The sequence below is a fragment of the Rubripirellula amarantea genome (assembly GCF_007859865.1).
Taxonomy (GTDB): Bacteria; Planctomycetota; Planctomycetia; order Pirellulales; family Pirellulaceae; genus Rubripirellula; species Rubripirellula amarantea.
In genome coordinates this window covers 922047-979717 of record NZ_SJPI01000003.1, presented here as the reverse complement: position 1 = coordinate 979717, position 57671 = coordinate 922047, and the positions used below count along the sequence as shown (strand labels likewise).

General features: G+C 53.1%; 48 protein-coding genes and 1 tRNA gene (2 of these 49 cut by a window edge). 31 read left to right on the top strand and 18 right to left on the bottom strand.

Annotated elements, in window-relative coordinates; translation table 11 throughout:
- The 3 genes from Pla22_RS23815 to Pla22_RS23805 all read left to right on the top strand — a co-directional run.
- Nucleotides 1-96, top strand: partial view of a SelL-related redox protein gene (locus Pla22_RS23815; protein ID WP_146517319.1) — the final stretch only. 855 nt of this gene lie to the left of the window's left edge; only the last 96 of its 951 coding nucleotides appear in the window; the start codon falls outside the window, past its left edge; its stop codon occupies nt 94-96.
- A gap of 203 nt (nt 97-299) precedes the next feature.
- Nucleotides 300-1034, top strand: coding sequence for an SDR family oxidoreductase (locus Pla22_RS23810; protein WP_146517318.1), 735 nt, complete (start codon nt 300-302; stop codon nt 1032-1034).
- 6 nt (nt 1035-1040) lie between these two features.
- Nucleotides 1041-1835, top strand: coding sequence for an SMC-Scp complex subunit ScpB (locus Pla22_RS23805; RefSeq protein ID WP_146517317.1), 795 nt, complete (start codon nt 1041-1043; stop codon nt 1833-1835).
- Here the strand turns inward: Pla22_RS23805 and Pla22_RS23800 are convergent.
- Nucleotides 1832-3190: a DUF3754 domain-containing protein gene (locus Pla22_RS23800; protein ID WP_146517316.1), complete on the bottom strand. Its 1359-nt coding sequence runs from the start codon at nt 3188-3190 to the stop codon at nt 1832-1834. The two genes, Pla22_RS23805 and Pla22_RS23800, sit on opposite strands and share 4 nt — an antisense overlap.
- Before the next feature lie 30 nt (nt 3191-3220).
- Nucleotides 3221-4567, bottom strand: coding sequence for a hypothetical protein (locus tag Pla22_RS23795; RefSeq protein WP_146517315.1), 1347 nt, complete (start codon nt 4565-4567; stop codon nt 3221-3223).
- 204 nt (nt 4568-4771) lie between these two features.
- On the opposite strand from Pla22_RS23795, the gene Pla22_RS23790 reads away from it, so the two are divergent.
- From Pla22_RS23790 to Pla22_RS23780, 3 genes are all read left to right on the top strand, one after another.
- On the top strand, nt 4772-5440 hold the full coding sequence (locus Pla22_RS23790) for an HAD family hydrolase (RefSeq protein WP_146517314.1): 669 nt from the start codon (nt 4772-4774) through the stop codon (nt 5438-5440).
- 206 nt (nt 5441-5646) lie between these two features.
- Nucleotides 5647-7080, top strand: a complete 1434-nt coding sequence (locus tag Pla22_RS23785; protein ID WP_146517412.1) for a trypsin-like peptidase domain-containing protein — start codon at nt 5647-5649, stop codon at nt 7078-7080.
- Nucleotides 7081-7139: 59 nt separating this feature from the next.
- Complete coding sequence (locus Pla22_RS23780) at nt 7140-8060, top strand: SMP-30/gluconolactonase/LRE family protein (RefSeq protein WP_242632296.1); 921 nt, start codon at nt 7140-7142, stop codon at nt 8058-8060.
- Nucleotides 8061-8074: 14 nt separating this feature from the next.
- Here Pla22_RS23780 and Pla22_RS23775 read toward each other — a convergent pair whose 3' ends face one another.
- Entirely contained in the window at nt 8075-9682 is a 1608-nt protein-coding gene (locus Pla22_RS23775; RefSeq protein ID WP_146517313.1) for a serine/threonine protein kinase, read from the bottom strand.
- Between the two features lie 253 nt (nt 9683-9935).
- Between Pla22_RS23775 and Pla22_RS23770 the strand changes: the two genes are divergently transcribed.
- Nucleotides 9936-14960 (top strand): hypothetical protein, encoded by a 5025-nt coding sequence (locus Pla22_RS23770; protein WP_146517312.1) that lies wholly within the window; start codon nt 9936-9938, stop codon nt 14958-14960.
- A 48-nt stretch (nt 14961-15008) separates the two neighbouring features.
- On the opposite strand, the gene Pla22_RS23765 is transcribed toward Pla22_RS23770, so the two are convergent.
- Both Pla22_RS23765 and Pla22_RS23760 read right to left on the bottom strand, forming a co-directional pair.
- Nucleotides 15009-16043 (bottom strand): DUF1559 domain-containing protein, encoded by a 1035-nt coding sequence (locus tag Pla22_RS23765; RefSeq protein ID WP_146517311.1) that lies wholly within the window; start codon nt 16041-16043, stop codon nt 15009-15011.
- A 227-nt stretch (nt 16044-16270) separates the two neighbouring features.
- The gene (locus tag Pla22_RS23760; RefSeq protein ID WP_146517310.1) at nt 16271-16798 is read right to left on the bottom strand and encodes an NUDIX hydrolase; all 528 of its coding nucleotides are present in this window, start codon (nt 16796-16798) and stop codon (nt 16271-16273) included.
- Between the two features lie 164 nt (nt 16799-16962).
- On the opposite strand from Pla22_RS23760, the gene metG reads away from it, so the two are divergent.
- The 3 genes from metG to Pla22_RS23745 all read left to right on the top strand — a co-directional run bounded on the left by metG (nt 16963) and on the right by Pla22_RS23745 (nt 20452).
- Nucleotides 16963-19002: a methionine--tRNA ligase gene (metG, locus tag Pla22_RS23755; RefSeq protein WP_146517309.1), complete on the top strand. Its 2040-nt coding sequence runs from the start codon at nt 16963-16965 to the stop codon at nt 19000-19002.
- Nucleotides 19003-19088: 86 nt separating this feature from the next.
- Nucleotides 19089-19952, top strand: coding sequence for an alpha/beta hydrolase (locus Pla22_RS23750; RefSeq protein ID WP_165440812.1), 864 nt, complete (start codon nt 19089-19091; stop codon nt 19950-19952).
- Entirely contained in the window at nt 19952-20452 is a 501-nt protein-coding gene (locus Pla22_RS23745) for a GNAT family N-acetyltransferase (RefSeq protein WP_146517307.1), read from the top strand. Before Pla22_RS23750 ends, Pla22_RS23745 begins: the two co-directional genes overlap by 1 nt.
- A gap of 137 nt (nt 20453-20589) precedes the next feature.
- Here Pla22_RS23745 and Pla22_RS23740 read toward each other — a convergent pair whose 3' ends face one another.
- Entirely contained in the window at nt 20590-21678 is a 1089-nt protein-coding gene (locus Pla22_RS23740) for a PDZ domain-containing protein (RefSeq protein ID WP_242632295.1), read from the bottom strand.
- Entirely contained in the window at nt 21647-22843 is a 1197-nt protein-coding gene (locus Pla22_RS23735; protein ID WP_146517306.1) for a S1C family serine protease, read from the bottom strand. The genes Pla22_RS23740 and Pla22_RS23735 overlap by 32 nt, the downstream gene beginning before the upstream one ends.
- 472 nt (nt 22844-23315) lie before the next feature.
- Here Pla22_RS23735 and Pla22_RS23730 point away from each other — a divergent pair, with 472 nt between their 5' ends.
- Together Pla22_RS23730 and Pla22_RS23725 are read left to right on the top strand one after the other, a co-directional pair.
- A complete protein-coding gene (locus Pla22_RS23730) occupies nt 23316-24275 on the top strand; it encodes an NAD-dependent epimerase/dehydratase family protein (protein ID WP_242632294.1) in 960 nt (319 codons plus the stop codon).
- A gap of 329 nt (nt 24276-24604) precedes the next feature.
- Nucleotides 24605-25405, top strand: a complete 801-nt coding sequence (locus Pla22_RS23725; protein WP_146517305.1) for an MBL fold metallo-hydrolase — start codon at nt 24605-24607, stop codon at nt 25403-25405.
- 96 nt (nt 25406-25501) lie between these two features.
- On the opposite strand, the gene Pla22_RS23720 is transcribed toward Pla22_RS23725, so the two are convergent.
- Nucleotides 25502-25840, bottom strand: coding sequence for an ArsR/SmtB family transcription factor (locus tag Pla22_RS23720; protein WP_146517304.1), 339 nt, complete (start codon nt 25838-25840; stop codon nt 25502-25504).
- Nucleotides 25833-26294 (bottom strand): SRPBCC family protein, encoded by a 462-nt coding sequence (locus Pla22_RS23715; RefSeq protein WP_146517303.1) that lies wholly within the window; start codon nt 26292-26294, stop codon nt 25833-25835. Before Pla22_RS23715 ends, Pla22_RS23720 begins: the two co-directional genes overlap by 8 nt.
- Nucleotides 26295-26485: 191 nt before the next feature.
- Between Pla22_RS23715 and Pla22_RS23710 the strand changes: the two genes are divergently transcribed.
- From Pla22_RS23710 to Pla22_RS23680, 7 genes are all read left to right on the top strand, one after another.
- Nucleotides 26486-26959 carry a DUF1579 domain-containing protein gene (locus Pla22_RS23710; RefSeq protein ID WP_146517302.1) on the top strand — a complete coding sequence of 158 codons (474 nt, stop codon included), beginning with the start codon at nt 26486-26488 and terminating at the stop codon, nt 26957-26959.
- A 242-nt stretch (nt 26960-27201) separates the two neighbouring features.
- Complete coding sequence (locus Pla22_RS23705) at nt 27202-27660, top strand: SRPBCC family protein (protein ID WP_146517301.1); 459 nt, start codon at nt 27202-27204, stop codon at nt 27658-27660.
- Nucleotides 27661-27766: 106 nt separating this feature from the next.
- Entirely contained in the window at nt 27767-28603 is an 837-nt protein-coding gene (locus Pla22_RS23700; RefSeq protein WP_242632293.1) for a YciI family protein, read from the top strand.
- 55 nt (nt 28604-28658) lie between these two features.
- Nucleotides 28659-29063, top strand: a complete 405-nt coding sequence (locus Pla22_RS23695; protein WP_146517299.1) for a DoxX family protein — start codon at nt 28659-28661, stop codon at nt 29061-29063.
- The gene (locus Pla22_RS23690; RefSeq protein ID WP_146517298.1) at nt 29060-29434 is read left to right on the top strand and encodes a YciI family protein; all 375 of its coding nucleotides are present in this window, start codon (nt 29060-29062) and stop codon (nt 29432-29434) included. Before Pla22_RS23695 ends, Pla22_RS23690 begins: the two co-directional genes overlap by 4 nt.
- A gap of 53 nt (nt 29435-29487) precedes the next feature.
- A complete protein-coding gene (locus tag Pla22_RS23685; protein ID WP_146517297.1) occupies nt 29488-29865 on the top strand; it encodes a VOC family protein in 378 nt (125 codons plus the stop codon).
- 117 nt (nt 29866-29982) lie between these two features.
- Nucleotides 29983-30561 (top strand): DUF1579 domain-containing protein, encoded by a 579-nt coding sequence (locus tag Pla22_RS23680; protein ID WP_146517296.1) that lies wholly within the window; start codon nt 29983-29985, stop codon nt 30559-30561.
- Nucleotides 30562-30618: 57 nt separating this feature from the next.
- Here the strand turns inward: Pla22_RS23680 and Pla22_RS23675 are convergent, their stop codons facing one another.
- The 3 genes from Pla22_RS23675 to rpsU form a co-directional block, all read right to left on the bottom strand.
- Nucleotides 30619-31071 (bottom strand): rhodanese-like domain-containing protein, encoded by a 453-nt coding sequence (locus Pla22_RS23675; protein WP_242632303.1) that lies wholly within the window; start codon nt 31069-31071, stop codon nt 30619-30621.
- 352 nt (nt 31072-31423) lie between these two features.
- Nucleotides 31424-31497 (bottom strand) — tRNA-Val (locus Pla22_RS23670).
- A gap of 79 nt (nt 31498-31576) precedes the next feature.
- The gene (gene rpsU / locus Pla22_RS23665; protein WP_146517407.1) at nt 31577-31771 is read right to left on the bottom strand and encodes a 30S ribosomal protein S21; all 195 of its coding nucleotides are present in this window, start codon (nt 31769-31771) and stop codon (nt 31577-31579) included.
- A gap of 506 nt (nt 31772-32277) precedes the next feature.
- Here rpsU and Pla22_RS23660 point away from each other — a divergent pair.
- Nucleotides 32278-32457, top strand: a complete 180-nt coding sequence (locus Pla22_RS23660; protein ID WP_146517295.1) for a hypothetical protein — start codon at nt 32278-32280, stop codon at nt 32455-32457.
- A gap of 14 nt (nt 32458-32471) precedes the next feature.
- Here the strand turns inward: Pla22_RS23660 and Pla22_RS23655 are convergent, their stop codons facing one another.
- The gene (locus Pla22_RS23655; protein WP_146517294.1) at nt 32472-33455 is read right to left on the bottom strand and encodes a phosphotransferase; all 984 of its coding nucleotides are present in this window, start codon (nt 33453-33455) and stop codon (nt 32472-32474) included.
- Nucleotides 33456-33941: 486 nt separating this feature from the next.
- Between Pla22_RS23655 and Pla22_RS23650 the strand changes: the two genes are divergently transcribed.
- The 4 genes from Pla22_RS23650 (at nt 33942) to Pla22_RS23635 (ending at nt 40174) form a co-directional block, all read left to right on the top strand.
- The gene (locus Pla22_RS23650) at nt 33942-35573 is read left to right on the top strand and encodes an alpha-L-fucosidase (RefSeq protein WP_242632292.1); all 1632 of its coding nucleotides are present in this window, start codon (nt 33942-33944) and stop codon (nt 35571-35573) included.
- Nucleotides 35574-35855: 282 nt separating this feature from the next.
- Nucleotides 35856-36380: an RNA polymerase sigma factor gene (locus Pla22_RS23645; RefSeq protein WP_146517293.1), complete on the top strand. Its 525-nt coding sequence runs from the start codon at nt 35856-35858 to the stop codon at nt 36378-36380.
- Entirely contained in the window at nt 36370-38616 is a 2247-nt protein-coding gene (locus Pla22_RS23640; RefSeq protein WP_146517292.1) for a serine hydrolase domain-containing protein, read from the top strand. Before Pla22_RS23645 ends, Pla22_RS23640 begins: the two co-directional genes overlap by 11 nt.
- Nucleotides 38617-38794: 178 nt before the next feature.
- Nucleotides 38795-40174, top strand: a complete 1380-nt coding sequence (locus Pla22_RS23635) for a serine hydrolase (protein WP_146517291.1) — start codon at nt 38795-38797, stop codon at nt 40172-40174.
- Nucleotides 40175-40267: 93 nt separating this feature from the next.
- On the opposite strand, the gene Pla22_RS23630 is transcribed toward Pla22_RS23635, so the two are convergent.
- Nucleotides 40268-41734 (bottom strand): DUF1501 domain-containing protein, encoded by a 1467-nt coding sequence (locus tag Pla22_RS23630; RefSeq protein ID WP_242632291.1) that lies wholly within the window; start codon nt 41732-41734, stop codon nt 40268-40270.
- Between the two features lie 55 nt (nt 41735-41789).
- Nucleotides 41790-45014 (bottom strand): DUF1553 domain-containing protein, encoded by a 3225-nt coding sequence (locus tag Pla22_RS23625; protein WP_146517289.1) that lies wholly within the window; start codon nt 45012-45014, stop codon nt 41790-41792.
- A gap of 70 nt (nt 45015-45084) precedes the next feature.
- On the opposite strand from Pla22_RS23625, the gene Pla22_RS23620 reads away from it, so the two are divergent.
- The 4 genes from Pla22_RS23620 (at nt 45085) to Pla22_RS23605 (ending at nt 50712) form a co-directional block, all read left to right on the top strand.
- A complete protein-coding gene (locus tag Pla22_RS23620) occupies nt 45085-45816 on the top strand; it encodes an AraC family transcriptional regulator (RefSeq protein ID WP_146517288.1) in 732 nt (243 codons plus the stop codon).
- 336 nt (nt 45817-46152) lie between these two features.
- Complete coding sequence (locus Pla22_RS23615) at nt 46153-47772, top strand: sugar porter family MFS transporter (protein ID WP_146517287.1); 1620 nt, start codon at nt 46153-46155, stop codon at nt 47770-47772.
- A gap of 54 nt (nt 47773-47826) precedes the next feature.
- Entirely contained in the window at nt 47827-49995 is a 2169-nt protein-coding gene (locus tag Pla22_RS23610) for a glycoside hydrolase family 32 protein (RefSeq protein WP_146517286.1), read from the top strand.
- 219 nt (nt 49996-50214) lie between these two features.
- Nucleotides 50215-50712: a fasciclin domain-containing protein gene (locus Pla22_RS23605; RefSeq protein WP_146517285.1), complete on the top strand. Its 498-nt coding sequence runs from the start codon at nt 50215-50217 to the stop codon at nt 50710-50712.
- A gap of 108 nt (nt 50713-50820) precedes the next feature.
- Here the strand turns inward: Pla22_RS23605 and Pla22_RS23600 are convergent, their stop codons facing one another.
- Nucleotides 50821-51594: a DUF7450 family protein gene (locus tag Pla22_RS23600; RefSeq protein ID WP_146517284.1), complete on the bottom strand. Its 774-nt coding sequence runs from the start codon at nt 51592-51594 to the stop codon at nt 50821-50823.
- A 184-nt stretch (nt 51595-51778) separates the two neighbouring features.
- On the opposite strand from Pla22_RS23600, the gene Pla22_RS23595 reads away from it, so the two are divergent.
- The 3 genes from Pla22_RS23595 (at nt 51779) to Pla22_RS23585 (ending at nt 56370) form a co-directional block, all read left to right on the top strand.
- Nucleotides 51779-52159, top strand: coding sequence for a hypothetical protein (locus tag Pla22_RS23595; RefSeq protein ID WP_146517283.1), 381 nt, complete (start codon nt 51779-51781; stop codon nt 52157-52159).
- A gap of 359 nt (nt 52160-52518) precedes the next feature.
- Nucleotides 52519-54957, top strand: a complete 2439-nt coding sequence (locus Pla22_RS23590) for a DUF1592 domain-containing protein (RefSeq protein ID WP_165440811.1) — start codon at nt 52519-52521, stop codon at nt 54955-54957.
- Complete coding sequence (locus Pla22_RS23585) at nt 54958-56370, top strand: DUF1552 domain-containing protein (RefSeq protein ID WP_242632290.1); 1413 nt, start codon at nt 54958-54960, stop codon at nt 56368-56370. It begins immediately after the preceding gene.
- Nucleotides 56371-56419: 49 nt separating this feature from the next.
- Here Pla22_RS23585 and Pla22_RS23580 read toward each other — a convergent pair whose 3' ends face one another.
- Both Pla22_RS23580 and Pla22_RS23575 read right to left on the bottom strand, forming a co-directional pair.
- Complete coding sequence (locus Pla22_RS23580) at nt 56420-57022, bottom strand: TadE/TadG family type IV pilus assembly protein (protein WP_146517281.1); 603 nt, start codon at nt 57020-57022, stop codon at nt 56420-56422.
- Between the two features lie 91 nt (nt 57023-57113).
- A protein-coding gene (locus Pla22_RS23575) for a VWA domain-containing protein (RefSeq protein WP_146517280.1) crosses the window boundary here: on the bottom strand, nt 57114-57671 show its 3' end. It continues 585 nt past the right edge of the window; 558 of the gene's 1143 nt are visible here — the last part of the coding sequence; its start codon lies off the right edge, out of view; it ends in the stop codon at nt 57114-57116.

The following is a 57671-nucleotide window of genomic DNA, read 5'->3' as shown; positions in this document are numbered from 1 at the left end:
TTCCTGGTCGAAAACAATCGAATCGTAGAGGCCTACCGTCATCAAGCGGTGTCTGATCGTCCAGACGTTTGTCAAATTGCTCGGCGTGACTATTAGTTGTTTGCGGCTTGGTAGTTTGCGGCTTGGTAGTTTGCGGTGATCGCTCAAGCCATAGATCCAATCGTTCAACCGCCCGGGCCGTTAGCGGGTTGGGTACTGTGGCAACGACATATCCTCAGATCGCTCAGCTCTGATATGATCGTGATCGGTGACGACCAGGGCGTCTTACATTCGAGAAAACCAAACTAAGAGATTTTGACGTGAGCGTATTGGAAGGAAAGATTGTAGCCATCACCGGTGGTGGTACTGGGATTGGAGCAGGCATCGCACGCGTATTAGCCAAAGCTGGGTGTCGCGTCACCATCGGTGGCCGACGTCTTGAGCCGCTGCAAAAAGTCGCGGAATCGATCGACGGCGGTACTCCCATTCGAACCAAGACAATCGACGTGGCTGATCCGGAAAGTATCAAGGCTTTCTTTTCCGACATTCGCGAAACCGTGGGAGACGTCGATATTCTGGTCAACAGTGCCGGCATCAATATTCAAAAACGAACGATGGCCGAAATGGTGCCCGAGGATTGGGACCGCGTGATGCAGGTCAACGCCAGCGGAGCGTATCGCTGTATCTATGAAGTCTTGCCCGCGATGCGTGAACGCAAAGACGGCGTCATCATCAATATTTCCTCGGTTGCCGGCAAACGTGCCATCACACTTGGTGGCGTCGTTTATTGTGCCAGCAAGTTTGCCATGACTGCGCTGGGCACGGCTATCTCTAATGAAGTCAGCAACGAAGGCGTCCGTGTGACCAACGTTTACCCGGGCGAAGTGAACACGCCGATCTTGGAAAACCGCCCCACGCCGGTTTCGCAAGAACACAAGGATGCAATCCTGCAGCCCGAGGACATTGCTTCGCTCGTTCTGGGGATTTGCATGCTTCCTCCTCGCGCTCACGTACCTGAGATCGTCATCAAACCTACGATTCAACAGTGGGTTTGATAGGTCATGGCACAACACTTTGATTCCGACGAAGATCAGCCACAGGACTCGGGGTTCGAGATTGATCCCGAGTTGCTTGGCGACGGGTTGAGCTTGGACGATTTGGGAGCCGCCTTCGTAGCGGCTGCCGCCGAGCAAGATCCCGAAGCCTTCGCGTCAGATCCAAGTGACGAGATTGCGGAAGGTCATAGTGAGGAAATCCATGATGACGATGATTTCGAGGCATCGCCGCTCGACGAGGAAGAGTCGCAAGCCGATGCAGACTTGGTGACGCCCGAGGCGATCGTAGAAGGTGCCTTATTCGTCGGTCATCCCGAGAACCAACCACTCACCGAAGAACGCATCGCGAAATTAATGCGAGGAGTTTCGCCGGAAGAGGTTGTTGAAATCATTGACCGACTGAATGCGTCTTACAAAGAACACGGGCAAGCGTTACGAATCGTTCGCGATGACTTCGGGTTTAAGATGACCGTTGCTCCTGAGGTTGAAAGCGTTCGACGCGAATTCCTGGGAAAGGTTCGCGAAACTCGTTTGAGTCAATCCGCCGTCGAAGTACTCGCTTTGGTAGCGTATCAACCTGGGGTGACCGCCCAAAAAGTCCAAGACCAACGTGGTCGTGAAAGCAACTCGTTGCTGAATCAATTAGTTCGACGACAGTTGTTGCGGATGGAGCGCGTGAAGCCCGAAGGTGGCGGGCGCGCTGAACCACACTACTACCCCACCGAACGATTCTTGTACTTGTTCGGCATCGAATCACTCGATGAACTTCCGCAGGTTGAGGAAGGTTTGCGCGAAGGCTAGTTTGCTACCCAGCCGTTTTCGGTTTGTTTGACCAGCCCCGATAGTTCGAGTGTTGTGACAGCGCGGGCGACTTGGAAGTCGACTTCTAAATCGACTGCTTCTCGAAATATACGTTCACAACGTCGCCGAAGACGACGAGTGCTAATTGCGTCATCGTGAGTCAGAACTGCGAAGTACGCTACTAGCATTTCATTGTGCTGTTGGGCTGCGGCTTGCGAGGCAAGGTGGTAGGCGACTCCGGCATTGGAATCAAGTTTCTGGAAATACAAATTCCGCGTCAGGTGCAATTGATAACGGTTCTTGGTTTGAAAGTAGCTGAAGAAGCTCTTAATTGCGTAACCCACCACTAGCGCCACCAGAATCGCGATCCAGTTGAGCGTCAGCACGGCGAATAACAGAGCGTAGCTGGCGATTTTACGAACCGACATCAAGAAACCACCGAGGCTGGGCAGGATGATCTTAACGCGATCGACACCCGAGATCCGTACCCGCGTTCCGGGAAGTAGCATGTCGATGTCTTGTTGAGGGATGTTCTTGAACATCCGCAAGTGCAGGTCGGTTGAGCGAAGTGATTCATCGCTATCTTGATCGTCCCGTAATTGAAACAGGATAATCATGCGCTGATAGATCGGGACTTCGACGTTCTCTCGGCGATAAAACTTCCGCAATCGACGACATACTCTCGTACCCACGACATCGCCTCGCGCGTGAACGACCAATCGCTCGAACAAAGCAAAGTCGACGTGCAAAGGAACGCCCCACTGACTTGCAATGCCTGCGCAGCGTTCAATTTGCTCTTGATCGAGTTTGGCGTATCCCGCGCGTTCAAGCATGTGCTCACAGTGCTGGATCGTGGTATCGATGCTGGAAGCTTTCTGGCGGTCTTCTTCTGTAAGTTCGACTTCGGCATTTCCGACTTCCGCAAGGTCGCATGATTCGTCATGCGGTTCGCGAGTTGACGTTGGCGCAATGGACTTGCATTCTTGGTCGGGATCCATCGAACGGTACAACTTGGCAAATCGCGATTGGTCCATTGAAGATCGTTGACAAACAATGTGCTCGATCTTTCGATCTGCTTTGACAAGTTGCTTGGCTGCGTCCGACATCGCTTCGGGGATAGCCAAGGGAACTGAATCGGCTGCCATCGTACGACGGAGCTCTTCACGAGAGAGCAAGTATTGCAGACAGTCATGTGGCTCGACTGGCAAGTACGGTTCTATCGCCCAATGTTCAGCATCCTCGGAAATGAACCCCGAGGTGCTCAATTCACCCAAGGATCGCGTCAGCGCACCGGTGCCCGCACTGCTTCCGAAGTCATTCGGCGAAATCGCTATGTCGGCAACAGAATCGCTCATCGGATCACATCCAAGTTCATGCCTCGAGCGTTAGGGAGCAGATGGTTGCTCGGATCGCATTCCGACCGTGTTTTCTGCGATGACTCGGTAGGTGTGCGAAACCCCAGGTTTGGCAGTATGGTCGTCATAAGTCATTGGCACGAGTGGTTGAGTCGGGGTGTCGCTGTATTGCAGGTTTTGGAACAACGGCCGACCGAACGGGTTTTGGGACTTTTCGGGAACCATGGCAAGAACCTTACCGTCTCGCTCAATGATGAAACGAGCGATACCACTTTCGAGGTCTGCGTCGGCGACCCAAGTGAGGCGATTGTTGTTCACTTCCACATCCGAAGGTGCCGGTGGCGGTGAAGTATCGGAGATATTGGTGTCTTTGACATACTGCATCCACGCGTTGGCGATGTTCTCGTTGGGCAACCAGACGGCCGTAAGAGGGTCTTTGTCAAATGAAGCGATCGGCGTTGCATCGAATCCAGCCAGGGGTGCCAGCCAGACATCGTCAGTTGGCATTGGTTGAAGAGGCCCATTTTCTTTTCGTGGAAGGCGCGCACTTAGGCAAGCGTCGAACCAGGGAATGGCCAGATAGCGTTGATTGCCACATTCGTGAGCGGTAAGCGGATCAACGGCAACGCCGACCAAGCCTCCGCGGCCGCGAACCGATTGAAAGAACGCTTCATTTGCCGGCCAAACACCCGCGAATCGTCCGTCTTTCACCGTCACACCTTCTTTGGTTCCAGGATTGCACATGATCGGAACTCGCAAGGCTTCGTCGGAAACGGTATGCGCTTTGATCGAAGGTCGTTGAGGATTGTCTTCCAACAAGGGCACGCCCGATCGCAACCAAGCTGCGGCCACACGTTCAGGATGAAGCAGCGTCATGCCGCCTGCCCAATGTCCGCCGCCGCTATGTCCCCACAACGCCCATGGAACGTTAGCCAATTCGGGATGACCCGATTGATGGCCAAGTTCGTTGAGTGCCTTTACAAACGCGTCGCCCGATCCATTTCGCGGATCACACCAAAGTTGGCACTCGGTGCCTTCGGGTTGTTCATACGAGGGGCCCAGCAATGCGCAATCATGCTTCTTGGCCAACGCCTGCCAATGCAAGTCGAAGGCGGCTGTTAATCCTGATTTGCATGAACCTTCACCACAGCCGTGCTGGTGAACAATGACACCGCGAATGGAACTGACGTTTGGCGGAACCCAAATGGTGTAGTTCACGGGAAACGAAAGTTCACCTTCCTGATTGGACGCTTCATAGCGCACGCGGTAGTAAGGCGGTTTCGCATCGGGAAAGATATCGTAAGGTGCTTGTTGGCCGATTGCGGTCGTCGAAAGAGCGGCCAAGAAGAGCAGACAGGATTTCAAAATGCGAGGCATAGAAAACATCTCGGTGAGAAAAAAGTTTGAGGTGGGAAGTCAGGTGGGCGAGGGAGCGTGAGATTGTACTCGCTGATCGTGTCCGGGAGGGCGTAGAGGCGCCGCGAGCGTGTTCGCTACACTTCAAGTGACCGGCTGAGCTGTTTGGCCAAGACTTCACCTAGCGACTTGATCCGTCTCGACCTTTTCTTTGAAACGATATCCATGCAAAGCGATGATACCCATCCTAAGATCTCAGGCATTGCTCTCGATATGGATGGGCTGTTGTTTGATACCGAAAAACTTTATTGGGACGTAGGTGACACCGTGTTGCAGCGACGAGGTTTTCGGTTTTCGCACGAACTTCAACAGAAAATGATGGGACGAGTGGGGACCCAGGCTTTGCAGCAAATGGTCGACCATCACGGGCTGGGTGAAACAGCCGAATCGCTGCTCGTCGAATCGAATGAATTGTATGGCGAGCGAATCTTGCAAGGTGTTGATCCAATGCCAGGTCTTGAAGAATGGATTGAAATGCTGATCCAATCTGAAATTCCATTCGGGCTGGCGACCAGCAGTCAACGAAAGTTTGTCGACGTGATTTTTAAGTCCATCTCATGGCGCAAAAATCTTGCCTTCATGCTGACGGGGGATGATGTCCAAAACGGCAAGCCGCATCCTGAGATGTACCTGACTGCGGCTGCGCGGTTGGGCGTTGAACCGGCTTCCATGCTCGTGCTCGAAGATAGCGGTAATGGATGCGCCGCAGCGGTAGCGGCGGGAACTTATGCGGTGGCGGTTCCTAGCGAGCACACTCGCGGTCAAAATTTTTCCGGTGCCAAGCTTGTCGCCGAATCTTTGCTTGATCCAAGATTGCACGCTTTGCTGCGATAAAAAGTGGCGAATTATGGTCGTGAAACACAAAAAAAACTAAAGTTTCACTTCTAGTTGGTTCATTGCACTTGCCCGCGAAGGACCCTAAGCGGCACTATGGCGACGCCGAACCCGTAAGGATTGCGAGTCGGCGAAACATGAGCGTGCAGGATGCTCGCTCGGGATGTTTTTGACTTCACACGGTCCAAGGAGGGACGTGCGTGGGAATGTTATCGCGTAAGGTTTTGCTGACATCGCTGGCATGGATGCTGGTTGTCGTGACGCAATCATCGGCTGCCTGGGCAACCGGTGCTATCCTCATCAATTTCACCTCTGACCGTTGTCCGCCCTGCCAAGCAATGAAGCCGGTTCTGGCTGGGCTAGAGCGGGTGGGTGTGCCCGTTCGACACGTGAACGTCGAATCGGAATTGGCAGTTGCAAGTCGCTACGGCATTCGCAAAACACCAACGTTCGTTGTCATCTCGGGTGGAAAAGAAGTCACCCGCCTCGTTGGGATGCAAACCGCCCAGCAATTGCAGGAAGCGTTGCAAACCGACCCGTCCGGGCCGATCTATCAAACCAATTCGGAAATGTCAGGACTCGCTGACATTCCGGCGCCGAAAACTCGATTGGCGCCTATCAGTCAGCCTCAGAATCTACGACCCACGTTCCAGGATCGCGGTTCAAATTCGTCGTCGCATCAATTTACTTCGGCGGCCAACACACCTTCGTCAAATGCTTCGGCGGCCGATTCATCGGCCCAAGGCAATGTATCCGAACCGATGCCCAGCGTATCGCTTGCGTCGGCCATCGAACGTGCGGAAGCAGCAACGGTTCGCCTGCGTGTTCATGATGGACGCGGCTATGGTGCGGGAACCGGAACCATCATCGACACACATGGCGACGAAGCATTGGTGCTGACCTGCGGCCACCTGTTTCGCGAAACCAAAGGCGATGGCAAGATCGAAGTCGACTTGTTCATCGGCGGGCAGACACGAACCGTCGAAGGTCACGTGCTCGATTATGACGCTGATGATCGCGATATTGCGCTGGTTACGATACGTCCCGGTTTCCCCGTTCAACCGATTCCCGTGATTCAGGCCGGCGAAGTTCCTCGTACTGGACAATCGGTGTTTTCGTTCGGCTGTGATCGAGGCGACGATCCTTCTCGTCGCGACACTCGAATCACTGGCGTGAACAAATACAATCAGCATCTAGGATCGTCGAATATCGAGATCGGTGATGCTCCCATTGATGGTCGCAGCGGTGGCGGTTTGTTCGACGACCGAGGTTTCTTGATCGGCGTTTGTAACGCAGCCGACTACCAAAACGACGTTGGTATTTATGCCGGTCCCGGCAACATCCAATGGCAACTCGATCGGGTTGGTTTAGCCAAACTGTATCAGCGTGGGGGAACCGCGACCCAGGAAATCGCCCAGGTCAGCCAGCAATTCGATTCTCCTTCGCTTTCGATGGAGCCTCCGGCGGAACGATTGGCGGCACTTCCGGGTGCAAGAACTACGATGCCAACCGAGACGTCGGATCAGGAAGTAATCGTGATTGTTCGTGACCGACGAAATCCTGCTGCGACGTCTCGCGTGATGACTCTTCAGCAGCCAACGGATGATTTGATGAATATGATCGAGCAACACGCGCGATGATCACGCGGCAGCTAGAATGAACGACTCCTACGTTTCGTTCCTCTGCCTTTCGAGATCTCATGAATCGACTCAATCGCTTGAAGCCCGTCTTGTGCGGGCTTTTTTTATTGGCTGTTAGCAACGTCGCCTTGGCTCAAGCCACTGCTGCGAAAGTAACCGCGGATGGAGCCACGCTGAAGAAAGTCGCGTCGGGCCTTATGTTTACCGAAGGACCAGCGGCCGATGATCAGGGCAATGTGTACTTCACTGACCAACCCAATGATCAGATTCTGTTTTATGACTTTGCCGCCGACAAAGTTCAAACTTGGTTGCAACCCTGCGGTCGCAGCAACGGCCTTTACTTTGGATCGCAACCCCGGGCTCGATTGATCGCGTGTGCTGATGAAAAGAATGAGTTATGGTCGATCGACCTCGACACAAAAGAACATGAGGTTCTGGCGAAAGGCTTTGAAGGACGTGACATGAGCGGTCCCAATGATTGTTGGGTAGACCGGGACGGTTCGATCTATTTCACAGATCCGCTTTACCAACGACCTTATTGGACAAAGAAGTTTCCTGATAACCACCCTCGCAGCGTTTTTCGTGTTACCAGCGATGGCAATGTTACTCGCGTGGCATCCGACCTAACTCAGCCCAACGGAATTATCGGTGATGCCAAGCGTCGTCAGTTGTACGTTGCTGACATCGATGCCAAAACGGTCTACCGCTACTCGATTGCCGAAGACGGTTCTCTGAATGACAAAAAAGTGTTTTGCAAAATGGGAAGTGATGGGTTGACGATCGACGAACAACGGAATGTTTACTTGACCAACAACGAGGGCGTGACGGTGTTCAATTCCGAAGGCGAGAAAGTTCAAACGATTGATGTGCCTGAGGGTTGGACTGCTAACGTCACATTCGCGGGGTCTCAGAAGAAACATCTATTCATCACGGCATCGAAATCGGCGTACGTGATCGAGATGAACGTCGCTGGTTTATGACGGTAACGCTTCCATCACGTTGAATGTCGATGGCGGTAGTGATTCGCAAGCAAGGATAAGCTCAGAAACCACTGAGCACCAAAGACCAGCGGTGCAGCGTTCCCCATCATCGGCATGACCATGCCGACGATCAAGAACGCTGCCCCGAGTATTGCGGAGGCTCCCCAAACGTGACCGCTCATGGCCAAAAAACCGAAGCCGCTGAGTGTTGACGTGAGAGGGAAAACGGATGAGATGGGAATGACGTTCGTTAGCGTCAAAGCATTGATCGCGAACAGCGATCCCATGTAGCCGAGCCAGATGGAATAGACCGGTCTTTCAGCCACCGTACGTGGTGTCAGTCGTCCACCTTTGGCACGATAGATGACGAGCGCGATGGCGGTAAACATTGCGACTCGAGGGATCCAAAAAGAAATCGACCGAGGAAAGTTCCACGCGTTGAGCGAAAAGATGGCGCAGTGGGCAACGAAAATGATGCCACCAATGATCGCCAGCGAACGGCTCCAGTTGACGAAGAAACTTTGGTGCTGATCACGTCTCAATTCCCGAGCGACTTGACCAAACACACCACTTTCATCGGCGGCTACGGGATTGCCATCGAGAAAGTCTTGTAGATCATCGGCCATCGCATCCGCGGTAGCGTAGCGATCGGTCGCATCCTTGCTAATTGCTTTGAGGCAAATGTTTTCGAGCGACGCTGGCAGTTCTTTGGCTAGGCTTCGAGGTGGTGTGGGTTCGTCTTGCAGTACGCTTCGCAAGACCTCCGCTGCCGATGCGCCGGCATGAGGTGGTTGGCCCGTGAAAAGTGCATACAGAATCGCGCCGAGTGAGTAGACGTCACTTTGCGTCGTGATTTGTGCTCGGCCGGATGCCTGTTCGGGACTCATGTAGTGCGGCGTGCCGAGCACTTGTCCGGTGCGAGTGAGCAAGGTGCCGTCTTGGTGCCATTTCGCCAAACCGAAATCAGTAAGCAGCGGTTGGCCATTCTCGGACAGCAATATATTGTCGGGCTTCAAGTCGCGGTGCAGGATTCCAGCACGATGCGCGAATCCAACCGCCCGAGCAATATCGATCATCAATCGCACGGACTGGTCAACTGTGTAGGGAGTGTTGTTGATCGCCTGCTGTAATGTTGGTCCTTCCACCAACGCCATCGAAAAGTATTCGTAACCCTGCCACGATCCAATTTCATGGATGGCCACGATACCGGGATGCTGCAGCTTGGCAGCGGCTTCGGCCTCGATACGAAAGCGGCGACGTTCCTCGCGACTAGCCAACACTCCACTACTAATCAGCTTTAGCGCGACCGGTCGACCAAGTCCAGCTTGGTGCGCTCGATAGACGACGCCCATGCCGCCGCGCGCAATCTCGGACTCGATGGAATAGGTGCCGATCGTTTGACCGATCAAAGACTCGCCCCAAGAATCAGCGAGATCGACGGATGACGGGCCGCCGAGCCAGTGATGGTTCCGGAAGAACGTCCGCAAGTCGTCAGCGAATTGAGGGTATTGCTGGATGTACTGAGCCGGATCGGGGCTTTCACCAGCGTCGATCCGCTCTAGATATTCCGCCATAACGGTCTCAAAGTCGAACGGTTCGGCGTCGTCGGTGTGAAATTTCATGCGGAAAGTATAGCCGGGAAGACGATGGTTCAATGATGGACGTAGGCTGCCCCTAAGATGCCGATCGCTGGGGCATTGAGGTCGGAACTAGCAACGAAATCCGGCGTTTTTATCAAAAGAAGCGCTCTGCGATGGTCGTGCTGGGCTCTCGATAAGTGGTAACGATGTTCCGCCGGTCGCGAATCGGCGACAATCAAGGCTTGCCAGTGTTTACCACCCTGTTCGCGTGTTCCGGTTCCATTGGGTTGCTTTCGTGGAAGTTCTATTTGCCATCGCTGTGGGTTGGTTCTTTGTCACGGTTCTCGGCCATGGCACCTGGGTGTTAATCGCGGCGATCTTGCGGGTGATCTTCGGGGCATCCGATCGTAACATCCAGCGGTCGGATTCACTGCTGACTGATCCGATCGCGTTCCAACGCGTCGTTGAGCGGTTGCGGGATGCGGGTGAAATTAGCACGGACCAGGCCGGCGACCTTCATCAAAAGGCTCGCCTGCTGAACCGCCCACCGGTTCATTCAACGGACACATCTCCGTTTACCAAACCACTCGTCGCCAACGTAGAAACGGTAGTTCGTAAATCGGCGGTTGATGAACCGGAATTCATCATGGCCGCATTGGTCGAACCAGAAGAAGATTCCCCTCGTGAATCAACGGCGTCTGTTTTGTCGAAGGGCGAGATAATCACCTCGTTCTTGGCAGCGAAGAATATTCGGTGGGGTGAATTGATTGCGGGCATGTTGATTGTTATCTCGTCCATCGGCCTCGTGATTAGTTTGTGGAGTCCGTTGCTGAAAACACACCGCGTCGCCCCGTCATTGATCTTCTTAACCGCCAACGCGTTTATCTTCGCGGCCGGCTTTTACACACTGACAAGGTGGCGACTGCGACACACTTCTCGCGCGATACTCATTATCGCGACCATGTTGGTACCGCTCAGCGTGCTGGCGGGATTGGCTGCCGCGATCAGTGGTGGTAGTTCACTCGCTGATTCGGTCAGGTTGAATGATCCGGTCACTCTAGCCGCACTTGCCATGGCGACCGGGGTTTATGGTTGGTTGTTGACGAAGGCTGGCAGAGCCTTGGTCGGTCGCGGTGGAGCCTACTCGTTCATGGCAAGCGTTGCCGGTCCAGTACTACTACTTCCTCTTTTTCCCACGGCGATTCGATGGCTGGGGAGTGATGCCGGCTACTTGGTAGCGCTGTCTGCGTTGTCGACGTTGTTTGCATGGAACGCGTACGGCCACCATCGTCTGCGGCACAAAGCAAGGCTGTTGATGCAAGGACAAGCGGTAAGCCGGAACCAGTTGATTTTGCTCGCCGTCAATCTGTTCGCAAACTTCGTGATGGTGGGGTACTTCGCGTTCATCCGTCGCGACGAAGTGTCGGCGTATTGGCCGATGTTATTGGGGGCATTGCCTGCGGTTTTGGTATCCGCTGCCGCAGCGATTCGGATTGCGGTCATGTCTCGCCATTCAGGACATGCCTTTGCCGCACGAGTTGCGGGCGTTCTGCTGGTTGGTTGTGCACTAGCGCCGTTGCCGGTGTTCTGCGGAGTTGGCGGATGGGTGACAGAAGGTTGGTTGCTGACCTACGCGATCGTGTTCGCGGTAAGTTGCGGAGTCATCGGATATCAATACAAGCAATCAGCGTGGTGGGCCCTGGCGACGGCACCGCTGGGGTTGGCAACGCTATGGACGTGGCCAACTTGGATGGGATACGACAATGCGCAGGCTGCCAGTGCTCTCGTTCGGCTTGCTAGTGGACCAGCTTTGTTGGCAGCGGTTGTCTGTACCGCAGTTGTGTATGTTGTGACTCGCGTCATGCGTGATCGAGCGATGCGTATGCCAATGGACGTTGCTTTACGATGTTGGATCGGCGTTTGCGTCCTGATCTCAGCGGGCTTGTCAGTCTTATCATCGGATTGGCTGGGGCTATGTCCATTTGCTTTGCCGGTGGCGGTGTTGGCGCTATGCGCGATGGCAATCCAAAGCAACATGATTCGTTGGCGATTGCCAAACGAACCGATCGCATCCGGACTGACTGGTCTTGCCGTGCTCGCTTGGCATCGACCACTGGTTTTCGCTTGGCACGACGGCGTCTTTAACGTTTCGGTAAGCGATGTTGTGACTTGGATGCAGGCCAGTGTGACGTTTGCAACCGTATCAGCCGGTGTCGCAATCTTCACTGCGTGGAAACAAGGTTGGGCAATCCGGTCGCACTCAATGAAGGTCTGGCAGTCATGTGCGATCTCGGGTTGCACATTGTCGTCGCTGTTGGCTTGGTTTGCATTTGATCAACACGTTGCCCAAAGCTGTGTCGTTTGGGCAATCGCAGCAGTTTTGCTGTTGGCTTTCGCGATCATGTTTCGGAGTTTTCAGACGCTGCTTGTTTCCCAGGCAATCACGATGGCGATGGGACTGCGCTGTTTGCATCACTACTGGCACGACCCAATGTTTGGGCAAATCGCTTGGGACAGCGGTGAAGCGGTTTGGACTTGGATCGGCGTAATCGCTGTTTTCTCAACAGCGTGGATGTTGATCGAAGCCAGCATCAAGCGTTGGCAACAACAAATGATTCATTACACGTCTCTGGCTACATGGCTAGGACGTTTTGCGTGCGCAGGACTGATGTTTTCAGTCGCAGTGTTGTGGTCAGAATTGATGGCGGAAAGTTTTGGTCACGCGATTCAATATCCGTTTGTGCTTCGGCTAGTAGTGGCGTTCGCGTTTGCGGGAGTGTTCGCCTGGTCGTGTATGGAACGTGAACGCACAAGAGAACCAGTGCGGTTGATTTCGACATCGCAACGTGTCGTTGTCGCAACGTTTTTCGTCTGGCTGACCGGATGGGCGGCCGTGGTATCAGGGCTGGCCGCCTCAGGTCATCTGTTTGACGGATTGTCGTTGCTAGGTTTTACGGGCGTGGTCGGTTGGGCCGTTCTATGCGTGCGACATGACAAAGACGGCGGTTCGTTGTGGAAGGCTTCGCTGCCAATAGGTCTATGGACCGTTGCCGCGTCATTCATCGCGATTTCGCTACCGGATTTGATCGTCGCTCGTTGGGTGGGCTGGGCCAGTCTAATCGTTGGCGGGTGTTGGATCGCGTGGATGCAACGCAGGCAATCCTCAGTTGGGCATTGTTTGTGCCTGCGAGGATTGGGTTGGGTGGTCGTCGTCGTGGGGGCTCTGTGGGTGAGTGACTTGATGGACTCGATTAATATTGAGTCATGGGATCGGACCATTCAAATCATGTGGGTGATGGCCTGGGTGATGGCATGGGTAATGGCGTGGCGCTATAGGGGCGCAAGTCGTTCCGCCAACGAGGGTCGATTTCAGAGCACCCCCGCGACCGAATTCTCGGCTGTCGTGATGTTCGTCTTAGCAACCGAGTTTCTGCTTTCGTTGTTCTCCGGCAGCAACGAGTACCCTCAAGCCGCATTTGATCCTGGACTTTGGACGCGCTGCTTGGCCTACATCATGTTAGCGGGCGTCTTTGTGCTCGGTACTTGGCGAAATCGCGAGACGCAGCCGACCGTCTCGAAGATGCACTTGGGGCTTGGATTGGGCACTCTAGTTTTGGTCGCAGGTTTGGCCGCGATGCAGGTGAGCCTGCTGTGGGATGCAACCACCGTTCAACGCGGAGCGGTCGCTGCCATGACGATGGGAGGTGTGATGGGATTGTTGGGGCTACAGTTCCCTGCGATGCATCGTGCAGTAACGCGAAAAGGATGGGTGGGCGAGTCCGAAACGAGCTTCAAATCCGGAGATGTGATAATTGGAATGTCGTCGCTTGTGGCAATCGCGATTATGGTCTGGTTCGCGAGCGTCTTGGTGCACTTGGGTGCGGTGGTGTCGTTAGGCCCCGCGATGATCCTTACGTCGCTTTCATTGTCGCCTATCGCTTTGGGCGTAGGAGTAGTGGCAGAGTGGTCCAATAGTGATCGCGGTCGAACGACAGCGATTGGAGTAGGGCTTGCGATGGTGGGAATGTTGGCATCGGTAACGCTGGCCCCAACCGAGCTTCCCTGGTTAGTGGGAACGATGCGATGGTGGGTTGCTTCTATCATCAGCATTCTTTTCTTATGGACCTTGATGCCTCGGCTCATTGGCAAGCGAATTGCTGAGCGTTGGAAAGTGGCGACCCACCGTGGATTGATTGTCGCAAGCGTTGCTGCTATCGCATCCTTGGCAGCGATGTTTGTGTTCGAATTTGCTGCTCGCGGAAGTGGTGCAGTCGATTCACTTTCGCTCGTTCACAAATTGGGTGTTGCAGTCACTATCGCGGCAGTGAGTTTCTACGCCGCTTGGGTCGCAATTACCGCGGGACCTCGAGGAAGGCAAACTGTTGACGATTCGGAGCTTAGCCTTGCGTGGAGTCTTAGCGATTCAACTCGCAGTGCCTTGATCATTGCCTCGCAAGTCTTGATGGGACTTGTCTGTTTGCATCTGACCCTCTGCAAGGCTCAATGGGCATTGCTGGGGCTTCGTCACTATTGGCCATTCACGGTGATGGTCGTCGCCGCACTGTCCATTGGGGCAACACAATGGTTGCGACGATCAGGTGATGAAGCATTGGCGAAAACTCTCAAGCAAACCTCGCTGTACTTACCGATGGTTCCCGTGATTGGTTTCTGGCTTGGCGGTTGGGCATCGCCCGAGTCATGGGTGATAACGGGCAGCGTCATACGCTACGAGTGGGTGTTAGTCATCGCGGCGGCTTACTACATGGCGACGTCCGTGATTTGGCAGTCGGATATCGCTCGCATCGTGTCCATTGTTCTTGGCAACTCAGCGTTGTGGGTGGTGCTAGCCCAATTGCCGGGTTGGGGGTTCTTAGCGTATCCCCAGTTATGGTTGATTCCGCCAGCAGTTTGCGTATTGGTTCTGACTCACTTCTATGGTGGTCGCCTCGACCCAAGCTTGGTGTCAGGGATACGCTATGCAGCAACGCTAGTGATTTACATCAGCAGTTCAGCCGATGTGATGTTCGATTCGCTAGGCCAAAGCTTGGCTGCCCCGATGGTCTTAATCCTTCTTGCCATCGCAGGGATGCTGATGGGAGTGATCCTGCGGGTACGCCCGTTCTTGTATCTGGGCGCGATCTTTGTTCTCGTGGGAGTCACCAGCATGGTGTGGCACGCGGGTAGATCGTTCGATGCCGTTTGGCCCTGGTGGGTATTCGGCATCAGTTGCGGCATCGCCATTTTGGGATGCCTCACCGCGTTAGAGAAAAATAAGATCAAGCTTCGCGCTTATGCGAAACAATTGGCCTCTTGGCAGTGAGTCGACGGATCGCTTCACTGCACGCTCGTTTTAAGATAGGTGGTTAGATCAATCAGGCATGGCAACAACTTCGTGACCAGCACGAGTCGAAAGGTCTTGCCAGAGTTCGCGATCGATCGAATCGGTGAAGAAGCGGACGGAACCATCGAGGATGCCCACCATCACACCGCCGGTGTGGTAGGACCGCGAGGTCACCGCAGCGTAGGTTCTCGGTACAGGAGCAGTTGCGGTTTTGCCTTCCCGGAAATTGGTGAAGTCCACGTCGTACTCAATACCACCGACTTCGCAGAGCACCTTGGTGTTCGGGGTGAAGGTGGTTGTGAATCCGGATTGATGAACTCGACCGTCGACCCACTCGGTGTGGCCGGTATCCGTTTTGAAAGAGCCTGCCAAAGTGCAAACATCTTCGGCGACCTCTGGCATGATAACGTCTCCCGTATTTCCGGCGTCCCGATAGTAGGGGTTCCATGCTTTGACTTCGGACATTGCAAGCGTGTTGCTAAGACCGTCTAAACAATCTCGGAAACGGCGACCTTTCCAAGCCGTGAACATGCCTTCGCCAATCTTGTCGTCCAAAGAATTGTCGGGATCAACCGGATCATAAACGAACCAAATGCCGGCGTTGTAAGCGTAGGTAAGTGGGTAATGTTCGGCGCCGTTATCACCGGCACGCTGTTCGTCCAAGATTTCGCTGGGACATAGATACGTGGGCACGCGGTAGGCCGATACCGGCAAGGTGTGGCCGTTCACGGTGATCGTCGCCGCACCATAGCCAGCGGCGAAATCAATCGCATTGTCCAACGCCGAGTTTTCTAGGTAAGGCAGGATCCGAGCTTGCAGTGACCAACCATCGCCCGTCATCGCGGGTTTCGACCATGCCGGCGGAAGTTCCTTCATCACCGATTCGTAATTGTGAATCGCCAGAACGACCTGTTTCATGTTGTTCGAGCAGCTCATTCGGCGAGCGGCTTCGCGAGCGGCCTGAACAGCCGGGAGCAACAGGCCGACCAAAATACCGATGATCGCAATCACGACCAATAGCTCAACGAGCGTGAAACCAGACGAAACAGACTTCTTTGTCATCTCAAACGTGCCAATAAAATGGGGAATCGTATTGGCTGGCTTGCTTGCGAGAACGCTGGCTGGCTTGCCTGGAGTGAACTCTCTAATGAGAATCACTTGCAACAAGCAATGTTGTACATTGACTTAGTGAACACTGCAACGATGGATGTCAAAAAACCAGTGTTTGAGAGAGCATGAAATGCTTGGGGGACCCATTCAGGCTAACCAAACACGAAAGGTTTTCCCCACTACGGAGGGTCGAGCCACGCAACGACCGCTTTGCGGTTGGATTCGAACGCCATATCGTTCAATTCCGATTGACCAGGTCGGCACCAGTGGTAGGACTCTAGTTCAGTCCTATCGAGTTCGATTTGGTAAGGTGTCGCGACTCGGCAAACATAGAACAGATCAATCACCGGGATCGCGACACCCTTGTATCGATAGATATTGGGAAATGATGCCAAGTAGTCGAACGAAATAACATCCAACGCCGTTTCTTCGTGGACCTCTCTTTTCAAAGCGTCCTCAATGGATTCGTTGTGATCTACGAAACCGCCGGGCAATCCCCATTTCCCAAGTCCAGGGTTTTTAGCTCGCCGAACCAATAGCAGTTCGTCGCTGTCGTTGACCACAAGGCCGCCGACTGCTCCCACTGGACCGAAAAATTGGGTGTAGTCACAAGACGGACAGCGAAACGGTACCGCGCCAATTTTGGAGCTGGCGCTGCCACATCGCGGGCAAAAGCGATAAACGTCTTGAATAGGTAGGTCAATCATCACTTTAAGATGACCGATGTTCGCGTCGATTGCCAGCTTGCTTGGCTTTGCGGGAAAATATAGACCCTGGTGACCATCCATCGTCCTGAGACGAGATGCCGACTACAATCCGCGACCAACTAGGCCGCCTGAATCATTGAACTACGGACGATCACGAAACTGACATGACCCGACAACTTCTCGTAACGAGCGCCCTGCCCTACGCCAACGGCCCTATCCACATTGGTCACTTGGTCGAGTACATCCAAACCGATATCTGGGTTCGTTTCCAGAAGCTGGTCGGCAACCGTTGTCTGTACGTTTGCGCCGATGATACCCATGGCACCGCGATCATGATTCGTGCTCGCAAAGAAGGACGAAGCGAAGAAGAAGTCATCGCCGATATGAGTTCCGCTCACCAGCGAGACTTTGCTGATTTCGGCATCGAGTTTGATAACTATGGAAGCACTCATAGCGATGCCAACCGAGAGTTGTGTGCTCGATTCTGGCAATCCCTCCGATCAGCCGACCTTGTCACCGAGCGACCGGTTGAACAATTGTTCGACCCCGAAGCTCAGACGTTTCTTGCTGATCGTTTCGTCCGAGGCACGTGTCCGCACTGTGGATTGACAGATCAGGCAGGTGACAACTGCAACAACGGGCATACCTATAGTCCGACCGAGTTGATTGAACCCAAAAGCACGCTCAGCGGAGCGACGCCGGTGCTGCGGGAATCAACGCACTTGTTTGTCCAGCTTGAAAAGCTGCATGCGTTCTTGGCCGACTGGGTCGACTCGAGCGATGCACTGCAAAGCGAAATTGCAAACTACTTAAAAGGGCACTTCCTTTCGGATGAATTGCGTGATTGGGATATCAGCCGTCCGGCTCCTTACTTTGGGTTTGAAATTCCTGACTCTCCTGGCAATTACTGGTACGTATGGTTCGACGCGCCGATTGGCTACGTCGCAAGCACAAAACAGTGGTGCGAAGCCAACAACGAAGAACTGTCCGATTGGTGGAACAGCGACCAGACTGAAGTTCACCATTTCATCGGTAAGGACATCACCTACTTCCACACTCTCTTCTGGCCCGGCATGCTTAAGACGGCTGGTTTTTCGCTGCCAACGAAGGTTCACATTCACGGCTTCCTGACGATTAATGGCGGGAAGATGTCAAAGAGCACGGGGACTTTCGTTTCCGCCGAGACGTATCTTAAGCACACCAACCCTACGTACTTGCGTTACTTCTACGCCACGAAGCTGACTCCTCGCGTCGAGGACTTGGACTTGGGTCTTGATGAGTTTGTCGAGAAGGTCAACAGTGACCTCGTCGGCAAAGTGGTCAACTTGGCCAGCCGCGTTGGAAAGTTCGCGCACTCAACGGGATTGAGCGACACCTATCCGGACGATGGTGGCCTGTTCAAAAACGCCGCCACAGCAGGCGACAAGATTGCGGAAGCCTACGAAGCGTGTGATTACTCGCGTGCGATGCGTTTGATCATGGAGCTTGCCGATGCGGCCAACCCGTTTGTTGAACATGCCAAGCCATGGGAAATGAAGAAAGACGAAGCACGCCAGGACGAGCTTCGCGATGTTTGCACCGTAGCGTTGAATTTGTTTCGGCAACTGGCCATTTACTTGGCTCCCGTTCTACCCGAACTTGCCAAACAATGTGGCGAACTGTTGGGCGAGACGATCGTGTCCTGGGACCAGAGCAAAACGCCGATTGTCGGAACGCCCGTTGGGAAATTTCAACGCATGTTAGACCGAGTTCAAAAAGAGGATTTAGAAAAGATGATTGAAGATAGCAAAGCCGAAGCCGAAGAATCGCCCGCCGATGCGATCGCAGCGAAGTACAACGATTCAGATCAACCTCTGAAGGACGAGCCGATGTCCGAAGAGATCACGATTGATGATTTCGTGAAGGTGGACTTGCGAGTCGCTCGCGTGCTAAATGCCGAGCATGTTCCGGAGGCCAACAAGTTGCTGAAGTTGACTCTTAGTCTTGGTGGCGACGAACGTCGCCAAGTGTTCGCGGGAATCAAAGCCGCATATGAGCCGGAGGATTTGATCGGTCGACTGGTAGTGATGGTGGCTAATCTGAAGCCACGGAAAATGCGGTTTGGTTTGAGCGAAGGTATGGTCACGGCAGCCGGTCCCGGTGGGGCGGAAGTGTTCGTATTGGCCATTGACGACGGGGCAAAGCCAGGGCAGCGGGTTCACTGATGTTCTCATAAAACAGGCGTCCCCATTGGTGCGGCGTCGAGTTAATATGAGTCGACCGCTACCCTTTCGCTGTATCCGTGTCACTGTTGAGTTCTGTCACTGTTCGCGTTTTGGAATCCATTGTGCCGATTCGTCGATTTCGCCGCTATCTACTCGATCGCCTAGTGCTGCGACCATCGAGGCATTTCCTTGATTCGGGTGACCAGCGGCCCATCACTTTCAAAACATCTGCGGGCCGTACGCAGGCCTTTGAGCGATGCATCGGCGATCAAGCGCGAACACCAGATGTTGTCGTTGTAAAGTTCCCCGGTACTGCCGGCCGCGCCGAACGCGCCAGTTCGTTCCCACTCTCACTCGTGCGTTCGTTTCAAGATTCGCTTAGCGGCAAAGTGATCACTTGGAATCCACCGGGCTATGGCAACAGCGAAGGCAAGGCGAGCCTTACCGAAATGGTTGCGGCGGCGTCGGACATGCTCGAGCAAGTCATTGAAAACGAGTTGACAGACGAAACAGTTCTTTGGTTGTGTGGCAACAGTCTCGGGTGCAATACGGCGCTTCATCTTGCATCGGACCCCAGGACAGCCCGTCGAGTTGATGGCTTGGTTTTGCGGAATCCTCCGCCATTGGTTCCGGTCATCAAACACGTTGCATCAGATTATTTGCTCGGGCGATGGATATATCCAGTAGCTGATAGTGTGATTCCGCAAATGAACGCGCATTGGACTGCCCCGCAAGTACGTGCACCTGCGGTGTTTCTTAAATCCGAACTCGACTCTCTCGTCCTACCTGAACTGCAACAAATGATTATCGATGATTACGGCGGTGATTTTCGATTGGTCAGCCTGGACGGACTCGATCATGACGGAATTCCTACTGAGGATCATGAGCGTCAGATCGAAGTGGCATTGGCGTGGTTGTGGCAGCAATCACACGTTTTGGTTGCGAAGTGATGAGCCAGCGTTCTGACTGTGTCGTGCGACCTGCCGGATCAAGGGATGTTCATGCCATCGCCGAAATTTACAATCACTACATTCATGTCGGAGGATCTACGTTTGACAACTCGCCATGGTCGCCCGTTCAAGCTCAAAGCCTTTTAGATGGCGATCCGGGGGCACACTGGTGCGTCGCGACGATCGACGATGCCCTGGTCGGTTGGGCTTCGGCCAAGCGATTCAGCGCTCGGTTTGGGTATCGGTTCTCGCTTGAATCGGCCGTCTACGTGCATCCAAAATCCATCAGTCGCGGAATCGGGACACAACTGATGCACTCACTTCATCAAGCGTGCTGCGACGCTGAGGTGCATCATCTGATGGCTCGCATCATTGCCGACAATCAATCCAGCATCGCCTTTCATCAATCGCTCGGATTCGAAATTATCGGAGTTCAAAAAGAGGTCGGACGCATGAACGACGAATGGATTGACGTCGTGTTATTGCAAAAGTTGCTGTGATCGGCTGAGGGAGGCAGCGAGGCAATCGATTAGAAAGCGACCCAGTTCACCAAGCTAATCAAAATCGGCGGGGCTTACCCCAAGCCTTGTCGTGATCAGCGTCTTACTGTGATCAGCGTCTTGCTTAGATCAGCGTCTCACTGAGATCCGCGAGCCTCACGCAACATGTCTTCTAATTCTCGCATCACCAGCGAAGAAGGTAATGCATAGCTAACCACTCTTCCGGCGCGAGCGATGTTGATCCCAATTACGTTGCCGTCGGTGTCCAGCAGCGGGCCACCGCATTCATCCGGATCCAGAACTGTGTCGTGTTGGATCACACGTTCGAAGCCATTAAGTCTGACGTTTCGAGGTCCGTTGACTCGCGAGTCGTTCTCGGACTCACGTAGAACACCGAGGTCGTGAATCTTGGCATCCATTTCCAAGGTTTGCAGTCCCGTCAATTCCGTGCTTCGTTCAATCGTCAATCGCACGTTTTCACCCGGGAACATTTCTTTTAGCTTCGATATCACGCTGTTGGCACTGGACTCACGACGTCCGTTAATCGCAATGATCAGATCGCCTGGGACAATTCCGGCTGATTCGGCACCACTGTTGGGAATGACATCGCGAACAATCGGGCGGCCTTGGTCGTTGTTCCGCAACCGAACTCCCAAAATAGCGTCTTTCTCAATTCGGCGAGCCGGAACCCCTAATACTCCTATTCCGATGGGGCGCCCCGTTCGACCGGTGCTAACTAGAAAGCTGGCGATCAGTGGCGTCGTATCAGTAAAAGTAATGGCCTGAAGCGAGATGTTGGCATCGACTCGCAAGAGTGCTAGATCATTCTGACGCCGAACCGCGGCCACTCGCGCCGGATACATTCGGTTGTCGGACAAGCGAACGCGAATGGGGTCATTGCTCAACTCACTTCGCTTGGTCAACAGGTAGCCATCCGACGAAACGATCGTCGCCAACGCGACCGGACGACCTCCGCTAAGCACCTGAGCGACCGATGACTTCACCGACTCGGCGACCGGTGTGAACAGACGCGTCATCGTGGCATTATCACGACGTTCGTCGGCGGACACCCCGTCGAAAAGGACGAAGATGGAAGCGATGCTAAGCACTTGGGCAAGTGCGAGTGGCCGAATGAAAATCATGGGCGTCAGAACAGGATGAGTGCTTAGAAAGAAAACAGTTAAACGGTGAGCGTTAATCGGCTCGGCCAATTTCAACAACGACACGAATGCTCCTGCCTTCACGCCGGAGCCAAATCGGAACTCTTTCACCAGGCATTGTATTAGATACCGCTGATTTTAGCGCCTCGAAATTAGTGATGCCAGTTTCGCCAAACTGATTGATTTCATCACCAGGAACAATGCCTGCTTCTTCTGCTGGCGACCCTGGTTTGACAATATCAACGACCGCACGTGGACCCGAAGAACTGCCAGTAACGCCCAATACGGGACGAAATCCCGGTAAGTATCCGTACGCCTCGCCCGCTCGCATCCGATCCCACGACGTGCCATAGAAGTCGACCGGCACATGAAGATTTTCTGAGACGTCGTTCCCGATTCGACTGTGCACCGCGATCAGCCGACCAGCAATGTCGAATAGCGGTCCACCACTATCACCACCAATCAACGCGCAATCGGTTTCAATGGCACCCAAACGAGTCCGCAAAATACGACCGACGCGGGCCACCGGTCCGCGAGACGGATCGTATCCACCCGGATGTCCCGTTGCGATGCACCACATTCCGGGCGTCAAGTTCTTGCTGGTGCCCAATGTCGCGTGAGGCCATGGCCGACCGTTGTTTTGGTTGGGCTCAATTTTCATCAAGCCCGCATCGACATTACGATTCATCCCCAACGTTCGCGCCACGACGGTTCGTCCATTGGAGAGCGTGACCTGAGCGTTTTTGCCTGGTCGCATCGCGACGTGTGCTGCGGTCAATACATATCCGCTCTCGGTAATGATCACACCGCAACCTTGCGCAGGGCCAATTTGGACGCTTACGGTGCAAGCAGATCCTCGCGTGGCAACGAATTGATTTTGTCGTTCGAGCAACTTGAGTTGTTTGATGGAGCTAGGCTCACCGCCATTTTCCAGCAGGTCCTTCAAGTCGGCTGGTACTGGTACTTCAGTTCCAGCGGACGTCGACGCCGCCTTCGATGTAACCTCATTCGATGTTTGCAATCGTGGGCTGAACTCGCCCGACGGAAGCGGACTCCCGTATTCCAAGGACGCAATTCCTGGTTGCGGAGTTGCCTCGACGGGAAACTGAGCACTAACCCATGGTGCGAGCAAAACGATCACCAAAACGGTCAAAATCGCTCGTCCGGGTTGGACGCTTGCTGCATGATGGCTTGCGTTGATCAAGGTCGAATATGGCAAGTTGGCACTCATGCGAAGGTTTGGTTGAAGCGTATGAACGGTCGGCAAGCGATATCGGTTGCCTTATTTTTGCGTTCCCTCGTCGCAAGGCAATTGGTGGACAGGCCTCGGTAACCGTCACTTTCTAGGGAAAAACCGTAGTCCGTACTATAAAAGGTGTCTGGTCCACACATTGTAACCCGCTGGCATCAGATTGGAAAAAACGGACACTCTGGCCACCGGTGGCGTCAAAATACGCACAGTAGGAAACTGGGGGGATCACTGGGGATGTCCGATCTCTGGCATTTTGATCTGATAGAGCTCTGAAAGAACTTTGGCAGCCGCCTTCGACGTGGGTCTTTGTGCATCCGCCCCGCGATCATCAGTCCGACTTGATTGGTTAGCTTGAAAGCGGCTCCGTTCGGTTATTGGGCCCGACTCGACGCAACTTGCCGACGCAACACGGTTCAACGCGACGCAACACGGTTCAACACGGTGCGACACGGTGCGACAGTTCACGCAGTGCAACCCAGTGCGTCATCCTTTAGACGAAGAGAACATGGTCATTCGAACGCTCATTGTAGGTTATGGCTATCTGGGCCAGCGAGTCGCCAAATTATGTCGAGACCAAGGCGATCATGTATTTGCAACCACGCGTTCCACCGACAAGTTTGAGGCCATCGCGGACGCCGGTCACATCCCCGTGAAGTTGGACTGGAACATCGCGAGCGATTGCAGGAATCTGCCAACCGTTGATCGTATCTTGATCGCAGTCAGTTATGACCGCGGATCTAATGTCGATCGCGAAACGTCCATGGTCGTCGGACTCTCGCGATTGCTTCGCTACGTGCCCGCAACGACCAGCCTGTGTTACATCAGCACTACGGGCGTGTATCACCAAGGTGGCGGCCAATGGGTCGATGAAAGCTCACCGACGCGACCCCAGCGCGATGGCGGAAAGGCTCATCTAAGAGCAGAGTCATTGTTAAGAGATCGCCGTACACGGTCAGGCAAAGCTGGGCGTTACGTGATTCTTCGTTTATCGGGTATCTATGGACCAGGGCGAATTCCTCGTGCCGCCGATGTTCGTGCCGGACACCCAATCGCTTCGCCTTCGGAAGGATACTTGAACTTGATTCACGTCGACGATGCTGCTCTAGCCGTGCGATCGGGATGGCGATACGCAGAGACATGCGACACCGGCGACTCTAAAACGTTTGTGGTCAGCGATGATTGTCCTGTGGTACGAAGTGAATTCTACGAAGCGATCGCTCACTATTATCACGCTCCCCCACCAAAATTTATTCAACCTAGCGACGATGCGCCGGTGCGATTTCGATCTGAATCTAACAAACGCATCTGGAATCGTCGTATGAAACGCGACCTTGTGAGCAGCCTGACATATCCGACCTACCGTGAGGGGCTCATCGATGTGTTGGCGAGGACTGTGTTGACGGGGACTTAGTTACGGCTTGGAAATTCAAGACAATTTGGAATTCGAGATAACCGGCTGCACCTCTAGTAGCGGATCGGACACCTCACACGATCGAGTAATTCACTTGGACACGAACTCCGCACTTTTAGGGGGGAGCGGTACGATGTATCGAATCAATTGCGATCTTTCAAAGATTCATCTGAGAGCCTCCTCGGTCAGCGATCGGGTCCGCATTAGCAAGGTGTTGACACGGAATCGTGTAAAAAACGTTGTATTGCTGTGAATTCTGCCCTGTTCAAGAATCAGCACTGGGAATCTACAATTTTGCTATCTCTTCTCGACTCAAAACTACGCTTATCATGCTCGCTCGCAAACCGATCTTTCCCGGCATCATCGAACTCAACTTCCAGGCGGGCGAGGTGCTCGGTTGCAACGTCTATTTGGTACACGATGCCGATGAATGGGTGCTTATCGATATTGGCTACGAAGAAACCGTCGAGGACTATATCGAAGTCATCCGTCAAATAGATTTTCCACTTTCGCGTTGCAAGACTCTTGTCGCCACCCATGCCGACGTCGACCACATCCAAGGGCTCGCGAAGGCAAAGCAGCTTCTTAAGACAACCGTGACTTCGCACCCCAACGCAGTCCGCCCGCTTGAGGAAGGCGACACCTTGGTCACGCTCGCTGAGATCGAAGCCCAGAATCTGAAGATGGCGATGCCGAAGGTTAAGATTGACCATCAGGTCAATGACGGCGACATCATTAAAGTCGGCGAGCTTGAAATCGAGGTTTGGCACACACCTGGACATACCGATAGCCAACTTGCCTTTCGGATTGGTGACGTTCTTCTCAGCGGCGACAACATCTACCGAGACGGTTGCATCGGCGCGATCGACGCCCACCATGGCAGCGATATTAAAGCATTCGTGAAATCACTCGAACGAATCCGTGACAGTGATGTCAAATGGCTTGCCCCCAGCCATGGTCCTATGTTCAAGAACGATAGCGACTTCATGAACAAAACGATTGATCGTGTTCGTGGATATCTGAAGATGGCCGACTTCGGAACGCTTGCGGACAGTTGGCCGCTAATGGATGAATGGGATGACGAGGTAGCTGAAGGAAAGCTGCCCGACGGCCTGGGTGTGACTACTTAAGAAAACTTCAGTCAACAGCCGCTGCGTTTGGTTCAGCTCACCGTCCCGCAAATGCAGCGTACAGACCAATCGGCGGTGATGCGTTGACCCCGTGCGTTACGTTTCTTCGACAAAGCTCTTTAGTCGAAGCAGTGCGTCATCCCACTGTTTCGCGATGCCGTCAAGTGAAGCCTGAAGTTCTTTGACCGGGTTAGGATCGTAACGAAACAAGTTTTCACGTCCTTGTTTGACTCCGTGCACCATTCCGACATCCTCGAGAACGTGTAGGTGCTTGCGAACTGCTTGCCGAGTCAACGACGTGTTTTCAGCAAGTGTCGTTACGGATTGCGGTTCACCTTGCGATAGCGTTAACAGCAGCGATAGACGCGTGGTGTCTCCTAAAGCGGCAAAAAGTGGAGCCTGTTCGGGAAGGCTATGTTGCAAGGTGCTAGGCATGAGTTTCTACGTACTGAGCGATGTTTTGAATCTGGGCCGACCAACCGCCATCGTTCATTCGAAAAGCTTCGTCTTTCCGGGATGCCGGTAACGCATCAAACCCAGATTCGGTAACCGTTACACGGGTTCCTGCGTTCTTCGGCTCTAGGCGAAATTCCACCAGGGTTGGCGTTTCGTTCGAGTAATCCACGTCGGTTTCGACCGCGTAAGGATGCCAGCGAAACGCGAAGTAGCTCGTCGGTTCAATGGCGGTGGTGATCACTTCCATGCGTACATGTTCATAACCAGGGTACGTGATCTGGCCTGCGGTCGTTTGGCCAACCCGAAAGGGGCTCTCCAAGTTTACGCGGAACCATTGGCTAAATTGGACATGGTCGGTTATCGCCGTCCACACCCGTTGAACCGGAGCGGCAATTTGGATTTCCTTTTCGATTCGATCGGTGTTGGCGTTCATTTTCTCACCAGGGTGAAGCGTGCTGGATGTGCAACATTGTGGTTGCATGTTAGTCCCGCAAATCTTATTCTGTCAAACGCAAAAGTTTTAGAGCGATGTCGATTTCGCTCCTTCTGAGTCGACTAACTATTGAGCTTCATGGGAAGTCCGTGACGGTCCATTCATCCATGTAACAAAAGTGAGAAAACACGATGTTCGCAAAGCCTCAATCTGAACACCAATGGCTCGACCAACTCATCGGAGACTGGACGTTTGAGCATGATTGCAAAATGCCTGATGGCAATTCGTCTGCAACGCACGGAAAGATGACATGCCGGTCGCTCGGTGGCATGTGGTTGATCTGCGAAAGCAGCGGCGAGTCGGCCGAAGGAGGAGCATGGTCGTCGATCATGACACTGGGATATGATCCCGCCCAACATCAATATGTCGGAACGTTTGTCGGTTCAATGATGGCCAACATGTGGCCTTACCGCGGCGTCCTCGATGCCGATGGAAAAACGCTGCCTCTAGATTCAGAAGGTCCAACGTTTGATGGTACCGGTACCGCAAAGTACCGCGACACCATCAAGATCACGGGAAAAGATAGTTGGTTACTGATCAGCGAGATGCAGGGTGACGATGGCGCTTGGATAACGTTCATGAACGGAAAACACGAACGGGTTTAAGGGACGAAAGAACTTTAGGATTTTCCACACGGCGAATGTCGATGGGTGGAACTTCCAATCGACTATTTCTTAGTTCAGACAATCACGCCACTTTCACGAGCATTGCAAATGCTCGATTGATCTAAGGATTAAGGTGCGAAAATCGGAAATCAACGTCTCGATTGCGTTCAGCATTCTGCTCGGGTTCAGGTTCTAGTTCGATTAGCCCCGAAGTTAAACAATACGCAAAGAGGACTAAGGTAATGCCCGAAACAAACAACTCCGTTCGACTTCATCGAATTTTGCGAGCCCCTGCGGAACGGGTCTACCGTGCGTTCGTCGAGGTGAAAGCACTGGAAAGATGGTTGCCACCTTTTGGTTTCATCGGCGAAGTTCACGAGATGGACGCGGTCGTGGGTGGCGGATACCGCATGTCCTTTACCAACTTTGGGTCCGGTAGTTCTCACTTCTTCTCGGTCAAGTACGTTGAACTGGTGCCGCACGAACGGATACGACACACCGACGTTTTCGAAGATCCCAATCTGTCGGGCGAAATAAGCGTCACGATCACTTTTGACGCGGCTTCGTGCGGAACGAGCTTAACCATTGTCCAAGAAGGAATCCCCGATGCGATTCCAACCGACGCTTGTTATTTGGGCTGGCAAGAATCTCTAACGCAGCTCGCCAATCTTGTTGAGCCCGAAATCCCAGACGGTGCGTAAGCACGATCAGGTCACAGCATTAGTACTGACTGCTTGGCAAGTCTGCAAACAGAAACACAAACCAATACTTCAACTAATACAACGATGAGGGAAGCCAATGAGAGTCATGGTGATAGTCAAAGCGACGAAGAGTTCGGAAGACGGGGTATTGCCTAGCGAGCAATTGCTCACCGCGATGAGTCAATACAACGAAGAATTGATCAAAGCGGGTATCATGAAATCGGGCGATGGACTTAAGCCAAGTTCCGAAGCCAAGCGGGTGCACTTTCAAGGCAATCAGCGCACGGTAACGGACGGACCTTTTGCGGAAACCAAAGAGCTGATCGCTGGATTTTGGATTTGGGAGGTCGCGTCGATGCAGGAAGCGGTCGAATGGGTGCAACGATGTCCTAATCCGATGCCCGAGGAATCCGACATTGAAATTCGCCCACTTTACGAGATGGATGACTTTGTCGACAACGATACCGAAGGGGCAATACGAGCTCGTGAGCAGGCATTTGCTCAGGTTCAATCCCTGCAGAACGCGACAGTGCAGCCGTACTTGTTTTTCGGCGGTCGGTGCGAGGAGGCACTCTCGTTCTACGAGCAAGCACTGGGCGCGGTCGTCGTTACAAAGATGCGATTCGATCAATCTCCGGATCCATTGCCAGAGGACATATTGCAAGCCGGTTTTGAGCACAACATCATGCACGCGTCCTTCAAGGTTGGGCAAATGACATTGATGGCCTCCGACGGATGCGGTGCAAAGACGACCATGTCCGGCTTTCGATTGACTCTCGCGATCGCGACCGAAAAGGCCGCAGACGCGGCCTTTGATGCACTTGCCGAAGGTGGAAGCGTCGATATGCCGCTCGCAGAAACCTTTTGGTCACCGCGCTTTGGCATGGTGACCGACCGTTTTGGCGTGGGCTGGATGGTGATGGTGCCCGAGGTAACATCGTGACCGCATAGATTGTCGATTGAGACGATTAATCACGTTCAAACAAATTGGAAACGAAATGAGTGGATCAAAGAAATCGAGAATGGTTGGGTGGGTACTCAGTGCTCTCGTCGCCGTCTTTATGGGCGTCCTAAGTGCGTCAGGGAAGTTCACTCAGTGGGAGGGCAAGGCCGAAATGTTTGCGCAACTGGGGTGGTCAGAAGATGTCATGGTCACGATCGGTATCGTTGAGGTGATCGTGGTAATCCTGTTCTTAATCCCACGGACTGCTTTCATCGGTGCGATTTTAATTTCGGCCTACCTGGGTGGTGCAACGGCGACTCATGTCCGCGTCGGCGACCCGTTCTTTTTTCCAATTATCCTGGGCATCGTCGCATGGATCGCACTCGGGCTTCGCGTGCCGGAAGTGTTTCGGCTCGCGATCGGTACCAACAAAGTTGATTTATCGGAGACTCACGTATGAAATACATGCTGTTGATTTATGGTGCAGAGAGTTGCTGGACGGACGACGAACGCACAGCGTGCATGATCGAGTCGATGGGAATCAGCCAAGAACTTCAAGAACAAGGCAAATTGATTTCCTCCGCTCCTTTGCACTCGATTACTACCGCCACCAGCATCAGGGTTCGAGAGAATCAACGACAGATTACCGACGGTCCGTTTGCTGAAACGACGGAACAGCTTGGCGGCTATTACCTCATCGACGTGGATAACCTTGACGAAGCGATCGCCATCGCCTCGCGACTACCACCCGCCAAAAAAGGCACTGTCGAAATTCGCCCTCTGTTTCCATTGCCCGAGATAAAAGAAGAACCTCTGAAGCTCAGGAATTGATTGATCTTCATTGAAAACATTCTTCCAAGACAATTAACAAAGGAAGCAAGACCATGAATCAGAACCCAGTGGGTTGGTTTGAAATCTATGTGCACGACCTTGATCGGGCCAAGCGGTTTTACGAAACCGTGTTTGCGGTTGAACTAAACAAAATGGATTCGCCGGTTCCCGACGTGGAGTTATACGGTTTTCCGAGTGACATGAACGCGGGTGGTGCCCCGGGGGCAATTGTGAAAATGTCGGATTGCTCACCGAGCGGCAATGGAACGATTGTTTACTTCTCATGCAACGATTGCGCTACCGAAGCGTCACGTATCGAATCAGCCGGTGGTAAAATTCAAAAGCCGAAGACACCAATCGGTCAGTATGGATTTATGGTGTTGGCTATCGATACCGAAGGCAACGTGATCGGACTGCACTCAATGAGCTAAGACCAAGATAAGGAAGGCCAAGCCAACAACCGCGTGCTGTTCTATCGTGTTCGATAGCTAGTCTGCTGATGCAGATTGGTGCACATCACCTTCAATCGTTCCAATTCAGGATCCACCATGATTAAGAATTTCCTATCGGTCGCCATGTTGGCACTGCTGTGTATCTCGCTCAGTCAAGCTCAGGAACCGGACTTCCCCAATCCTGAACCGCAACATCAGTGGTTGAAGCAGTTTGTCGGGCAGTGGACCTCGTCCTCTCGCACCATCGCTTCGGGCGAACAACCCGCGATGCAGTGCACGGGCACCATGGACTCGCGCATGTTGGGTGAGTTTTGGATCGTCAACGAAATTTCTGGCGACATGGACGGAACCAAGTTCAACGCAATCTTGACTATCGGATTCGATTCCGATCGGAAACGATACGTCGGCACCTGGATCGATTCGATGATGAACTACATGTGGCATTATGAGGGCGATGTTGAAGCGTCTGGCAAAAAGCTAGTCCTGATCGCGGAGGGTCCGAATGTCATGGCGGAAGGGAAAACGACGAAGTTCCGTGACAGCTACGAATTCAACACCCCCGATACGCTCACGTCCACATCTGAAGTGATGGATGACGATGGGAATTGGGTCACGTTCATGAAAGGAACGGTGACACGCCGTTCAAACGGTGACTCAGGCGATGCGGGAAAGTAGTATCGCCGCATAGGAGCTGCTTTTGAGGACCGCTTGCAGTGGCGGGAATTACCGTTGTTACTGACAACCGCAGCTTTCATTGGTTTCGTCTGATGAAAGGCGTCCAGCCGTGGCGTGGCCATCGCGTTTCCACCAATCAAAACCGCCGAGTAATTCCTTAACATGAAACCCAAGTTTCAACATTGCTAAAGCACCTTTGGTAGAAGCGTTGCAGCCGATGCCATCGCAATAGGTGATGACCAGAAACTCGCGGTCGATTTGTGAAGTTGTTGACCCTGACATCGTTCGATGCGGAATATTGATCGCTCCAGGAATGTGTTCCTGGGCGAAGGCGTCTGGTGATCGAGTGTCAACGACCACGACCTTTTCCTTCGCTTCTAAGGCGACTTTCAAATCCCACGAATCAATCTCATAGGCAAGCTTGTTCGTGTAATGGCGAAGCTGATCTTCCATTTCAAATTTACTGTTTAATTGCTGCTTGTCGCTATCAAGATCGACCGAGAAGTGCATCACGAGTTAGATTTCAGTAATTGCCAGTATGACGTTCTAAGCGAGACCCAAGTTCACACGAAACACTCTCCGTGCTTGCTTTGATTTAGGTGCGAGGATGTCGTCCTGAAGATGTCCATGAATCTAAGTCCGCCGTACCGATAAGACTTGAAGTCCGTTTTGAATTTCGGCTCAGTCTCAGTTCAGCGTTGAACGCCAAGTAGCCTTCGACAACTGCCAGCGAAGCCAAGTTGCGGAAACCAAATTACAAAAAAACGCAAGGCAACGAACCCGAGCACGGATTCATTGCCTTGCGTTGAATTGGACCGCTTCATGGCGGTCAAGCAACCTTGTCAGACAAGGGGCTTATCAATGGGCGATGAGGGACTCGAACCCCCGACATCCTCGGTGTAAACGAGGCGCTCTAGCCAACTGAGCTAATCGCCCGGAAATGTGTTTTGCGGTTTAGGCTGTGGGTCGTTGAGCAGCGGGTCGTTTATCGGACCTGACTGCAGCCAACCCAATTTTAGCGGCTAAGCATTCGTGTGCGGCGTGCGCGGCGTTCGGCTCGCAGGCGGGCACGGCGATTGGTTTCGCTTGGCTTTTCGTAATACTCGCGACGGCGCAACTCTTTCTTGATACCACTGCGCTCTACCAACTTTCGGAAACGACGGACGGCTTCTTGAATCGTTTCTCGGTCGCGAACTACTAACTTGACCATTTCTGCTCCGAATCGTGGTTTAAATTCATCGTCGTAAATTGACTCCCCATCTCGAGGACTGATGATGTTTTGGCCATAGGGAATATCCTGCTGGCCCCTGGTTGCCGCCAAAGCGGGGTTACCGCCGAAGCGGCTCGCCGTTTTCTGGCGGGTCAGGGAGTTTAATGTCCCGCCCGCGTCTGGGGCAATGGGCATCAAGGTGGCTTTTTCATGGTTTTTAGCTGAAATTGACCAGCTTTGGGCCAAACAGGCCTCAAAGTGGCCGCTCCAGCCCCCACTCCCTCTTTGAGTCGGCTGGCTGCTGGGACTTGGTCCACTGAAAAAGGGGCCGCCGGCGTAATCGTTCCGCTGACCGTTTCGAATGGAAAATCCGGCAAACCTTGCCAGGTTTCGCCGACCGCTGCGACCGACGGCCCGCTGCCGAAATCGGTCTGGGCTGGCCGATGTCTCCCCCTGAACCGGCGTCTTGCTGCCGGGCGGTTTCTCTTTCAGGACCAGGATCTCGAATGTCGCCCACGCCTACTTCTCATGCTGCGGACTACGAACCCGGTCAATTGCTTCGTGAGCTCGAACAACGTCAAGATGACGCACTTGCACAGTTGGACGAGTTAGATGCCAAGCTGACGGAAGTCCTGAAGGGGCTCGGCGTCACGCTCGAAGACGAATGTGATGTGGACGTGGTTTAAGTCTGGGCCAGCGATCACAAGTTAGCGATCGCCAGTTCCGTCATCTCTTGACTGTACCGATGAAGCTTCCCGTGACTCGGGCACCAACCGAGTAGAAATCGGTGGAAGTCGGCCCATGCCAACGGATACATCGCTCGGTATTCGTCGACCAGTTTGATTGTGTCGATTTCGGGATGGAACGAACGGCAAGCAAGGTCGAGCCGATCAAGATAATGATCCACCATTTCGGCAGCTCGGTCTTGGCATTCTTCTTCGCGAAGGCAACTGCCAAGAAAGTACGCGACGTCTTTCATTCCGCATCCGCCGCCCACGTATTGAAAGTCGACCGCTGCGAGCGGAGGATCGTTCTGGGGATCGGCGAAGCAGAAATTGGCGACCTTCGCATCGCCGTGAACAAGGGTGGGATACGACGTATCTCGCAATCGGGTGTCGATTGCATGCGCGTGTTGGAACAGCGGATGTGAGACTTCAATCGCCTTCAATTCGTCGGGTCTGGTCGCCAAATGCCAGTACGTCCCTTCGGGCCAGAGCCCTTGGGGCGACGCGTTTATGAATCTGGCGTGGAAGTTGGCCAGCCACGTCAGGCCGTCGCGGACAGAGCGGTCGTCCAACGACGTGTGCCGCTGAGAGAAACCCGCGGCGTCCAAATCTTCCAGAACGAACAGGTGCCCATCGGCGGTTGAGTCAATGGAGAAGACGTTCGCGACCCGAGCTTCGTTGCCGAGTCGACTGCTCCAATCGCGATACCAACAGGCCTCGACTTGATAGGAACGCAGTTTCCGCTGGTGAGAGAGGTCGGTATTCCATCCGCGCGGTTGGCTACCGGGATGAACCGTTTGCACCTGCTTGACGATGGCTGTTCCAACCGAGCCGCCCTTCAAATGGACTCGCACGATCTTGCCGTAACCGCTCCAAAGAGACTGGATGGGTTCCTCGCTACGAATCTGCTTGGCGTCAGTAGCAGCGAGAACGATTTTGGCAGATTCAGGGGCCAACATAGGTTTTCAGATTCAATGAGGATGACAACGGTTCCAGACGGTACCGCAAGAAGGTGACCCCGGCCAAAGGTTCTTCCGTCGGTTGCACATGTTTGATTCCCTAGGTCAAACGAATTCAAGGGATGAACATTTCGAGCAACGAACAACTCAGAAGGGACGAATAGTTCCGATCGCGAAATGATTCCGATCGTGAAATGATTCCAGGCGACGTAGCATATTTTGCGTGCTTTTCGCTGTCCGAACCGATTTGAAGTGACAAAGTTGTTTGCAGTGGCGATGGCGGCGCTGAAAAAATGCGGACCGCAGGCAAGAAATAGGAAAAAGATAGGCAGGAATCATGTCCAGAACGTTCGCATCGAGGGTTCAGTCATGTAACCTGTGGGGAGGTGGCGGACGCATCTTTGGGCCGTCAGCTTACGATATCTCGTGTTGCGGGCGTAGGTGCCGCCTGTGTTCATCCCGTTTTCCAACCCTTTAAGAATGGTCATGCCGATGCGATCGTCCTGTTTTTGTCTTTTGCTTGCTGCCTTTGTTCTGTGGAGTTCACCGAGTTCGCCAGTCTTGGGGGAATCACCAGCCGCGGATTTGGCAGACCGAGCGAATGTTCCGCCGCACCCGGCGGTCGCTCCAGCGGTCGAGAAAATTAATGAAGTGGTACAAGCAGGTCCCTTCAAACCAGAGTGGGATTCACTGGAAACGTACTCTATTCCTCAGTGGTACAAGGATGCGAAGTTCGGGATCTTCATCCACTGGGGTGCTTACAGTGTTCCCGCTTTTGGGAGCGAGTGGTATCCGCGTCAGATGTACATTCCTTCTCAACGCCGCGGCGACAACTTTTTTGAACATCACGTGAAAACGTATGGTTCGCAAAAGGACTTCGGCTACAAAGATTTCATTCCTGAATTCAAGGCCGAGAAGTTTGATGCGACAGCCTGGGCAAAGTTGTTTAAGGAAACTGGCGCTCGCTACGTGGTACCCGTTGCCGAACACCACGATGGATTTCCAATGTACGCGTCCGACTACACCAGTTGGGATGCATCGGAAAAAGGACCCAAGCGTGACGTCGTCGGCGAATTGGCGGCTGCGGTTCGAGCGGAAGGTATGAAGCTTGGGGTGAGCAGTCACCGAGCTTTCAATTGGGTGTACTACGTTCGCGATGAATCGTTCGACAATGCGGATCCCAAGTACGCCGAACTCTACGGTCGCCCGATGCCGTTCTTGTTCAATGACGACGCTTCGGACTACCAAAAGAACTTCCCTCCTCAAGACAATCAATTCAAAGACGATTGGCTTGCCCGTTGTTGTGAGTTGGTGGACAAGTACCAACCCGACTTGATTTGGTTCGACTTCGGCATCACGCCTGAACTGCAAAAGGCTACCTACGAAACAAACCCGTTCGCAGGTCATTTGAAGAAATTTGCTGCGTACTACTACAACCAATCGTCCAAGGATGGCGACATTGGCGTTATCAACTACAAGTGGGATGCGTTCCCCGAGAAAGCTGCGGTTTTGGACAAAGAACGTTCCAAAATGGCCGAGATCCGAAAGCCGTTTTGGCAAACCGATACCGCTGTAAGCGCTAGTTCTTGGGGATACACCGAGAATCAGCGTTACAAAAACCCCGACCGATTGGTCGATGACTTGGTGGACATTGTTTCCAAGAACGGGTGCCTGTTGCTAAACGTTGGACCTCGACCCGACGGCACCATTCCCGAGGAAGACCAAGCGATTTTAAAAGCGATCGGTGGTTGGCTTAAGGTCAACGGTGAAGCGATCTATGAAACAACTCACTGGTCGACCTACGGCGAAGGGGCCACCAAGGTTTCGACGGGACATGTATCGGAAGCCAGTGACAAGCCTTTCACCGCCGGCGATGTTCGTTTCACTCAAAAGGGCGACGTAGTTTACGCGACCATTTTAGCTTGGCCTGAGTCGGGTGAGGTGACGATTCGCACATTGGCAACCGGATCGGAACACTGGCCTGGAGAGATCGGTTCAGTTGAACTCTTGGGTAGCGACCAATCTCTAGATGTTTCGCGATCCGACGAGGGACTCAATGTTAAGTTGCCCGCTAAGAAGCCATGCGACTTCGCCTATGTGTTGAAGTTGACCAAGTAACGAAGCTGACCTAGTAACGCAGACGCAAGTTGTTTGTGACGAATTATTGAACCGCCGACGCAGGCCTGCCTTGCGTCGGCGGTTTTTTTTGGTCGTTAACTTTCGTCCACTCGGTCTGCGTGCGGCCAAGCGTGAGCTAGCGATCGGGTTATGCTAAGAAACTGAGGAAGCCCGCCGTTTTCAGCCGTTTTAATTATCTAGCTGAACTTTTCTGTAAGGAAACGCTTTCCAGAGTGACCAATATCTCCGGCACGAAGTTTCCTTTCTTGAAGAAGTGCGTTGGTGCTTGAGAAAGATCACAAAACGATTTTCACGAACTGGCTTGAAGAACATAGCTCTTCAGTCATGAAGGTGGCTCGCGCCTACACGCTCACTGCAGACGAATGCCAGGATCTGGCTCAAGAAATATTGCTTCAAGCTTGGCGATCATTAGCCAATTTCGAAGGCAAGGCGAGCGCGCCGACTTGGTTTTATCGCGTAGCTTTGCACACCGCGATGAACTGGCAGCGCAAGGACAAGCGACGTCGATCGAGGCAACAACCGATGTTGGAAGTGCAAGCGGTGCCGATGGACGGACCAAGCAGTGCCGAACAGGCCCAGCAGCGAGATACTGTCGAGCAGCTTTACCAGGCGATTCATCAATTGCCGAAAGCTGACGCTGCCTTGGTGCTGTTGTACCTCGATGAAATGAGTTACCGAGAGATGGCAGAAGTGCTAGGGATTTCAGAGAGCAACGTGGGTGTGAAGCTGAATCGAGCGAAGAAATCGCTCAGCACTCTGATGAACAAGGAATCACATGGATCCTGATAAGTATCAGCAAGCTTGGCATGCTCAGACGGCTCAACCAAAAGTGATCGTCCACGCCGATCTATTGCTCGAAGAGGTGCAACGACACCAAGGTAACTTTCAAGCAACCATCTTCTGGCGAGACTTTCGTGAGGTGGGAATCGCAGTGTTGTTGTTGCCGATTTGGTTTTACCTCGGCATCAGGACATCATCGCCATGGACCTGGTATCTAACGGTGCCAGCACTGTTGTGGATTATCGGCTTCATGCTGGTGGATCGTTTCCGCCATCGTCCCAAGCCAAGCGAACCAGGCGAGCCATTGATCGACTGCGTGAAGGTTTCACTCGCACAGGTCGAGCATCAAATCTGGCTGCTAAGAAACGTCTTTTGGTGGTATCTGCTGCCCTTCTGCATTTCAATACTCGCGTTCTTTTTTCACACGGCGTGGCTTACTTCGAGTGCTTGGTGGGAGTTCATCGCAAGCACGCTGGCACTTTCATCATTGCTTGCTGTCGTTTATGGATTGGTCTACTTCATCAACCAGCGTGCGGTTCGAAAACAGCTTCAGCCAAGACGTGAAGAACTATTGGCACTGCTGATGAGCTTGGGCGATGAATCGAGCGGGGAATCGAGTGGGGAATCCACTGGCGAACCCGAGACTTACGCAATCGTTCCGGCATCGCTATCGCCGTTTGCCGAGGAAAGATTCTTGACACCAAGTGGTGCGGGTATTCGAAACGCGGTCGCGATGGTCGTGTTGGTTGCCGCTCTCATTTTGGTCGTGGTGTTGGTAGACATGGCCAGCCGCATATCCGATTCTCAATACGCCGGTACGGCGCAAAGCAGCGGAGTGAACGGCGACGCGCTTGCCTTGCAGGTCACGGAACTTCGCGAGCAAAAGAGCCTAGTAGGTTTGGCAGCCATGGTAATGGTCGACGGAAAAGTTGGAGCGGTCGCGGCACAAGGAGAACGCATAATCGGTAGCGGTGTATCCGTCGAAATCGACGACCGTTGGCATGTGGGAGGGATCACCAAGTCCATCACCGCAACGATGATTGGTCGCTTGATCGAAGCCGATCAAATGCATTGGTCTGATACGGTCGGCAGCGTTTTCTCAGAGCCAAACGTCCATGCGGATTGGAAGTCAGTCACGTTGAGACAACTTCTAACCGACATAGCTGGAGCACCGGCGAACTTCCCGAGGGAACTTTGGAGTCATCGGCCCAAACCGGGCATCGAGAGCACTCGTGCTCGTCGAGAAGCGGTGATGGATGTAGTCTCTCAGCCTCTTCCTCGCCCCGCCGGGCAAATGTATTCCTATTCAAACGTCGGCATGACGATCGCCGGGGCGATGGCGGAAGAGGTGACGGGTTTCTCGTGGGAAGATCTCGTCAAGCAAGAAGTCTTCGAGCCATTAGAACTTACGGGCTCGGGATTTGGACCGCCCAGAAGCCCCAGCGATACCCTACCGCAACCACGCGGTCACCGCGCTAGGTTAGCAGGCAAGTTTGCGATGGATGACGACGCAGACAATACGCCGATCATGGGGCCTTCGGGTACTGTCCACATGACCCTTCGTGATCTTTGCACTTATGCGACAGAACACATGCAGGGTGATCTTGGAAAAGGAAAACTGCTTTCGAAGGAAACCTATGAACGACTACATGCAGCAGAACAAAATCAATATGCGTGCGGTTGGGTAGTTCGTTATCCCGATTCAAGAATTCCTTACAAGAATTACTGGCACAACGGGTCTAACACGATGTGGTACGCATTGGTGGTTTTCGTTCCCGAGAAAAACATGGTGGTGGCCGTTGCATCAAACGACGGTGACAGCGAGAAAGCCGAAGCAGCGGCTTGGCGAGTTGTCGAGGCGAGCGTCAGTCGTGATCCATTGCCAGGCCAGTCCGCGTTTGCAAAGAAGTCTCCGTTCGCTGCCATCCGTTGGCAGGGCAATCAACCTGAGGTCATGCTAGACGATGATTGGTTCACGCTGGTTTCGATCGGTGACGTTTCGGTCGCTCAGATCGTTGACTTTAGCAAGCAGAAGTATGACCAGTTGTGGCAGAAGCGATTCGAAGAAGACCTCGTTGAAGTGCTGACTCGAATGGGGCATCCGCCCGCGGACAGCGTCACGCTTATAGTTGAGTCACTGTTCACGGGTGAGCAAATTAAGATGGAAAACGTGGTGATGTCAGAGGAAAATCGCAAAGCCATTCGAGCCGCTGCTCGATCCCGTCAGGACTCTAGCCAATAGCAATCGAGGGCGACTTGAACTCGCGTGTTCAAACCGGAAATCGAAGTTTTCTTGGTTGGGTATGTAAGTTTGCGATCACTACGGCTACTAATCAATTGTAGGGGGCAAAGGTGCAGGCCTGTTTGAGATTGGCGGACGCACTACTTCCAAACATTAAGATTTATCCGAAAGCGATTCAATGAGATTTGCATCAACAGTGGTCAGACTGCTCGTCTTTATTTTGCCGTTGGGAATGACCAGCGTGCAAGGCGAAGAATTGACTGAGGAAATCGTCAGCGAAATGGCTGGTAAGCTCGTTGAAGACAACGTCGTTGACGGGCTCTCCGTCGGGTTTCTGCAAGGTGATCGATATGGAACCTATCACTTTGGACGAACGTCACGAAGCGGGCGGCAACCCAATAATCTGACCGTCTACGAACTTGGCTCGATCAGCAAGTTGTTTACATCGTTGCTTGTCGCCGATGCAGTCGTTCAAGGGAAGATCAAGCTAACCGACACTATCGAAGCGGATAATAAGGCGGGGATCAAATTGCCTTCCTATCAAGGGACGGGAATTTCATGGCTCGATGTATGCGTGCACCGATCGGGTTTGCCACGGTTGCCAGGCGACTATCAACCCGCGTCGATGAATGATCCCTATCGCAATTACAACTCAAATGAGGCATCCAAGTTTTTGGCTCGACATCAACTTGCACGCCAACCAGGCGAGACGCAAGAGTACTCGAATTTTGCGGTTTCGGTTCTGGGGTACATGATCGCAGAGCTAAACCATTCGGACTACGAAACACTGTTGCGAGACCGAATTGCAAAGCCACTTCGAATGGATGACTGCACGGTTACATTAAGCGATGCACAAAAGAAGCGATTTGCAAGACCTCATCATCCCGTTGGTAAAGGAGTGCAAGTTTGGAATTTTGCTGATCTGCCCGGGGCCGGTGGAATTCGGTCGACGCTTAAAGATATGATGCGATTCGCAAAGGCAACCATCGATCCCCCGGATGGTCCCGTTGGTGAAGCGATCGAATTAGCTTGGAAGCAACATTCGCCAGCCGATCAGAGTGGCTCGGCAATGGGACTTGGTTGGATGATTCATCCCGACGGAATGACTCGCTGGCACAACGGAGAAACTGGCGGTTCTCATTCTATCATTGTGGTGAACCGCGAACTAAAAGTGGCGGTGATTGTGCTTGCCAACACGGCACCGGGTGACACAGTGGATCAGTTGGCGATGGAGTTGGTCGCAAGGACGGTTCCTTCCCATTCGCCACGTGATCAACCAACCGAGCCAGATCCTAGCGATGCGAATCTGGAACGTTTGGTTGGTCGATACCAACTCGCCCCCACCTTTGTCTTTGACGTGAGCGTTCAAGGGGACCGCGTGATGGTTGGCATTACGAACCAGCCAACACAAGAAGTTTTTTCGGACTCACCAACAATGTGGTCCTACCGCGGCGTCGACGCGAAGTTGGAATTTCACTTTCGCGGCAAAGGCCCTGCGTACGCGCTGACGCTTCACCAAAACGGTATTAAACAAAAGGCCAAGCGTATTCGTGATTAATGCGACAACGCATGCTATCGGTTAACGGTTATCACCAGTCGTTCGACGTTTGTTGAGTGAAATGCACCGACATCTTGTTGATTTACGATTGGCTTAGGCATCAGTGAGGATGTCCTTGACGACATGGCCATGGACGTCCGTCAGTCGGAATCGCCGGCCTTGATACTTGAACGTCAGTCGTTCATGGTCAATGCCCATTTGATGCAAGATAGTGGCGTTGAAATCATGAACGTGGACACTGTTTTCGACAACGTTGTAGCCAAACTCGTCGGTAGATCCGTAAGTCATGCCCGGTTTGATACCGCCTCCCGCCATCCAACTGGTGAAGCAACGTGGGTGATGGTCGCGGCCGTAGTTATCCGGCGTTAGAACACCTTGCGAATACGCGGTGCGACCAAATTCGCCGCCCCAGATCACTAGCGTGTCATCAAGCAATCCTCGTCGCTTGAGATCTTTCACAAGGGCAGCCGACGCTTGGTCTGTTTCTTTAGCCTGACCGCGGATGCCCGCGGGAAGGTTGGAGTGTTGGTCCCAGCCTTGATGATACAACTGGATGAATCGAACATCCCGTTCTGCTAAACGCCGCGCAAGAAGACAGTTGGCCGCAAACGTGCCTGGCTTACGCGCATCTTCACCATAGAGTTCGAAAGTCTCTTCCGGCTCATCTGAGAAGTTGCTGGCTTCGGGGACGCTGGTTTGCATGCGGAACGCCATCTCGTATTGAGCGATACGAGATTCAATTTCAGGATCGCCTTCCCGTTCAAATTGATGGCGATTGAGAGAGTTGATCGCGTTGAGCTGAGCACGCCGTCGACTTGCACTCACGCCATCGGGATTGTCGAGATAGAGGACCGCTTCTTCGCCACCGCGGAACTGGGCGCCTTGGTAGCGAGAGTCCAGGAATCCACTGCCCCACAAGCGCGAGTAGAGAGGTTGGCCACCCTGGCCGGCCGAAACCAAAACAATGAACGCAGGCAAATCCGCGTTCTCGCTCCCTAATCCATACGACAACCAGGATCCTAGCGATGGTCGTCCAGCTATTTGCGATCCGGTTTGGAACATGGTGATCGCGGGGTCATGGTTGATTGCTTCAGTAGTCATCGAGCGAATGAAGCAAACGTCGTCGACAATATCGCGGTGATAGGGAAGCAAGTCGCTCAACCAAGCACCGGACTCGCCATGTTGACTGAACTTGAAGTGCGAACCAGCAAGTGGCAGCGAGGACTGGTTCACTGACATGCCAGTTAAGCGTTGTTCCCCGCGAACCGAGGCCGGCAGTTCTTCGCCATTCTTTTCGTTCAACAGGGGCTTGTAGTCGAACAAGTCCTGCTGTGCAGGGCCGCCTGATTGAAACAGGTAAATGATCCGCTTTGCTTTGGCGGGAAAGTGCATGCCTTGCCCAACGCCTTGGGGCATCGGTGAAGCCGCGGATTTTCCCGGGCTGCTTAGCACATCAGATGCATATCCTTCTTTGCCCAGCAGACTCGCTAAGGCCGCCAAGCCAACCGTCGTTTTACTGCGGTCCAAGAACACGCGGCGATTAATGGAGTTTGGATTCACGATGCTACAAATGGATAGAGGGGAAGAATAGGGTGCAAAGAGACGCTAGCTGTCGCTAGCGTTTCCAAATCGTGGCGTCGAGATTAAGTACTGCTTGGCACATGGTGGTCAACGCGGCCAATTCTACGGCGTCGATCGAGGTTTCTATTTCGCTTTGCCCGATCGATGTTAGCTGTTTCGCCGAATCTGGATTGGCGAGGAAGTACTTGCGTTCGTCATCGAGCAACTGCTGCAACACTTCAAGTTCTTGATCGTCCGCGTGGCGACTGGTGAGCCGGACAAAAGCACTGTCGATCTTGGCTTGGTCGGATTCAAGGCTGGAAATTTGCTCAGCAAGTTCTCGAGCGGCTTCGACAAACTGAATGTCATTGAGCAGTACCAACGCTTGCATCGGTGTGTTCGTTCGCGATCGTTTGACCGTGCATACCTCACGCGACGTGGTATCGAATGCCATCATGTTGGGTAGTGGTGCCGTTCGTTTCCAAACCGAATAAAGCGAACGGCGGTAAAGAGCTTCGCCAACAGACTGCTGGTAGGGTGGCGACATCCCGTTTGCTTCTCGCCAGAGATCTTCGCCGGGTTGGTAGGGAGAAACCGGTGGACCACCGCGCTCTGGGTTTAGCAGACCGGACGCCCGCAAAGTCAAATCGCGAATTTGTTCAGCGGACAGTCGGTGTGCTGGTCCCCGAGCTAGCAGGCGGTTGGTTGGGTCATGCTCAAGAGATTCTGGTGTTGCTGCGGAATCTTGCTGATAAGTTGCTGACATCACAATGCTGCGGCACATCCGTTTGATGTCCCAGCCGCTACTGATGAAATCGCGAGACAGATAGTCAAGCAACTCGGGATGAGTCGGCAACTCACCCTGCAAGCCAAAGTTCTCAGGGGTGCGGACTAGTGGTTCGGTAAAGAAGTTGCCCCATAAACGGTTGACCGCCACACGAGCCGTTAATGGATTGGCTGGATCCGTTACCCATGCAGCCAAGCCAAGTCGATCTCGAGGAGCGTCCTCGGGAAAGGGCAAAGCAAACTCTTGGAAGGTATCTCGAGGAACCAGCGTCTCGTCACTGGTGGGAGCATCGTATTGTCCTCGGGCAAGAACATGAGTCGGCCGGGGTTCATCCATCTCTTCCATGATGGGAATCTCGTTCATCACTTCTTCTGCCATCACGTAGGCATGACGAGCTTCCGTCAACTGTTGCATTGCAGCACGAGCTTCGTCGTCAACTGCCGAAACGTAGTACTCGAAATCCGCGTCGATCGGTGTTCCCGACGCAAATGATTCAAGTTCGTTCTTGCTTAACGCTCGGTCATAAACTCGCACGTCGTCGATAAGCCCATCGGCAAGTCCGCGAGCACGGAACCGCTGGCCGACGACGAATTCACCACCGTGATCAACGACCACGTTTGCCGACTTCATGACTTTGTCACGTAGTACTTCGGTCGATAAAGGCTTTCCACCGACAAACAATTTCAACCCGGCGGCGCGGGACGACCCGTCGTAAGTTGCCGTGACCTGATGCCACTGGTGAGGCTCTATTTTCTCGACCGAACGAACACCAATCGCGTTGCCCGGCCAGTGTCGATACATCCTTGATTCGAGATGGCCATCCACGACCGTTAAGTCCCAACCGTTGTATCCGCAATCGGTGCCGCGCGTATGATGGACGATCAGGCTACGAAGAGGAGACTGTTTTTCTTGTTTAAACGTGACGATGACGCTGAAGGGTTTCCAACGGTCGAATGGTTCGATGCCCTTCGTGGTTACACCGCGTTCGCCGTCGGTTTTCATTGCCCGCCTTTGGATTGGTTGATCCGTCTTGCGATGATCGCTGGCGGAACGCGGATCCAACGCAGGGATGGAAGAGTCAGTTACAGGAACCAACTCTGGCATCTTCGTCCATGAACGGTCGGATTCGGATGGATGATAGACGTCCTTGATTGCGTTGTCGAAGTCTTGGTCAAACGCAAGTGCCAATCTTAAGTCGGGGCTGGTCAATTCATCCTTGAGTGATGTTTTCCAGGTTTCGAAGCGGGGCTTGGCAGACTCAATAACGCTTGCGTACTGAGCTTCCAACATTTCAAGAGTCAGAGCGGATTTGGCTAGGGCATCTCGCTGCTCTTTTGTAGGCAGCAACAAAGTGGGGCTGGGGACCTTCTCGGTGCGGTCGTAGACGCCACTTTCATCAATCGAGTTGAAGAATGCGGACAACGAGTAATAGTCTCGCATCGAAATCGGATCGTACTTATGGTCATGACACCGACAGCATTCCATGGTGAGTCCAAGTACCGCAGTGCCGAACGTGTGGACTCGATCAGCAACGTTCTCAATCCGCCACTCCTCGAACACGGCGCCCCCTTCATTGTTGAGGCGATGGATTCGATTAAACGCGGTGGCTAGTTTTTGCTCCTCAGTTGGATTGTCGAACATATCGCCGGCGAGTTGCCACGTTAAGAATTCGTCGTAAGGCAAGTTGTCGTTGAACGCTTTGACGACCCAATCGCGATAAGGCCACTGAGTGTTGAGTTTGTCGGATTGATAGCCATACGAATCTGCATAGCGAGACGCGTCGAGCCAAGCCACGGCCATGTGTTCACCAAACGTCGGCGACTCAAGCAATCGATCGACGACATCTTCGAAAGCAGCATCAACGTCTTGCGTTAGAGAGCGTTCGAAATCCGCGATCTCATCAGGCGTCGGAGGCAAACCGCTCAGGTCGAGTGACACCCGACGCAACCAACGTAACGGGTCCGTAGGCGGGCTGGGTTGCATCTGGGCTGCTTCGATCTGATGAAGAACAAACGCGTCCAGGGGCTGCTTGCACCAAATTTTGTTTTCGCAAGTTGGGACATCGATCTTTTCAGGCAATAGGGTGAATGCCCAATGATTCGCATACGGAAACCCTTGGTCGATCCAAGCCGCCAACGTTTCCTTTTCATCTTCGGTTAGCGTCAAATTGGTTTGCGGTGGCGGCATCACCAAGTCGCGATCGTCGTTGTGAATCCGGTCGATAAAGTCACCGGAATCGAAGACGTACTCGGCATCTTCGCGAACGTCCAAACGCAGGTCGGCTTTTCGATTTTCCTCGTCCGGACCATGGCAAAAAAAACACTTGTCCGAAAGGATGGGACGAACGTCTCGATTGAAGTCGACCGGAGCCAGCGAGGTCCGAATCGTGTTGTCTTGGTCGATTGTCGAGGCGTCTTCAGCGGCTAACCGGGAGATCGGAAGTTGAACGAAGAGCAGTCCGCCGACAACGAAGGTGATGATTATTCTTTTCATGCCCGACATTCTGAGCGGTCTGGCTCACTATGTCTTGGACAATCTCTGCAAATGCGTGTAAAAACAAGGCATGGAAAGTACCGGTGTGCAGCGAGATTTTTTGAGCCAACTCGATCCCTCAGAGCAGATTTTCTCGCTTTTTGATTTTATGCCCGGGGTTTCGTTCTTCGTGAAAGATCGTCGGGGGCGTTTTGTGATGCTCAATCAAAGAGGCTGCGAATATTGCGGTGTCACGGATCAGAACGCTGCGATCGGCAAGACCGACCACGATTTTTTTCCCAAACAACGAGCGGATGAATATCAGGCTGACGATCGCGCGGTAATGGACGCTGGCGAACCGATCGTGGGGCGGATGGAAAGTGCACCTGAAGCGGAAGGGTCGCCACGATTGGTGATGACAACCAAGGTGCCACTACGCAACCGCAAGGGCAAAGTGATTGGAATCGCTGGGTTCTCGTACCAGGTCGAGCAGATGCGTGAGCGCAGCGGCACTGCTGCTGCATTCGAAAACGTTATCGAGTCTTTGCACAAGGATTTCGCCAAGCCATTGACCACCGAGTCGCTGGCCAAGACATCTGGGCTTTCGGTGAGCCAGTTCGAGCGTCGGTTCCGTCGAGCTTTTGGGGCCTCGCCTCGGCAATACTTGATGCGTATACGGGTTGAAAACGCGGCAAGGATGTTGCGAGAAGGTGACGCGTCGATTTCTGATATCGCATTGCAGTGCGGTTTCTACGACCACTCGCATTTCAATCGTACGTTCAAGCGAATCATGAATACCTCTCCTTCGCAATATCGACGTTAGGATGACTAGCGATTCGAAGCGAGATGGCTTTTCTGCTTAGCCCCGCCAAATACTAATGGGTTTGCGGATTGAAATCGTAAGTTTGTTTCCGCATTTTCTATCTCACGCTTTCGTTTGTGTGAGATTTTTTTGCTAGTGCTGAAGCCTCGTCAAGCACCGAGCGTGATCGGTCGCTATCGTAGGCTAAGTCCGGATGCTCGCTCCATCAGTCAATTGTTGCCACGGTAAGCACGCTACATCAGTGTTTTGCTGAAACTACATTTCGGTTGGTCTGCAGACAACAACGAGCACCGAGCTTTTTGGTTCGAGCAATGCAGTTAGGTATGGTGGGTGAGAATGCAAAGCAAGGTCTTCTTTTGGTCATTGTCCGCCGCGTTAGCGGGTTTCTTGTTTGGTTTCGATACAGTCGTCATATCAGGTGCCGAGAAAACCATTCAAAGCTTGTGGGGCCTCGACAATGCAATGCATGGACTTGCGATCAGCATGGCGTTGTGGGGCACGGTACTTGGATCATTAGTCGGTGGAATTCCCACGGATCGCTGGGGCCGCAAGCGAACGCTGATTTCGATTGGGGCGCTCTACACGATATCAGCGGTGTGGTCTGGTATGGCGACGGATGAGTATTCGTTCATGATCGCAAGGTTCATAGGTGGACTTGGCGTTGGTATCTCGACGGTGACGGCGCCGCTGTACATCTCTGAGATCGCGCCACCGGAGCGTCGCGGTCGATTGGCGGGGATGTTCCAGTTCAATATTGTGCTGGGAATATTGATCGCGTTCCTTTCCAACTATCTGATCGGACGATTTGTTCAGGTGGACGCTTGGCGTTGGATGCTCGGAATCGAAGCTTTGCCTGCGATCATCTACACGGTGATGTGTTGGGGGATACCGCAGAGTCCACGATGGTTGATCGCTAAGAGATCTGATCGAGCTGCGGCTGTTAGTGTGCTGCGTCAGGTCAACGAAAACGCTAGCGAAGCGGAGATTCAGAAACTCGCCGATGAAATTGAAAAGTCGGCGTTTGAATCGGGAGGCGATGGCAGCCAAGAGCCGTTTTGGACTTGGCGATTGAAGACACCAATATTGCTTGCCTTCATGGTTGCGTTTTTTAATCAACTCTCGGGCATCAATGCGATTCTTTATTTTGCGCCGCGAATCTTTCAGTTGGCCGGACTCGGGGAAAACGCTTCGCTGTTAAATTCGATTGGTATCGGGGTCACCAACCTGTTGTTCACGTTTCTCGGTTTGTACTTGATTGACCGAATGGGAAGACGGGCGCTGCTGTATGTGGGATCCTTCGGGTACATCGCATCGTTGGGCATTTGCGCGTGGACTTTTCTTGCGCACGCACCGGCGTTTGAAGTCGCAAATGCGGCGATGTCAGTTCAGTCGGCTAGTGGCAGTCTTGCAAAGGTCCAAGCTCTACCCAATCCTGACCTCGACGATGTCTCTAGCTTGAGCTCGCAACTTTCCGGGGCGGTCGAAAAGTATCTCGACTCGCTCGCAAGTAACCAAATGGATGCGGGCCAGTATGCCGTTGGCGAAAGCACTCCCCAGGATGAACTGAACGAGCGAACGACCGCAGCCATGGATGTGGCTGCCCAACAATCCGGGTCGGGAGGCAACGTTGTGATGATCTGCATCTTTTCGTTCATTGCCGCTCACGCGGTTGGTCAAGGTGCGGTGATTTGGGTTCTGATCAGCGAGATATTCCCCAATCGGCATCGTGCAGCCGGCCAGTCACTTGGCAGCTTTACGCATTGGATTTTCGCGGCCTTGTTGACGATGGTTTTTCCTTGGATGATCAACACGTTCGCACCTGGATACGTATTTGGATTTTTCTGCTTCATGATGGTGCTGCAATTAGTTTGGGTCGCGACATTAGTCCCCGAAACGAAGGGCGTTCCATTGGAGGACATGGAAGCCAAGCTAGGGATTCGCGAACTCGCTTCCTAAGCATTCTCTTGCTGAGTCCGTTTTACGACCGTTTATTTCTTGGATGTTTTTACAATGAATACGCACCCTGTAATGTTCGTGCTGCTATTGCTAACGCTGCTGCCTAGTCCCCTATTATCGGCGGGCGTGTCCGGCGAAGACCTCGTGATTGCTGATTTTGAAACAGACAGCTACGGCAACTGGACCGTAACGGGGAACGCATTCGGAACTGGTCCGGCCAAGGGAACGCTGCCGGGTCAGATGAAGGTCAGCGGATTTAAAGGAAAGGGACTCGTCAATTCGTTTCTAGGCGGCGATAAGTCCAAAGGCACGCTGACGTCGGCAGAGTTCAAACTATCGCAGCCCTATATCACATTCTTGATTGGCGGCGGCGGTTTTCCTGGCAAGACTGGGATGCGACTTCTGCATGACGGTAAGGTGGTTCGTGAAGCGACCGGCACTAATGTTGAACCGGGAGGAAGCGAGGCATTGTCGCAAGGGTTCTGGGATGTCAGTGACCTGCAGGGGCAGACACTAGTGATTGAGATCATCGACGATGCCGTGGGCGGCTGGGGGCATATCAATGTTGACCAAATCGTTCAATCGGATCATCGCCCGAGTCGCGTGCCGATGCAGAAGTCGATTGTGGTGGATCAACCCTACCTGATTATTCCAATCCAAAACGGCGGCGAAAAGGTGACGCTCGAAGTCTCAGTCAACGGTAAGCCCGTACGGCACTATACCACCGAGCTAGCGATGACTCCCGAATCCGTAGATTGGTACGCGTACTTCTCGATGGATGCGTACGCTGGACAAGAAGCCGTGGTGCGTGCGGAACGTGTTCGTCCAGATGTCTTTGATTTAGTCGCCATGTCAGCGGAAGTGCCTGGGAGTCAACAGTTCTACAAAGAACCCTTAAGGCCGCAGTTTCACTTCTCTCAAAAGGTGGGCTGGAACAATGATCCCAACGGAATGGTGTTCCTTGACGGCGAATGGCACTTGTATTTCCAGCACAATCCCGTTGGTTGGAACTGGGGAAACATGACGTGGGGCCATGCTGTTAGCAAAGACTTGGTTCACTGGGAACAATTGCCAAACGTTTTGTTTCCTGAAACGATGGCGACCGGGGCCTGCTTTTCTGGCGGCGCGACGGTGGACTTCAAGAACACCGCAGGATGGAAAGAGGGAGATGAAGATGTCTTGGTTGCGTTTCTAACCGACACCGGCGCAGGTGAAGCTGTTGTGTACAGCCGAGATCGAGGACGGACCTTCTCGTGGTATGAGGGCAATCCGATTATCCAACACAAGGGCCGGGATCCGAAAGTGATTTGGTATGCCTATGACGATACCGATCGACCACTTGATGAGACTGCCGAGCAACTCGGTGGACATTGGGCGATGGTGGTCTACGACGAAACCGAAGGTCAGGGACAAAGGACGTCGTTTTACACGTCCACCAATTTGAAAGATTGGTCTCCGCAAAGTCACTTGTCGGGTTACTACGAGTGTCCTGAATTGTTTGAGTTGGCCGTGGACGGAGATGCGAATAACACTCGCTGGGTTACCTTCGCCGCCGATGGTAAATACGTCTTGGGCGACTTCGACGGTAAGTCGTTCACGCCGGAAGACGATTCAAAGCTTCAATTGTTCCATGGCAACATCTATGCATCTCAGACATTCGACAATGCTCCGGACAATCGAAGGATTCTGATTGGTTGGTCGCGTATTGAGATGCCCGGCATGCCATTCAATCAAGCGTTTACGTTCCCCCATGAACTAACTCTTCGAACAACCCCGGAGGGCATCCGGCTGTTCTCGAAACCCGTCAAAGAAATCGAAAGCATCTACACGGGCAAGCAAACCGCAGTCGCGAAGTCACTGACACCAGAGCAATCATTCTCGTTGCAACTTGATGGCGAGCTATATGACGTCGAGGCCACCTTCGAAATCGGGAATTCGCAGCAGGTCGGCTTGCGAATGGGGAACAACGAAATTGTGTTCAACGCCCAAGACGAAACGGTCATGGGCGTCACCGCCAACATGGTGGACAAGACTGTGACGTTGCGGGTTCTCGTTGACCGATCTCAACTTGAAGTGTGGGTGAATGATGGAGCCACAACCATTACCGAACGCAACAAGACCGTGGGGCCGTTTTCGTTGCTCGAAGCGTTTGCCATCGGTGGTGAAGCAACGTTGTCGAGCTTGCAAGTCCATCAACTCGAATCCGCATGGCCAAAGGAATAAGCCTGTTGATTCGCACGCTCAACTTTCCGTTAGAGCGGCGAACGGTTGAGATGCATCTGGAAAAAAATTTCACTTAGCACTTGCCAGCCTCTGACAATTGATCCGTGAAGACAATTCTATCACTGAGCCGTTCGCGAACTCGATTGTTTCGAGTTCGAGTGTCTTTCCAGCGTGGGAAACTAAAGCGGTGACGTTAGTGTTTTACTCGGAGAATCTAAGATGCGTAAGTTTGGTGGGATGATGTTGGCAGCTCTCGTTGTTGTCTCGATGAGTGTTCAATCGGCACAAGCTGGTTGTGGCACCTGCGACAAGACAGTTGTGGAAAATGCGGTTGCTGGTGAACAGTTCACGACTTTGGTGGCAGCCGTCAAAGCAGCCGGGTTGGTGGACACGTTGTCGGGCGAAGGTCCGTTTACCGTGTTCGCACCAACCAACGAAGCGTTCGCAGCGCTTCCTGATGGAACGGTGGAAAGCCTATTGAAGCCAGAGAATAAAGCGAAGTTGGTCAAGATTTTGACCTATCACGTCGTTTCCGGAAAAGTAATGGCGAAGGACGTCGTTGGGTTGACCGAAGCCAAAACGGTAGAAGGTTCAACCATTGACATCAAAGTCGAAGGTAGTGATGTCATGATCAACAACGCGAAGGTGATCAAGACAGACATCAATAGCAAGAACGGAGTCATCCACGTCATCGACAAGGTAATCATGCCAGAGTAAGTGTCGAACAACAATTGTCGATTCTTAGTCTATGACTCAGCACGACAATACCTTGCGATACGATACGAACACTCATGTCGAAGTTGGTTTTTCCAACTTCGACATTTTTTATTCCGTTAGCGCCGCTTCAAATGACACCCATCCTGCGGATGACACCGTTAACTTGTTCAAGCCAAACTGGTCGATAACGCTCGTTTGGTCTGAAATTTCAACCTCCTTGGACGCGTAAACAAGTTGATATCGAGTGTCGTCCTTAATAGGCATGTGTTGTTCGTGGTGCCATTCCTCGCACGCGATGCAAACAAAGATCGGATGATCCAATTTACGTGTTGTTGGTCCCCAGGAAGTTTCAATTTCGACCTCGGTTTGCTTCTTCGCCGGCGTGGTGTTGGTTACCCGATAGGCTTTCATCAGGTTTAGATTTGCTGGGATCTTAGTTGGGAGACCCGAAGTAAGTTTCTGGGAAGGAGAAAGGAAAAAGGCCGGGTCACCGACTTGCACCGTGATCGCTTCGTTAGAGTTGTGGGGGTCACGAAAGCGAAGCGTTTTCTTGGACGGAGGTTTCGGATCTGAGATTTCGTACCAAAGTTGAAATTCGTTCGGGTGACTTGAGACGTGCTTGGGCCTCGAAACGGACTGAGAAAAGTAACGAGGGCCCCGGAGCTTTGTCCATGAGCGTTCGGCGTCGATCAAGCTTTGCAGTTCCAGACCGTGCAGAACGAAGTTCGATGGTTCTACCGACACCACTTCAAAGGCGTCTGCTGCGGAGCCGTCCGCAGTAAGATCATCGGACTTTGCGATTTTCGCGGCAGTGGAACCTCCGATGCTCGCGGAAACGGTCAATGCAGCCAACATTCTTATGGTTTCGCGTCGGTCGTTCATTTGATTGACACAGTGTTTGATTAGGTGAAATGGGGCGAAAGTGAGCGGGGATACAGATGAGTCCACCGAGCCAAACCACCTATGACGACGTCAGAATTCATCTTGTCATCGTCGTCAAACCCTTCGTAGTCTCGTTGCAAGAGCAAACCTGTCCGCTCAGGGTGAAACTGGTAGGGAAACTATGATGATGTTTCGAATATGGCTATCGCTTGGCCTTTTGATTGTATGTGTTGGCCAATGCCACGCTCAGATTACGGCAAGCCAAGTCTCATCGGGAACGGGATCGCGAAGTGCAACGTTAGAGGAGCAGTTGGTCAATCGGTTGCGTGCTTCCGCTGAAGACCAACGCAATTATCTGAAATACGTCGTTAAGCAGGTCGAATTAGGCAAGATTGACGTGAAGCTAGTCGTCGGAATCGAGCGATACGCACTACGTCGAAATCCAAGTTTGCCGTTCCCTTTCTTTGAGCGAGCCTTTCGCTATGAAGCCAGCCGCCGAGGATTAACGGTGCCTCCGGTGCGGCAATTCGCGACTGCAGGTGCGTCGGGCGGCATTCGTCGCTAGCTGCGGTTCCGCGGTCTAGCCGCCCTACCCCGTCTAGCCTGACCCCGTCATTTGAGATCAACCGTTTGAGAACGAGGTCAATCGCGAAGTGAACGGATGCTAATCATTAGGTTTAGGTTGGCACAAATGACGCCATTGGGGTATTATGGATACGTGGTCTCATTTGAGATCTTCCCTCCCTTATTGCCGAACTCATTCAACAGCGGCTTGCAAGCGTTTTTGTGTTGATTGAGTTTTGGTCCCGCCCAAAATTCCGGTGATCGCTAGTGTTCGATTTTAGAATCGTTGCACGGATTTTATTGTCCGCCTGTTACGCGTTAATCGTGACGGGAGGAATTATGTTTTTGCCGGCCTCTGCAATGGCAAACGAGAGTGAATCGAATCTAATTGCGACGTCCGAGAGTTGGGAAAAGCAAGGTTGGCCGTTGCTTGAACGGTTCTGTTTGGACTGCCACAACGAAGACATTGCGGAAGGCGAACTTGATCTGTCTTCGTATTCTTCACTCGAAGTCATGGAAGGCGGCGCGGGCACAATGCAACGCGTTCTCGAAATGATTCGGTTCGGTGCCATGCCACCTGAAGACGCGGAAGTTCCCACAGACGAAGAACGGAAATTGCTTTCGGACTCGCTAGACCAAACGCTCTATGCGGTTTCATGCGATCTTCGTCCACGTCCAGGACGCGTGACAGCTCGACGGCTCAATCGGGCTGAATACAACCGTACGGTCAGTGATCTCTTCGGAATGAAGCTAACTCCTGCGGACAGCTTCCCTTCGGACGAAGTGGGCGCCGGATTCGACAACAACAGTGACGTACTTTCACTTTCGCCGTTGCAGATTGAAAAGTACATCTCCGCCGCCGAGGAAGTGGCTGCCACCGTGTTGGTCGACCCCGGCACTCTTCCTCGCGTAGAGCTGATTCGTCCATCAGATCAACTGCTGACCGTTGGTCCTATCGGAGTCGGCAGTTTCAACGGACTCTTTATTAAACCTGAAACCATCGCTTGGGCCGAGTACGAAGTTCCAACCGATGGGCGGTATCGCATACGATTCTACGGAGGCTCGGCCACAAAAGATGCCCGAACGGTAGCCGTCTTTGACAAGTCTGGAAAGTTGCTCCAGCGGGCCGAGTTAGAATATTTCGGTGGTGGTGGAAGCAGCAAACGATTTGATTTTGAAATAGATCTGGTCAAAGGAAAGCATCAGTTCTTTGTTCGAGCGGCTGACGAGAGCGACCAGAAAGCCGAGGTTGGTGAGAGCGTTAGACCAGAGCGGATAGCTTTAAGCGATGACCAACTTGCTGATGCCATTGAGCGATCAAAACATCCGCTCAAGCGAACTCGCAAGCTAGACGCCGATGCCTTTGCATTGGTGATTCGGAATCTGCAACTTTCTGGTCCAGTTCGCACTCCCGAAGGTGCTCTGCCGCCGAGTCAGTATCGAATTCTTCGTAAGACGGCCAAGAAACGGGGCGACAAGTGGAAGGACGTCGCGCCCGCGGCAGAACAATGCATGAAGCCGCTGATGCGGCTCGCCTTCCGCAGGCCAGTTACTGACGACGAAGTCCAACCGTACGTCAATCTCGTAGTGGAAGCGACTGATCGCGGCGAATCGTACTATCGCGGTGTTCAGATTGCCGTCACGGCTGTTTTGATGTCACCTCACTTTTTGTTCCGCATTGAAGTCCCGCCTTCCGATTGGGTTGCCGACGAGGAAAGCGGCAACGAGGTTCCGCTGACTCAGCTTCAGCTAGCGTCGCGGATGTCTTACTTCCTTTGGAGCAGCATGCCGGATGAGGAATTATTGAAGCTGGCTGAACAGGGAAGGCTTGAAGGCACAACGTTAAAGCATCAAATCAACCGAATGCTTCGGCACGAAAAAGCCGATGCATTGTCGACTCAATTTGCGTCGCAGTGGCTTGGGTTGAGAAACTTGACCAGTCATGAAGCCGACACCGATCGCTTTCCCGCGTTCACGCCCTCGCTGAAGTCAGCAATGCTGCGTGAGACACAGATGTTGTTTTCCCAGTTGGTAAAAGACAACCGTCCGGTCGGAGATTTATTGACGGCCGACTACACCTTTGTGAATCAGGAGTTGGCGAAACATTACGAGTTAAATGAAGCCGCGAATGAACTGAGCAGTGCTGCCGATCACTTCCAAAAGGTGTCGATTAAGAACACTCCTCGGCGCGGGGTCCTATCGCATGCAAGTGTTTTGACATTGACCAGTAACCCCGGTCGTACTTCCCCCGTGAAAAGGGGGAAATGGATATTAGAGAATGTGTTGGGAACACCGCCGCCAGATCCACCAGCGGGCGTTCCAGAACTAGACGAAACGAAAACCGCCGACGCGGATGCAACATTGCGCGAGCAACTTGAATTGCACCGTGCCGATGCGTCTTGTGCAGCATGCCATCGCGTCATGGACCAACTCGGGTTTGGGTTGGAACAATTCGATGCCATCGGTCAGTTGCGGACAATGGACGGTAAACACAAAGTCGATTCCAGCGGAGAATTGCCGGGAGGGCGACTTTTCGATGGTGCGTCAGAACTAACAACGGTGCTGGGGGCAACGGAATCAAAAGCCTTTGCAACGAACGTAACCAAACAGCTCATGGCGTTCTCGCTTGGTCGAGGATTGTCGCCTCAAGATCGATGTGTGATCGACGCCATCGTTCAATCAACATCGTCAAACGACTACCGATTCCAAGACATCATCACCGAAGTGATTTTGAGTCGTCCATTTCAGTTCTACGAATGGAATGGCCCAAGTACTGTTCAGTCAACCGAGGGAAAATAGATGAAACCGAACAAAGCACAAGAGATCGACATGCAACGTCCCAATGGTGTGCCGGCAACAGGTGAAGTGTCTGGGCTGTTGAGTCGTCGTTCGTTGCTACGAGGCACAGGCCTCACGCTTGGATTGCCACTGCTTGAGGCAATGACACCGTTCGCCAAAAGTGCGTTTGCGGCCGATGCGATCGAGAAGCCTTGCCGCATGGCAATGATCTTCTTTCCCAATGGCGCGATCATGCCTGACTGGAAACCTACGTCAAAGGAAGAAGGGGTTGTCTCACGGGATTGGGAGTTGTCCAACACGCTTCGACCTCTTGCCGGGGTGAAATCGAAGATCAACGTGATCGAAAATTTGGCGCACGACAACGGAAGGGCCAATGGCGACGGCGCGGGTGACCACGCTCGATGTGCAGCGACGTTCCTGACCGCTGCGCGTCCGCTAAAGACTAGTGGGAATATCAAGATCGGTATTTCCGTCGACCAAGTGGCGGCGCAACAGTTGATCGGCAAGACTCGCTTGCCCTCGGTTGAACTCGGGCTTGAGGGAAGCCGAAACGGCGGCAGTTGCGACTCGGGATACAGTTGCGCCTATTCGTCGAACATTTCGTGGCGTGATGCGACTCGGCCAATGCCAAAAGAAACGACGCCACGCATGGCTTTTGAGCGAATGTTTGGTAGCGGTGACGGAGGCGAACGTCGCAAACGCGACTTGGTGCGTCAGAGCATTCTAGATGTGGTGGCTGGCGACGCGAAGAAGTTGATGAAGCAAGTGGGGCAAACCGATCAACGGAAGCTTGACGAGTACTTTACAAGCGTGCGTGAGATCGAAATGCGGATTGAAAGAGCTGAAAAGCTCGACCAGCAAGCTCTACCTGACATTGAAGTCCCGTTTGGCCGAGTTGAATCGTTTCGTGAGCACGCAAGATTGATGTACGACTTGATGGCCATTGGTTTTCAAACCGATACGATGCGGGTCGCCACGTTGATGTTGGACAACGCCGGGGGTAATCGTCGCTACACCGAGGTTGGTGTGAAAGATGCGCACCACGAGATGAGTCATCATCGCAATCGCGAAGAAACAGTGGCTCAAATTCGAAAAGTTGACCACTACTTGGTCGAGCAATTTGCCTACTTCCTCGAAAAACTCGATGCCATGAAGGATGGCGAAGGCGGATCAATCCTCGATCAGTCCTTGGTGCTTTATGGCAGTGGAATCAGCGACGGTAATCGGCACCAGCACGGTGATCTACCGATTGTGTTAGCAGGTGGTGGCGGTGGAAGGGTCGAAACCGGCCGCCTGATTCGACCTGAGCACGAACGTCCTATGGGTAACCTGTTCTTGTCCATGCTTGACGTGATGGGAACACCCGCCGAATCGATCGGTGATAGCAGCGGTCGCCTGACCGAGTTGGGCTAAATCTCGTTTGATCACCCTCTCGTTTGATCATCGTGCAAATGCCTGATCGTTAGAGCATTGGCGGTGGTGGTGGCGGCGGTGGCGGAGGAGATGGCTCTTCGGCGGGCGGGTCATCGGCCGGTGGATCGTCAGAGGGCGGGTCACCCGATGGCGGGTCGTCGGACGGTGGGTCTTCCGATGGTGGATCCGCTGGTGGCGGAGGCGGCGGTGTGGGCAGCGTGCTTGCCATTTGCATCGGTGATCGCTCGGTCATCAGCGTACTTTGGCCGCTTAGGTTTCCCGTCACGTACCTCGGCAAGACAAACGAGTTATCCGCGACGGGGATGGTGACGATCACCTGGACTTCGGACGTATCTTCGCCGATGACGGCTGGATTGACCGTTACATCTCCGTTGACAATGCCAAGTTTAGAAAGGTGAGCGTGAGCGGAATCGATGACCTCGGCAGAGCTAGCGCCAGGGACTATCGCTGCTCGAGATGCGACGTAGGCAGCGTGATCGATGCTATGCCGAAGCATGGCGACACGAGTAATCTCGATACCCCCGAAAACAGTGACCACAAGCACAAGCATGGCCATGGCGAATTCGACGGCAGCGGCACCGGTTCTGTGATGGGGGCGACGGACTTGCGAAGCGACGAAGTTGCAATTCATGATTGATTGGAAACGAGTTAGCGAAACAGCGATGTGGATTTGCAAAACGGTTCACCGCCGAGGCTGAGTTACGTTGACCGCCTGCGCTGGGTTACTGAGTGATCAGTGTGGGGAGTCGACGTGCGATCTTCTGGAATGCCTCTTTGAGCTGAGCTGCGTTGATGGCGTGAAAGTGTTCGCCACCGCACATTTCTGCTACGTCCTGCATCGTGGCTTGGTCCGCTTCGTCACTGAACGTGATTGCGAACAAGGTGACTCCGCTATTCGCCAAGCTATAGGCAGCCGATTTGGGATGGGTGCCATAGTTGTGAACTCCATCGGTCATTAGCAGTACAACTTTAGAGGCGTGATCTCGGCCATGGGTCGAATCGTTGACGGCGGCTAACGCTTCGTACATGCCTTGTCCGATATTGGTGCCACCAGCTTCGAAGTTCATCGAGATGGTATTGAGGGCAGCAACGACGTCCGCATAGTTGTCGCCAAGTTTCGTCGGCGTGGCGCTGCTGTTGTTGTAAGTCGATAAAGACAGCAGTTCCGTTTGCGGGCTGGCATCAAGTTCGTCAATGAATGCCTGCACTGACGCAATCAGGTCGATCCACCTGGCATTGGGCGGAACGGGGTCGCCAAAGTCCCAATCCGCCGGAGCCGA

Bases quoted from the DNA above. Each gene is read 5' to 3' on its own strand.
- Pla22_RS23805 (WP_146517317.1), top strand. From the start codon at position 1,041: ATGGCACAACACTTTGATTCCGACGAAGATCAGCCACAGGACTCGGGG.
- Pla22_RS23800 (WP_146517316.1), bottom strand. From the start codon at position 3,190: ATGAGCGATTCTGTTGCCGACATAGCGATTTCGCCGAATGACTTCGGA.
- Pla22_RS23795 (WP_146517315.1), bottom strand. From the start codon at position 4,567: ATGCCTCGCATTTTGAAATCCTGTCTGCTCTTCTTGGCCGCTCTTTCG.
- Pla22_RS23790 (WP_146517314.1), top strand. From the start codon at position 4,772: ATGCAAAGCGATGATACCCATCCTAAGATCTCAGGCATTGCTCTCGAT.
- Pla22_RS23785 (WP_146517412.1), top strand. From the start codon at position 5,647: ATGTTATCGCGTAAGGTTTTGCTGACATCGCTGGCATGGATGCTGGTT.
- Pla22_RS23780 (WP_242632296.1), top strand. From the start codon at position 7,140: ATGAATCGACTCAATCGCTTGAAGCCCGTCTTGTGCGGGCTTTTTTTA.
- Pla22_RS23775 (WP_146517313.1), bottom strand. From the start codon at position 9,682: ATGAAATTTCACACCGACGACGCCGAACCGTTCGACTTTGAGACCGTT.
- Pla22_RS23765 (WP_146517311.1), bottom strand. From the start codon at position 16,043: ATGACAAAGAAGTCTGTTTCGTCTGGTTTCACGCTCGTTGAGCTATTG.
- Pla22_RS23760 (WP_146517310.1), bottom strand. From the start codon at position 16,798: ATGATTGACCTACCTATTCAAGACGTTTATCGCTTTTGCCCGCGATGT.
- metG (WP_146517309.1), top strand. From the start codon at position 16,963: ATGACCCGACAACTTCTCGTAACGAGCGCCCTGCCCTACGCCAACGGC.
- Pla22_RS23745 (WP_146517307.1), top strand. From the start codon at position 19,952: ATGAGCCAGCGTTCTGACTGTGTCGTGCGACCTGCCGGATCAAGGGAT.
- Pla22_RS23735 (WP_146517306.1), bottom strand. From the start codon at position 22,843: ATGAGTGCCAACTTGCCATATTCGACCTTGATCAACGCAAGCCATCAT.
- Pla22_RS23725 (WP_146517305.1), top strand. From the start codon at position 24,605: ATGCTCGCTCGCAAACCGATCTTTCCCGGCATCATCGAACTCAACTTC.
- Pla22_RS23720 (WP_146517304.1), bottom strand. From the start codon at position 25,840: ATGCCTAGCACCTTGCAACATAGCCTTCCCGAACAGGCTCCACTTTTT.
- Pla22_RS23715 (WP_146517303.1), bottom strand. From the start codon at position 26,294: ATGAACGCCAACACCGATCGAATCGAAAAGGAAATCCAAATTGCCGCT.
- Pla22_RS23710 (WP_146517302.1), top strand. From the start codon at position 26,486: ATGTTCGCAAAGCCTCAATCTGAACACCAATGGCTCGACCAACTCATC.
- Pla22_RS23705 (WP_146517301.1), top strand. From the start codon at position 27,202: ATGCCCGAAACAAACAACTCCGTTCGACTTCATCGAATTTTGCGAGCC.
- Pla22_RS23700 (WP_242632293.1), top strand. From the start codon at position 27,767: ATGGTGATAGTCAAAGCGACGAAGAGTTCGGAAGACGGGGTATTGCCT.
- Pla22_RS23695 (WP_146517299.1), top strand. From the start codon at position 28,659: ATGAGTGGATCAAAGAAATCGAGAATGGTTGGGTGGGTACTCAGTGCT.
- Pla22_RS23690 (WP_146517298.1), top strand. From the start codon at position 29,060: ATGAAATACATGCTGTTGATTTATGGTGCAGAGAGTTGCTGGACGGAC.
- Pla22_RS23685 (WP_146517297.1), top strand. From the start codon at position 29,488: ATGAATCAGAACCCAGTGGGTTGGTTTGAAATCTATGTGCACGACCTT.
- Pla22_RS23680 (WP_146517296.1), top strand. From the start codon at position 29,983: ATGATTAAGAATTTCCTATCGGTCGCCATGTTGGCACTGCTGTGTATC.
- Pla22_RS23675 (WP_242632303.1), bottom strand. From the start codon at position 31,071: ATGCACTTCTCGGTCGATCTTGATAGCGACAAGCAGCAATTAAACAGT.
- rpsU (WP_146517407.1), bottom strand. From the start codon at position 31,771: ATGGTCAAGTTAGTAGTTCGCGACCGAGAAACGATTCAAGAAGCCGTC.
- Pla22_RS23660 (WP_146517295.1), top strand. From the start codon at position 32,278: ATGTCGCCCACGCCTACTTCTCATGCTGCGGACTACGAACCCGGTCAA.
- Pla22_RS23655 (WP_146517294.1), bottom strand. From the start codon at position 33,455: ATGTTGGCCCCTGAATCTGCCAAAATCGTTCTCGCTGCTACTGACGCC.
- Pla22_RS23650 (WP_242632292.1), top strand. From the start codon at position 33,942: ATGCCGATGCGATCGTCCTGTTTTTGTCTTTTGCTTGCTGCCTTTGTT.
- Pla22_RS23640 (WP_146517292.1), top strand. From the start codon at position 36,370: ATGGATCCTGATAAGTATCAGCAAGCTTGGCATGCTCAGACGGCTCAA.
- Pla22_RS23635 (WP_146517291.1), top strand. From the start codon at position 38,795: ATGAGATTTGCATCAACAGTGGTCAGACTGCTCGTCTTTATTTTGCCG.
- Pla22_RS23625 (WP_146517289.1), bottom strand. From the start codon at position 45,014: ATGAAAAGAATAATCATCACCTTCGTTGTCGGCGGACTGCTCTTCGTT.
- Pla22_RS23620 (WP_146517288.1), top strand. From the start codon at position 45,085: ATGGAAAGTACCGGTGTGCAGCGAGATTTTTTGAGCCAACTCGATCCC.
- Pla22_RS23615 (WP_146517287.1), top strand. From the start codon at position 46,153: ATGCAAAGCAAGGTCTTCTTTTGGTCATTGTCCGCCGCGTTAGCGGGT.
- Pla22_RS23610 (WP_146517286.1), top strand. From the start codon at position 47,827: ATGAATACGCACCCTGTAATGTTCGTGCTGCTATTGCTAACGCTGCTG.
- Pla22_RS23605 (WP_146517285.1), top strand. From the start codon at position 50,215: ATGCGTAAGTTTGGTGGGATGATGTTGGCAGCTCTCGTTGTTGTCTCG.
- Pla22_RS23600 (WP_146517284.1), bottom strand. From the start codon at position 51,594: ATGAACGACCGACGCGAAACCATAAGAATGTTGGCTGCATTGACCGTT.
- Pla22_RS23595 (WP_146517283.1), top strand. From the start codon at position 51,779: ATGATGTTTCGAATATGGCTATCGCTTGGCCTTTTGATTGTATGTGTT.
- Pla22_RS23590 (WP_165440811.1), top strand. From the start codon at position 52,519: ATGGCAAACGAGAGTGAATCGAATCTAATTGCGACGTCCGAGAGTTGG.
- Pla22_RS23585 (WP_242632290.1), top strand. From the start codon at position 54,958: ATGAAACCGAACAAAGCACAAGAGATCGACATGCAACGTCCCAATGGT.
- Pla22_RS23580 (WP_146517281.1), bottom strand. From the start codon at position 57,022: ATGAATTGCAACTTCGTCGCTTCGCAAGTCCGTCGCCCCCATCACAGA.